The sequence below is a fragment of the Bradyrhizobium sp. JR4.3 genome (assembly GCF_040547695.1).
Lineage (GTDB): Bacteria > Pseudomonadota > Alphaproteobacteria > Rhizobiales > Xanthobacteraceae > Bradyrhizobium > Bradyrhizobium canariense.
The window spans coordinates 57,672-115,342 of sequence record NZ_JBEPQF010000015.1; the positions used below are offsets into that span (position 1 = coordinate 57,672).

Annotated in this window: 44 protein-coding genes and 3 pseudogenes (1 of these 47 only partly in view); 22 read left to right on the forward strand and 25 right to left on the reverse strand. The window is 59.2% G+C overall.

All coding sequences use genetic code 11. From position 1 onward, the window contains the following. The first annotated feature begins 59 nt into the window (after positions 1–59). Positions 60–605 (forward strand): carboxymuconolactone decarboxylase family protein, encoded by a 546-nt coding sequence (locus ABIB91_RS23110; RefSeq protein WP_009859354.1) that lies wholly within the window; start codon positions 60–62, stop codon positions 603–605. Between the two features lie 43 nt (positions 606–648). Next, positions 649–1,011, forward strand: coding sequence for a DUF488 domain-containing protein (locus ABIB91_RS23115; protein ID WP_354167084.1), 363 nt, complete (start codon positions 649–651; stop codon positions 1,009–1,011). Between the two features lie 141 nt (positions 1,012–1,152). Here ABIB91_RS23115 and ABIB91_RS23120 read toward each other — a convergent pair whose 3' ends face one another. The 4 genes from ABIB91_RS23120 to ABIB91_RS23135 all read right to left on the reverse strand — a co-directional run bounded on the left by ABIB91_RS23120 (position 1,153) and on the right by ABIB91_RS23135 (position 3,298). Next, positions 1,153–1,275 carry a hypothetical protein gene (locus tag ABIB91_RS23120; RefSeq protein ID WP_256375782.1) on the reverse strand — a complete coding sequence of 41 codons (123 nt, stop codon included), beginning with the start codon at positions 1,273–1,275 and terminating at the stop codon, positions 1,153–1,155. Positions 1,276–1,913: 638 nt separating this feature from the next. After that, positions 1,914–2,600 (reverse strand): antibiotic biosynthesis monooxygenase family protein, encoded by a 687-nt coding sequence (locus tag ABIB91_RS23125; protein WP_009859356.1) that lies wholly within the window; start codon positions 2,598–2,600, stop codon positions 1,914–1,916. Between the two features lie 387 nt (positions 2,601–2,987). Next, positions 2,988–3,152 (reverse strand): hypothetical protein, encoded by a 165-nt coding sequence (locus ABIB91_RS23130; protein WP_354253289.1) that lies wholly within the window; start codon positions 3,150–3,152, stop codon positions 2,988–2,990. After that, entirely contained in the window at positions 3,149–3,298 is a 150-nt protein-coding gene (locus ABIB91_RS23135) for a DUF1003 domain-containing protein (RefSeq protein ID WP_245285847.1), read from the reverse strand. Before ABIB91_RS23135 ends, ABIB91_RS23130 begins: the two co-directional genes overlap by 4 nt. A gap of 485 nt (positions 3,299–3,783) precedes the next feature. Here ABIB91_RS23135 and ABIB91_RS23140 point away from each other — a divergent pair, with 485 nt between their 5' ends. From ABIB91_RS23140 to ABIB91_RS23160, 5 genes and pseudogenes are all read left to right on the forward strand, one after another. After that, positions 3,784–4,221, forward strand: a complete 438-nt coding sequence (locus ABIB91_RS23140) for a hypothetical protein (protein ID WP_354167088.1) — start codon at positions 3,784–3,786, stop codon at positions 4,219–4,221. 258 nt (positions 4,222–4,479) lie between these two features. Next, the gene (locus ABIB91_RS23145; RefSeq protein WP_354167354.1) at positions 4,480–4,647 is read left to right on the forward strand and encodes a peptide-methionine (R)-S-oxide reductase; all 168 of its coding nucleotides are present in this window, start codon (positions 4,480–4,482) and stop codon (positions 4,645–4,647) included. A 344-nt stretch (positions 4,648–4,991) separates the two neighbouring features. Continuing rightward, the gene (locus ABIB91_RS23150) at positions 4,992–5,381 is read left to right on the forward strand and encodes a hypothetical protein (RefSeq protein WP_035992376.1); all 390 of its coding nucleotides are present in this window, start codon (positions 4,992–4,994) and stop codon (positions 5,379–5,381) included. A 286-nt stretch (positions 5,382–5,667) separates the two neighbouring features. Next, positions 5,668–6,180: a peptide-methionine (S)-S-oxide reductase MsrA gene (msrA, locus tag ABIB91_RS23155; RefSeq protein ID WP_009859360.1), complete on the forward strand. Its 513-nt coding sequence runs from the start codon at positions 5,668–5,670 to the stop codon at positions 6,178–6,180. A 1,063-nt stretch (positions 6,181–7,243) separates the two neighbouring features. Further along, a pseudogene (locus ABIB91_RS23160) lies at positions 7,244–7,501 on the forward strand (IS3 family transposase); the annotation flags it as partial. Positions 7,502–7,726: 225 nt separating this feature from the next. Here the strand turns inward: ABIB91_RS23160 and ABIB91_RS23165 are convergent. From ABIB91_RS23165 to ABIB91_RS23175, 3 genes are all read right to left on the reverse strand, one after another. Then, positions 7,727–8,776: a hypothetical protein gene (locus tag ABIB91_RS23165; protein WP_354167092.1), complete on the reverse strand. Its 1,050-nt coding sequence runs from the start codon at positions 8,774–8,776 to the stop codon at positions 7,727–7,729. A gap of 132 nt (positions 8,777–8,908) precedes the next feature. Then, entirely contained in the window at positions 8,909–9,478 is a 570-nt protein-coding gene (locus ABIB91_RS23170; RefSeq protein WP_354167095.1) for a cytochrome P460 family protein, read from the reverse strand. A gap of 11 nt (positions 9,479–9,489) precedes the next feature. Further along, complete coding sequence (locus tag ABIB91_RS23175) at positions 9,490–10,164, reverse strand: cytochrome P460 family protein (RefSeq protein WP_354167099.1); 675 nt, start codon at positions 10,162–10,164, stop codon at positions 9,490–9,492. A 1,458-nt stretch (positions 10,165–11,622) separates the two neighbouring features. Here ABIB91_RS23175 and hemA point away from each other — a divergent pair. From hemA to ccmB, 3 genes are all read left to right on the forward strand, one after another. Then, a complete protein-coding gene (gene hemA / locus ABIB91_RS23180; protein ID WP_354167102.1) occupies positions 11,623–12,981 on the forward strand; it encodes a 5-aminolevulinate synthase in 1,359 nt (452 codons plus the stop codon). A 482-nt stretch (positions 12,982–13,463) separates the two neighbouring features. Then, complete coding sequence (gene ccmA, locus ABIB91_RS23185) at positions 13,464–14,090, forward strand: heme ABC exporter ATP-binding protein CcmA (RefSeq protein ID WP_354167105.1); 627 nt, start codon at positions 13,464–13,466, stop codon at positions 14,088–14,090. A gap of 130 nt (positions 14,091–14,220) precedes the next feature. Continuing rightward, positions 14,221–14,883 (forward strand): heme exporter protein CcmB, encoded by a 663-nt coding sequence (gene ccmB / locus ABIB91_RS23190; protein ID WP_354167108.1) that lies wholly within the window; start codon positions 14,221–14,223, stop codon positions 14,881–14,883. 97 nt (positions 14,884–14,980) lie between these two features. Here the strand turns inward: ccmB and ABIB91_RS23195 are convergent, their stop codons facing one another. The 8 genes from ABIB91_RS23195 to ABIB91_RS23230 form a co-directional block, all read right to left on the reverse strand. Next, complete coding sequence (locus tag ABIB91_RS23195; RefSeq protein ID WP_028141255.1) at positions 14,981–15,457, reverse strand: cytochrome c-type biogenesis protein; 477 nt, start codon at positions 15,455–15,457, stop codon at positions 14,981–14,983. Further along, complete coding sequence (locus tag ABIB91_RS23200; protein ID WP_354167112.1) at positions 15,454–17,454, reverse strand: heme lyase CcmF/NrfE family subunit; 2,001 nt, start codon at positions 17,452–17,454, stop codon at positions 15,454–15,456. The genes ABIB91_RS23195 and ABIB91_RS23200 overlap by 4 nt, the downstream gene beginning before the upstream one ends. After that, positions 17,451–17,948, reverse strand: a complete 498-nt coding sequence (ccmE, locus tag ABIB91_RS23205) for a cytochrome c maturation protein CcmE (RefSeq protein ID WP_009859369.1) — start codon at positions 17,946–17,948, stop codon at positions 17,451–17,453. The genes ABIB91_RS23200 and ccmE overlap by 4 nt, the downstream gene beginning before the upstream one ends. Positions 17,949–17,951: 3 nt before the next feature. After that, positions 17,952–19,061, reverse strand: a complete 1,110-nt coding sequence (gene ccmI / locus ABIB91_RS23210) for a c-type cytochrome biogenesis protein CcmI (protein WP_354167356.1) — start codon at positions 19,059–19,061, stop codon at positions 17,952–17,954. A 151-nt stretch (positions 19,062–19,212) separates the two neighbouring features. After that, complete coding sequence (locus ABIB91_RS23215; protein ID WP_354167115.1) at positions 19,213–19,836, reverse strand: DsbE family thiol:disulfide interchange protein; 624 nt, start codon at positions 19,834–19,836, stop codon at positions 19,213–19,215. Beyond that, positions 19,833–19,985: a heme exporter protein CcmD gene (gene ccmD, locus ABIB91_RS23220; protein ID WP_083869754.1), complete on the reverse strand. Its 153-nt coding sequence runs from the start codon at positions 19,983–19,985 to the stop codon at positions 19,833–19,835. Before ccmD ends, ABIB91_RS23215 begins: the two co-directional genes overlap by 4 nt. A gap of 10 nt (positions 19,986–19,995) precedes the next feature. Continuing rightward, positions 19,996–20,769: a heme ABC transporter permease gene (locus ABIB91_RS23225; protein WP_247334976.1), complete on the reverse strand. Its 774-nt coding sequence runs from the start codon at positions 20,767–20,769 to the stop codon at positions 19,996–19,998. A 1,348-nt stretch (positions 20,770–22,117) separates the two neighbouring features. Next, complete coding sequence (locus tag ABIB91_RS23230) at positions 22,118–23,074, reverse strand: helix-turn-helix domain-containing protein (protein WP_354167119.1); 957 nt, start codon at positions 23,072–23,074, stop codon at positions 22,118–22,120. Between the two features lie 486 nt (positions 23,075–23,560). Here ABIB91_RS23230 and ABIB91_RS23235 point away from each other — a divergent pair, with 486 nt between their 5' ends. Beyond that, positions 23,561–24,601, forward strand: coding sequence for a LysR family transcriptional regulator (locus ABIB91_RS23235; protein WP_009859376.1), 1,041 nt, complete (start codon positions 23,561–23,563; stop codon positions 24,599–24,601). A gap of 116 nt (positions 24,602–24,717) precedes the next feature. On the opposite strand, the gene ABIB91_RS23240 is transcribed toward ABIB91_RS23235, so the two are convergent. Next, a complete protein-coding gene (locus ABIB91_RS23240; protein ID WP_354167122.1) occupies positions 24,718–25,392 on the reverse strand; it encodes a redoxin domain-containing protein in 675 nt (224 codons plus the stop codon). Positions 25,393–26,243: 851 nt separating this feature from the next. Between ABIB91_RS23240 and ABIB91_RS23245 the strand changes: the two genes are divergently transcribed. The 3 genes from ABIB91_RS23245 (at position 26,244) to ABIB91_RS23255 (ending at position 29,281) form a co-directional block, all read left to right on the forward strand. Further along, positions 26,244–27,431 (forward strand): AraC family transcriptional regulator, encoded by a 1,188-nt coding sequence (locus ABIB91_RS23245; protein WP_354167125.1) that lies wholly within the window; start codon positions 26,244–26,246, stop codon positions 27,429–27,431. A 448-nt stretch (positions 27,432–27,879) separates the two neighbouring features. Continuing rightward, positions 27,880–28,536 (forward strand): response regulator transcription factor, encoded by a 657-nt coding sequence (locus tag ABIB91_RS23250; RefSeq protein WP_009859379.1) that lies wholly within the window; start codon positions 27,880–27,882, stop codon positions 28,534–28,536. A gap of 355 nt (positions 28,537–28,891) precedes the next feature. Beyond that, positions 28,892–29,281, forward strand: a complete 390-nt coding sequence (locus ABIB91_RS23255) for a response regulator transcription factor (protein WP_354167128.1) — start codon at positions 28,892–28,894, stop codon at positions 29,279–29,281. A gap of 38 nt (positions 29,282–29,319) precedes the next feature. On the opposite strand, the gene ABIB91_RS23260 is transcribed toward ABIB91_RS23255, so the two are convergent. The 4 genes from ABIB91_RS23260 to ABIB91_RS23275 all read right to left on the reverse strand — a co-directional run bounded on the left by ABIB91_RS23260 (position 29,320) and on the right by ABIB91_RS23275 (position 33,911). Beyond that, on the reverse strand, positions 29,320–29,922 hold the full coding sequence (locus ABIB91_RS23260; RefSeq protein ID WP_354167131.1) for a sulfite oxidase-like oxidoreductase: 603 nt from the start codon (positions 29,920–29,922) through the stop codon (positions 29,320–29,322). A gap of 179 nt (positions 29,923–30,101) precedes the next feature. After that, entirely contained in the window at positions 30,102–30,626 is a 525-nt protein-coding gene (locus tag ABIB91_RS23265; RefSeq protein WP_354132359.1) for a PAS domain-containing protein, read from the reverse strand. Positions 30,627–30,999: 373 nt separating this feature from the next. Next, positions 31,000–31,713: a response regulator transcription factor gene (locus ABIB91_RS23270; RefSeq protein ID WP_354167134.1), complete on the reverse strand. Its 714-nt coding sequence runs from the start codon at positions 31,711–31,713 to the stop codon at positions 31,000–31,002. Continuing rightward, on the reverse strand, positions 31,710–33,911 hold the full coding sequence (locus tag ABIB91_RS23275) for a PAS domain-containing sensor histidine kinase (RefSeq protein ID WP_354167137.1): 2,202 nt from the start codon (positions 33,909–33,911) through the stop codon (positions 31,710–31,712). The genes ABIB91_RS23270 and ABIB91_RS23275 overlap by 4 nt, the downstream gene beginning before the upstream one ends. 1,056 nt (positions 33,912–34,967) lie before the next feature. Between ABIB91_RS23275 and ABIB91_RS23280 the strand changes: the two genes are divergently transcribed. The 5 genes and pseudogenes from ABIB91_RS23280 to ABIB91_RS23300 all read left to right on the forward strand — a co-directional run. Beyond that, positions 34,968–39,818 carry a trifunctional serine/threonine-protein kinase/ATP-binding protein/sensor histidine kinase gene (locus ABIB91_RS23280; protein WP_354167140.1) on the forward strand — a complete coding sequence of 1,617 codons (4,851 nt, stop codon included), beginning with the start codon at positions 34,968–34,970 and terminating at the stop codon, positions 39,816–39,818. Between the two features lie 936 nt (positions 39,819–40,754). Beyond that, positions 40,755–41,051, forward strand: coding sequence for a hypothetical protein (locus ABIB91_RS23285; RefSeq protein WP_354167143.1), 297 nt, complete (start codon positions 40,755–40,757; stop codon positions 41,049–41,051). 559 nt (positions 41,052–41,610) lie between these two features. Next, positions 41,611–42,543 (forward strand): LysR family transcriptional regulator, encoded by a 933-nt coding sequence (locus ABIB91_RS23290; RefSeq protein ID WP_354167146.1) that lies wholly within the window; start codon positions 41,611–41,613, stop codon positions 42,541–42,543. Between the two features lie 450 nt (positions 42,544–42,993). After that, a complete protein-coding gene (hemF, locus tag ABIB91_RS23295) occupies positions 42,994–43,881 on the forward strand; it encodes an oxygen-dependent coproporphyrinogen oxidase (protein WP_354167149.1) in 888 nt (295 codons plus the stop codon). Continuing rightward, positions 43,878–44,099, forward strand: a pseudogene (locus tag ABIB91_RS23300) (HAD family hydrolase); the annotation flags it as partial. The gene hemF and the pseudogene ABIB91_RS23300, both read left to right, overlap by 4 nt. 500 nt (positions 44,100–44,599) lie before the next feature. On the opposite strand, the gene ABIB91_RS23310 reads toward ABIB91_RS23300, so the two are convergent. Then, the gene (locus ABIB91_RS23310; RefSeq protein ID WP_354167152.1) at positions 44,600–45,655 is read right to left on the reverse strand and encodes an SAM-dependent methyltransferase; all 1,056 of its coding nucleotides are present in this window, start codon (positions 45,653–45,655) and stop codon (positions 44,600–44,602) included. Positions 45,656–47,547: 1,892 nt separating this feature from the next. On the opposite strand from ABIB91_RS23310, the pseudogene ABIB91_RS23315 reads away from it, so the two are divergent. The 3 genes and pseudogenes from ABIB91_RS23315 to ABIB91_RS23325 all read left to right on the forward strand — a co-directional run bounded on the left by ABIB91_RS23315 (position 47,548) and on the right by ABIB91_RS23325 (position 51,303). Next, positions 47,548–48,002 (forward strand): annotated as a pseudogene (locus ABIB91_RS23315) (DUF3788 domain-containing protein). A 649-nt stretch (positions 48,003–48,651) separates the two neighbouring features. Then, positions 48,652–49,107, forward strand: coding sequence for a (2Fe-2S)-binding protein (locus ABIB91_RS23320; protein WP_009859391.1), 456 nt, complete (start codon positions 48,652–48,654; stop codon positions 49,105–49,107). A gap of 3 nt (positions 49,108–49,110) precedes the next feature. Further along, positions 49,111–51,303: a xanthine dehydrogenase family protein molybdopterin-binding subunit gene (locus tag ABIB91_RS23325; protein WP_354167156.1), complete on the forward strand. Its 2,193-nt coding sequence runs from the start codon at positions 49,111–49,113 to the stop codon at positions 51,301–51,303. A 250-nt stretch (positions 51,304–51,553) separates the two neighbouring features. Here the strand turns inward: ABIB91_RS23325 and ABIB91_RS23330 are convergent, their stop codons facing one another. From ABIB91_RS23330 to ABIB91_RS23345, 4 genes are all read right to left on the reverse strand, one after another. After that, positions 51,554–52,576: a hypothetical protein gene (locus ABIB91_RS23330; RefSeq protein ID WP_354167159.1), complete on the reverse strand. Its 1,023-nt coding sequence runs from the start codon at positions 52,574–52,576 to the stop codon at positions 51,554–51,556. Positions 52,577–52,810: 234 nt separating this feature from the next. Next, entirely contained in the window at positions 52,811–53,212 is a 402-nt protein-coding gene (locus ABIB91_RS23335; RefSeq protein WP_009859394.1) for an SPW repeat domain-containing protein, read from the reverse strand. A 296-nt stretch (positions 53,213–53,508) separates the two neighbouring features. After that, positions 53,509–56,682: an efflux RND transporter permease subunit gene (locus tag ABIB91_RS23340; RefSeq protein WP_354167162.1), complete on the reverse strand. Its 3,174-nt coding sequence runs from the start codon at positions 56,680–56,682 to the stop codon at positions 53,509–53,511. Beyond that, positions 56,679–57,671: the 3' portion of an efflux RND transporter periplasmic adaptor subunit gene (locus ABIB91_RS23345; RefSeq protein WP_354167165.1), read on the reverse strand. It continues 249 nt past the right edge of the window; the window shows 993 of its 1,242 coding nt (coding positions 250–1,242); its start codon lies beyond the right edge, outside the window; it ends in the stop codon at positions 56,679–56,681. Before ABIB91_RS23345 ends, ABIB91_RS23340 begins: the two co-directional genes overlap by 4 nt.

Here is a 57,671-nt window from a genome sequence, read left to right on the forward strand (position 1 = left end):
TCGGCGTTGGTTGCTTCGTCACCAACCGAATAATCGTTGGCGGTCTAATGGAGGATCAAATGCCACGCATTTCCATTCCGAAACGCGAGGACGCTCCGGCGGGCTCCAAGCCGATCCTCGACAACGTCGACAAGGTGCTGGGCTTCGTGCCCAACCTGCACCGCCTCATGTCGATCAGCCCGAACGTGCTCTCCGGCTGGGCTACCCTGATGGCATCACTTGCTAAGACGCTGGACATCAAGACGAGAGACGGGATCGCGCTGGCGGTGTCTGAGGCGGACGGGTGCGACTACTGCCTGGCCGCGCACAGCTTTATGGCGGGCAATCTAGCCAAAATCCCAGCGGATGAAATCGAGTTGAACAGGGAGGGCCGCTCAACCGATCCCAAGCGCCAGGCTGCGGTCGCCTTCGCGAAAGCGCTCATCGAGACGCGCGGCAAAGTTTCCGACGCCCAGTTTACGGCCGTCAGGGATGCGGGGTGGACAGACGCCAACATCGTCGAGATGATCGCGCTGACTGCTCAGTTCTTGTTGACGAACTTCATCAACAATGCGGTGCAGACCCCGATCGATTTTCCCGAGGTCAGTCCCGCGAAGGCGACCTAATGCGAGTTGCCCTCCTTTACGGAGGAGAGGACTGGAGAAACCAATGTCTCGACACTCCTGTCGGCTTGGTGTTAAACGTGTGTACGAGCTGCCCGAGGGCTCGGACGGCACGAGGGTGCTCGTCGACCGCATCTGGCCGCGCGGACTCACGAAGGAGCATGCCAGCGTGGACGTATGGCTGAAGGACATCGCTCCGAGCGGCGGCCTCAGGACCTGGTTTGGTCATGACCGGAACCGGTGGCGCGAGTTTCACAAGCGATACTTCGAGGAGCTCCGCGCCAATCGCGCCGCAGTCGAGCACCTGACAAATCTTGCATTGACGGGCAAAGTCACGCTGCTCTTCGGCGCGCACGATACCAAGCGCAACAACGCCGTAGTGCTCGCGGACTATCTCGTGGCCCGCTAATCGGGGGTGATGTACGGAATCGGAAGCTCGCTCAAGTTGTCGTCATAGCTTGCCGCCGGCCCGATGCCGACGTTATCGTTAGCGCGGATCTCGGCGCAAGGCCCAGCGTCCGCTCGGCGAGACACACGTTCGCAGCCTGCATCAGTTGTGCGCGGCCTCGTCGCCAGGCGTTCCTTCGAGCTTGATGGAGCGCTCGAAGCAGTCGCAGCCGCCATCCCTGACATGGTGGTACGACACGGCTACTGCGACGTCGGATAGCGGCATTTTCCGCCTTCGCGCCTGCAGCCGTGTGGTCATCGCCGTGCATGCGGCGAGCGAAGCACTTAGCAACTCGTCGGGGCCGCCCCCCGGTGCCGCCCCTGCTGTCGGGGCCGCGATTGAGAACACCGATGCGCCGGCACGGCCGTTAAGCGTGCCAGCGTCGTCAAGGTCTCCGGCCACCTCAGCCTGTGGCGGAGAGGTCCATCATCGTTCGAATTCGTCATCGTGCTTTCCTTTCAGAGTTTGACTTGGGTCTTGGCTGGCGAGCCGAGCAGGTCAGTGCACGATCGGTTTACACGGACCTTTCCGCGCGCCTCCGGCTCACGCTCGCTAACGACGAGAGCACGTAAGCCCTGATCACCACTGGACGACAGAAGGACGCTTCGAGGGATCGCCCAAGCCAGCGCAACGAGGCCGCTATGATGTTCGAGCGGAACACGATGAGGAGCCAGACGAGCGACGCGTTAGCAGAACCCGGATTTCAGCGATGCCTCGGCCTACGCCGTCCTCATTTCGGCGGGTCTCCTTGATCGTGTTCGTCGCTGTCACCTCGCGAGAGCGACGCTGGCTGCTCCGCGGCTCGCGACTTCGCCGACGCACGGTCTAATTCGCAGCTGGGCGGCCTTCACGACGGAGCGGTTTCAGGCGTAGAGGGTCTTACCGCCCTGGGCCTCTGCATAGTACTGAGGTGCCTCGCGACGGTCGTATTTGCCATAATCGCGTACGATCCGCACTGTCCGAACCCGTGCCGTCTCATTCGGCGCGTAAGCGTCCTCGTAGGCCCGCGCTGCACCGGCGTCCTTCCAGGATATGAGCAGAATCAGGTCGCCGGGCGTAAGTACGGCCTCGAAGATGTCCCAGGACGTGGTGTCGGGAGCCCACGGGTTCAGGCCGAGCCACTCGGCGCAATCGTACGGGTTGTCGGTTTGCTTCCACTCCCCGGGGCGAGTCGCGTTGATAAGCGTCACCGTCGTTCCCTCCCCGACTTCGGTCTCATCGAGCCTTTGCTCAGTGACTGCGTACCCCGTCGGCACCTGATTGTCGGCAGTGATCTGGCCGACGCGCAGGTGATAGTCCGCGAGGATTTCCTCGCGCCCCTTCTGCTGAACCTCATGATGACGCCGGTGGGAGCGCCAGCGGACAAGCGACTTCTCGTCCCGCCAGTTTGAAAGCGAAAGGATCCAGCCCTCGCGAATCAGGCTCTTGTATCGGATATTGTCGACGAAGCCATCGACCTGCTCCAGCTCGGGGTGCAGCCTCTTGGCGTTGTCGAAATAGTCATCCCGGCTCTCTTTGTTGGGGAGCATCTCAAAAATCACTGAAAACATACTCGTATCTCGCTCCTAGAGTGCTGCGACGCAGTCGATTCTCGACGTAGAATTGCCCGGTCGATCGAGGGTCTAAGCACGGCAGTGTAGCCGTTGGCCCCATCAGCCGCACGGAAACATGCTGTCCCTGGGTGTAGCCGGACGTTTCGGATACGGTTGCGAAAGAAGCTCTTCATAGCGGCGTCCTCCGGGATCTCGACCATCGCGCAGCTCTGCCATCGCCCGGGTTGCGAGAACCGCTTCAGTCATTCGCGTATGGCTGCTCTCTGCGGGCGAGAGCCGCGTAAGCCCGCTAAGCGGCCGTGCGCCGGATGAGCAAGGTACCGTTATGCACTTCCGCGCGGCGAATGAAAAATGACATCACGCCATGAAGTCGATAGTCGCTGGTTATGACCGCCCTCCGCCTTCCGCATCGGACTCGCGTGCACCCGACGCCGGCTCCTCCAGCAGCACGGTCAGCATCCTGACTGCCTCCGTTAGCTTGAGGGTTTCACGCTCGTGCAGTTGGTCGATCTTCTCATGCAACAACTCTATCTCGAGCTCCGCCTTCACGTTGATCCGTAGTCGTTCTCCGCCGCCTCGCGATCGATGTCCTGCTGCCGGTTGTGGCTCATCATGATGACTGGCGCGGCGTCGGCCGCCTGGAACGAAAGCGCGAGATTGAGAAGAGTGAGCGGGTAAGGATCCGAGCGCCTGATCGTCCCACCAGGTTGCCCATGTCCAGACGCACAGGATCACGCTCTGGACGATGATGAAGGTCCACGATCCCATGACCGCGGCGACCGCGTCCGCTATCCGTGTGGAGTCAGGAGCGCAACCGTCGGTGGCTCATCGATATCCTGAAGCCGACGTGAGCGGCGCGTTCGTCTGAGGTCGACGAGCAGGGTTTGCTCGGCCGGCTCCATGCCTCCGAGACGTCCCGCCTTGAATTCCACGCAGCTAGCACCCCTTCCGCTCGACCGCGAGGTCGACGCGGCCAGGCAACTGCCACGTTCTGATCGCGTTTGGTGAGCCGTGGAGGTTCGTGGCGGTCTCCGCGAGGGCGCGTCCCGGTACCTGGCGCCGGCAGCTGACGTCCTCCCCGAGCACGACGATCAGCTCGGATGCAGAGGCAACAGGCCGCACTCCCAACCGGCACTGGAGAAGTTTGCTGGCGTGCCCCCCCGTCGAGCGAACACTCTGAGTGACGAGAGCCGATCGTTTATCTCTCGAGACGCTCGCGGCGAGCTACACGGAATCAGAAGCGAGCGCGAAGGCCGTCAGGATCACGATGGAGCGCGGCGGTGAACGCCACTTCACCGCAGACGGGAGCGATCCTAAGTCGCCGTGCCCGGCTGAATCGAAAAACGTCAACTGCGGTCTCGAGTGCAGCTTTCCATGCGTTTCAACTCTCCTCGGCGGGTCGATGCTCTCCGCTCCCTGGGGAGATGCCCGAGAACAAATTCGCCTGGCTGGTATTTCGCAGGACGCAAAGAGCCTCACCCGACCTCGGCCGGTAAAGGTTGAAGCTGACGACGTCGCCGCCGGCGACCGCTCGCGCGAACGGGCTGGATTCGCTTTCCGTGAAGACTTCCGCCCGGTGACGCCGTACCGCAGTCCCTGGTACACGCCTTCGCCGTAGCCCGATTCAAAGTCCTGTTGCAGCAGTGTCAGACCCGCCTCCTGGGAGAAGTTGAATAGGCCCTTGCAAATTGAAACACCTCCAATGTCGATCCTCATGGCATCGTTTCGATAGCCGGAGGTGATTGGACGGACGACGACCCGGTACATATCTTCAACAATGTAGCACACCACGGAGTACGGCGAATGCCGACCTACAGGAACAACCCCGAAGCGGTCTCGAAGTTGACTGCCGAGCAGTATCGCGAGACGCAGACTGATCGGATCGAGCGCTCCCTTCTGCAACAAATCCTGGGACAACAGGGAGTCTGGTCTCTGCGTCGACGTTTCCAGCGAGCCGCTCTTCGCATGCTTCGACGAGCTCGACAGCGAAACGGGATGGCCGAGTTTCACGGAAAGCGCGAGCGCCCGCCAAAGCCCGAAGTGAACTTCACGCCTTTGAAGTCGTCTTGTGCCCATTGCGTACGCCGTTTCTTGGTCAACGCGAAAGCGGAATGCAAGCAGCAGTCCTGACTTCACTCTACCAGAACGTCGGCGTTTTCCGCTCGCTTCTGCACTATCCCGGTGAGTCGTTCTTGAGTATGGCCGAGTGATTGGATGGTTGACACACCCAAGACTGACTCCACCCCAACGGCCCCAATCCAAAGGAGCCGGTTTTGGGAAGTCCGGATGAAGGGGACCGTAGTGTCGAGTGTTACTCCCGAAGAGAACTGCGGTCCTCTCATTTCGGCTTGTTACCTGATCGTCAGGTGCGTGCTCGCGAGCGCCCTAATGTTGACGATGAACCTGCCATCTTCCAACGGCCATGATGCAATGCACCCGGAGCTGAACCCGTGGTTTGCGAAACTCCGTAGTAAGTCTGGCCCCTGCTGTGATGGCTCCGACGCCCTACATCTGCGGGATGTCGAATGGACCACTCAAAACAAGAAGGAAAGCCATTACAGGGTTATGGTGCCCAAGACCGCCGACCTCTACAGATCCGCCTCCAACGGTCAGGACATGAAGAAGGGCGATACCGAGTGGGTTGATGTTCCCGACGATGCCCTCGTTACCGAGCCGAACATGGACCATAGCACGTTGGTATGGGTGTGGTATAGCTCCGGGTTTCAGATGACCGACCAACCGCACATTCGCTGCTTCATGCCGGGAGCGCTGACATGACCGGCGATGTTCATGATTGCGCCGCGCTCGAAATGAAAAGCGGCATCTCGAGGCCGCAAGTGTCCTCGAGAACGGTGACAGCTCGCAGGCATACACGGAGACAGAGGTCCGCTCCAAGCACTGAGACAGCCACCTCGGCCATGTTTTACCTGACGGGGCGTTGCCACAAGGAAGGGCTGAGATACTGCGTCAACTCGGCCCCCCTTCGCGTAATCCACCGCGACCAATTGGGGTGTGAGCGATTCGGCGAGTACGTGAGGTTCTTTGGAAAGCAGGAGGCCTGAAAATGGCAGGGACTACAGAACGCGCGATCCTGGCAGGCGGTTGCTTCTGGGGGATGCAGCAGCTGGTGCGGCGCCTGCCCGGTGTGATCTCAACGCGGGTCGGCTACTCCGGCGGCGACGTCGAGAATGCCACGTACCGCCACCACGGCACACACGCGGAAGCGATCGAGATCACGTTCGATTCGAGTCAGACTAGCTTCCGCGACCTGCTTGAGTTCTTCTTCCAGATCCACGATCCGACGACTCTCAACCGGCAGGGAAACGACCAGGGTGCAAGCTACAGGTCGGCGATTTTCTACATAAACGAGGATCAGCACCGCGTCGCACAGGAGACCATCGCCGACGTCGAGGCCTCAGGGCTGTGGCCGGGCAAAGTGGTGACCGAGCTTTCGCCCGCTGGCGATTTCTGGGAGGCGGAGCCAGAGCACCAGGATTACCTGGAACGCTATCCGAACGGCTACACTTGCCATCGTGTTCGTCCACAATGGAAGTTGCCGCGCAGGAACGCCGCCTGACGGGCGATTGCGTTGTCGGTGGCCTGCGGCGCGCGCGCAGCCCCGCGGCGGGTGTGTCGTAAGCGTTTGCAAACTGCTCTCGCCGCTCCTGCGAAGTCGCTCAGAACGCGACAAGGTGGTGAGGTTTGGACGGCCGGGCAAGGCCTCAGATTCTCGGCCCTGGATCATTCCCTGACGTTTGGCGTGCGCGAGTCTATGCGCGTTGAATGGCCCATTTGATTTCTCGTGAGGACTTGCAACTGCCTTTGCGCATCCGTTCCAATCGGCGCTCGTGCTCAGGTGGCCTTGAGCAGTTCTAGCGATAGTCCGGCACACGAACGAGTAGGACGGAGAACCGATTTCCGTCGCGGGCGCAACGGACCCAGTCGATGACCGATGCGGGCTCTGCGAACCTGGCACCTCACATACGCGACCTGCTTTTTGTGGCGATCGCTCTCGCTGATCTGACGGACTACGGCCATTCGATGAGCGGTTCACATTCCTGTTCAATGCCTAGTACGAGACACTGAGGCGCGGCTGCAGCGTCCTCGGCGCGTCATGATCACGCGGGCCGGCAATGGACGAAGTCTAATAGCGCGCGCATGTCGACCCGAGCAGTCGCTAACTTGGTTGCTCCCGGGCCGGGGAGGTCGCTGGGCTGATCGAGCTCGGATGTAACATGAGCGGCCTAAGGGCCGGTCGGAGCCGCGTAAGTGGCAGACCCCGAACGGCCAGCACGGGACGATGACGCTGAAGTCTCAACTGGTCGATCCGACCCGCCCGTCGTGCACGTCAGCTACTTCGAGGCTCATGCGCTTGCCAGGTGCTCTGGAAATCGGCTGCGGAGCCAGAGCGCAAAGGGTCGAGATGGACGGCAACCTAGGCCCAAATCCGCGTCCCTACCGAAAGCTGGGATGCAGCAGATGTTCGACGACGTCTGAGAGTGGATGCCCAACTCACTCTCGCCTTACACGCGCTTCGGCGTGGTTGGTGAGTAAAATTAGGCCTTTTTGCGGGGCCGCTCTTGCGTGACGGCGCGGGGCCATGGCCGCGCGTAATGCATAGAAAAGCGCGAGACGGCAACAAGGAAGCGAACACGAAGCTGAAGCGGCTTCTGGCTGACGCCATGTTGACAATGCGGCCTTGAAGGATCTCCTGGGAAGGAAATGGTGACGCTCGCGGGGAAGCGGAAAGCTGTCGCTCATCTGGTGGATGCTCACGGGATGAGCGAACGGCGGGCGTGTAAAGCGGCTGCTGCCGCATGACCATGAGATATCAGACAACCCAGGCTGACGCTGCTAACCGCCGCCAGCGCCTGAGGGCGATTGCTCACGAACGCCGCCTGCATTCGCAGCTCGGATGGAGAACTCGTCCGAGTTCGCCATGACCTGCCGCCCGCGCCAGGATCTGGCGCTGCGCTACCCGAAAGGCTCCGCGCCAGCTCCCGTCGCTCGCACCGCCCAACCGGGCAAATCCGCCGGCAAGAGCGAACTCAAAACTGAAAAAACTTGGGGGCAACGTCAAGGGCAGAGCGGCGACGCGAGACGCGCCGCTGCGGGGCAAGAGGTTATTCATCGGTGAAGCCTACGACCGGACAATTCACGAGATTCCCCGTCGTCTTCACGGGCCCGCCCGCAGGACTCACCAGCAAACCTGACGCACTTTTTGCTTCGAGATCGTCGCCGTCAGTGATCAGTTTCCGTTGATCCTTCGAGATAGCCTCCTGGGTCCACTCGGCGAGTCGTACGTCCCACATCGGAGAGTATCCGGCGCTGATCTCCTTGAAGTGCGCGAGGATGTCGAGCGAGGGGCCCTCTCCGTTGATGGCACTGTCGAGCCCCTGGCGGTTCGGATCGTTCTCACCCATCTTGCCGTTCACAATCGTATAGATCACCTCAATCGCGCCGCTCTGAAGAATGTCGCTTTCCGCAGGCGCAAAGGTGGACGACTCGAGGGTCGCCGACTCCTCGGAGTTTGCGTCAAAACTAAGATAACGCAGGTGTTTGCCGTTTGCGAAGCCAAACCGGAGTTTCAAGTCAACGGTACCTTTGTCAGGACAGATGCTCGCCACGGAGTCCGTCACGACAGAGTAATCAGGACTGCCGTTGCAGAACGCGATTTTCGCGGGCTCGACATTAAAAGCGATGACTGGAGCGTTAAAGACAATGTCCTTGCGATTAGCCACCCGAGCCAATGGGCTGTAGTGCACATCCCCGACGGATCCGGCTCGGGCCGTCCTAGGCGGAAAAAAATGGGGCGCCTCCCCCCCCACCAACGTTTGTGGCGGTGAGAAATCGACCCGGCCCGATTGGAACGTGAAGTTACCCGACTCATCCATTTCCGCAACCCGTGTGCTCGTCAAGTCTTTTGCCTTAGCGAGACTCGGCGCCCATGTGAGCCCCATGTCTTTCGAAGTAGCGTAGTCACTTACGTCGGTAAGCACGAACCAAACAGTTTCTCCCGAGGCAAGACGGCCGCGATGGAGCGGCAGGGTCACCACCTCCCGTACAAGGTCCACTTTGCCCGACGTGAGGAATTGCTTTGTGATTTTTTTGTAGGTTACCGGACCGGCTGCTAGACTCCCTTGGGGTGCCGAAAACGACAGAAGAAAGATCATCATCGATCCACAAATGCATCTGCTGAACTTTTTACTGTGCTTCATGACCCTACCTTTTTCTGCATCCAGTCTGGTATTACCCACGCATCTGGTCTTACCCACGACATCCAAGCGGACGTGGCTAACGATCCGTCACTTCTTTAGCCCGGGATAGCCATGGACATAGATCCAGTCAGTCGCCTTGGCTGGGATGTGGCAGCCCAGGCAATCTGAACGAAAGTTCGTTGAGGTCGTTTTCACGGAATCGCCCGCGTCGAACCAAGACCAGCCCCAGCCGTTGCCCCACAACTTATTATCGGGGTGGCTGTTCTTACCGTCCTTCACCATCATGAACCAACCTTTGAGAAGTTCTTGATGGCTGACCGTTCCAGTCGTCATATCCGAAGTGGCCGCGTCGTAAACCTCCTTCACCAGGATCGAACCTTGGGGAAATTCGCCCGTTGTGCGATAGCTTGCCGCAGTTCCGGGCGAAGCGTAGACGACGTGAATTTGCTTAGCGCCTTTGTCACCTGCGACAGACCAACTCCCAAGGAATTCGTAGGTGGTTCGGTAGTTCTTCGGGATATGCATGTTGCCTGCCGCATCAACAAGTTGTTCCTGCGCAGGGGCGGGCTGGCTGGCTACGGGCTGCGAAACAAGACACCCGACCGTAACTACGATGAAGGACGCGGACGCCACGGCCGCACTTCTGAGAAATGTCATCACAGGGTTTCCTACTTTGTAATCGAAGGATTCTGACTGGGCGGCATTTTTTTAGAAGAGTTCTGGCCAGGCGGCACCGGCACCTGGTCGAGCAACACGTAGAACTGCGTCCATACGTCATCCCGTTTCGCACTCGCAATGTGGCAATAGGCGCATTCCTCGATTGGCCGGACTTTCGCGGTGGCTGCCTTGGGTTCATGGTGGTTGAAGTTGTAGTAGCCCCAGCCGTTGGTTGCCTTATATCTCTCGCTGTCCTTGACCGTCACATCCGCGCCGTTGAAGGCGCCCGGGAAGAATCCCTTCCCAGATGGCTCAGTTCTCGAACCGTCCGGATGAGTGGCGGGCTGCATGAGCTGCAGTTCTTTCACGAAGATTGTTCCCTCGGGGAACAGACCTGTTTTCTTGTAAATATCGTAAGAACCAGGCTCGATATAGACGTTGTGAAATTCAGGGAAGTTTGCTTGAGGGGGGTTTAAGAAGTTTGGCGTCAGTGGCGAACCGACATAAACCCATTCGTGGAAGTTCTTTGGCAGAATAAGCTCGCCATCTTTCGTGTATTCAGGAAGATACCGGCCGGTGGCGTGCCAATCGTCGGGTGGTGGTAGCTGTGGTTGCTGTGCGAAGACTGCGGTCGCTATAGCGCTAGCACCGAGGACGGCGGATAGTGCTAATACTGTGCGTCTCATGATCTCTCTCCTCTGACCAGCTATAATGTCACCGAATGCTGTAGTAGCGGCATTCGTGCGCAGGCGGTCTCATCAACTACGCACAAGTCAGATTAAACGTGCGTGCCTATGTGCGGAAGCAACGAAGGGGCATGCAATTGATACCCGTCGGGAATGATGTCCTCTCGAACTACCTATGTTTGGCGATAACGAGCGTTTCGCCCGCGCAACGCATGCCGAAATGATTCGGAGTCACCGGCGTGACAATCGATTGATTGGAGAGATTGCGCTTTGGCAATCTAATCCGCGCGATGTTACTCACCGCGAAGCGTGCGGCGTTGTGCTCCATCGTCCAGCTAAAGCACTTCGTTTCGAGTAGGCCTGGTAGCGTAGCCTGCCCGAACTGTTTCGCGCTTCCTGTCCAGCTCAAGAGCCTGCTTTTGCAAGCATGCCTTGCATGCTCACCGCTAGTCGGCCGGCGAGCCCCACCTTGGCCTTGCTCATGTTGGCGATCCGCACCGGCCCAGCTCTTCAGTTGTGAACAGCCCCTGAGCGGCTTGGTAGCATGATATGGGCAACATCGTAGAGTGCCATGCGCAACGAACCATTGCCCAGCTTGCTGATCCGGCCCGTGTAGTCCGATCTCGCTGGACTGATGCTATTCCGGTGCTCAGGACAACCTCGTGACCAGTGGCGTTTGCATCTGCGCGCCGAGCGCATCGTGCAAGGCCTCGAAGGACGAAGGCACAGAAGCGCTTCGCTGGAAACGAATGTTGATGCGACCCGCTTCGCCGCAACTGACCGCGCGACGCTGGATCCCAGCACCTCAGGCGGTAGTTCGCCCTCGTGCATAAGGATCTCGGATCTTCTCCGGCAGCATCGCCGAGAAGATCCGCTTTGTCGGCGGGAGGCCTGATCGACCAGGTGCGCAGGGCGTGACCAAAGCGGCAGCCGATTGTTTCACCACGCGCCGCCGCCAGAAGGATACGACACGTCGGTCGGCAGGCGCGGAGTGACTCTCTCAATCGGTCAACGCCAGCGCCTCGCTATCGCCCGCGCGATCGTGAAACGGCGGCTTCCACGCTCGACTCGGGAACGAGCGAGTTGGAGTAGGCGCTGATCGCACAACGACTGACGCACCACGATCCTGGTTGCTCATCGGCTTGCCACCATACAAAGGGCGGACCATACCGTCGTCATGGAAAGGGCCGCATCGTAGAACAGGTATGCATTCTGACCTCGCGCAAGGCACGTCTCTACGCTCTGCAATTCAGCCGCTGTCACGGAGAGGACGGCAAAGCCGCCTCGCTGATAGTTGCACCAGAACGGGCGTGCGGTTTTCCGAAATGGACGCAGGCGGGCCAGTTGTAAGCTGGCTCAGGCGGCACCCGACCATAACCGGACCTCATGCAAACTATAACTAATACGAGCGCGAATGCGTGATGAGCTACGGTCGAGGGACGGTCAGGAGAGATTGAGATGGACGATCTGGACGTACCAGCGAGTTGGCAAGCAAGGCATCGGCCACACGGAAACGTCAGTAGCAGACGTTTGTGTGTGGACGTAGTGCCGGGGGAACGAGCATTGACGCCGCCCAACGGGACGTTCGCTGCGGACGATCACAATTGTGCGGCCGAAGCTTACGAGCGTCATTTCCACGGCTGTCTTGAGCGCCTGCACGGGGAGCAACGTTATCGCGTCTTCGCCGACATCGAACGGATCTCCGGCCGCTTCCCAGCCGCCAAATGGCGCCGGTCTGACGGAACTGTTAGGGAAATCACGGTTTGGTGCTCGAATGACTATCTCGGTATGGGACAGCACCCGGAAGTCGTGAGTGCACTGACCGCAGCGGCACACCGCTGCGGCGCAGGAGCGGGTGGAACGCGCAACATCGCCGGCAATAATTCCCCCTTGGTTGATTTGGAGGGCGAGCTCGCTGATCTGCATGGCAAGGAGGCGAGCCTCGTCTTTACCTCCGGGTACGTATCGAATCAGGCCAGCATCTCGACGATCGGTAAGCTGATGCCAGGCTGCGTGGTCTTATCTGATGCAGATAACCACAATTCGATTATCGAAGGCGTCCGCCAATCAAATTGCGAAAAGCGGATTTTCCGGCACAACGATCTCGGTCACCTTGAGTCGTTGCTGCGCGAGGCAGGAGACCGCCCCAAGCTTGTCGTGTTCGAGTCCGTATACTCGATGGATGGCGATGTGGCGCCGATCGGCGCCATCTGCGACCTCGCGGACCGGTATGGCGCGATGACCTACCTCGATGAGGTTCACGCGGTTGGCCTCTATGGCGGTCACGGTGCCGGGATCAGCGAGCGTGATGGCGTGATGCACCGCGTGACCGTGATCGAGGGTACCCTCGCCAAGGGATTCGGCTGCGTTGGCGGCTATATCGCGGCGTCGCGGTCGATCTGCGACGCGGTGCGCAGTTTCGCGCCCGGATTCATCTTCACGACGGCACTCCCTCCACCAATTGCCGCCGCAGCCCGTGCGTCCGTTCGTTACCTGAAGCACTCGTCTGCCGAGCGCGAAGCACACCAACGGCAAGCCGCTGCAACGAAGCGGGCGCTCAAAGCCGCCGGGCTTCCGGTCTTCCCGACCGACACCCACATCGTGCCTGTGATTGTCGGCGATGCGGAATTGTGTAAGGCGGCAGCCGATCGTCTTCTAGAGCGCCACGCCATTTACATCCAGCCGATCAACTATCCGACCGTTCCCCGTGGGACCGAGCGTCTCCGCATCACGCCCTCGCCATATCACGGCGATAGCCACATAGCGGAACTCGCAGCTGCGCTCGCGGAGACTTGGGAGACCCTCTCTCTTGCCTGAGAGCCGTGCTTGGGAGCGCCCCCTTCGCAACCGCCTCCCCCAACGTTGTGCATCGGAGGGGCATCGGCTACCCGGCGGGCGCGGACCGCGCTGGGAAGGCTTCGCGCCTCCCAGGTTGCGGCCGAGGCAGCCAAGTTGGGACGACGGACCAGCCAAAGAAAGCCGTTTGAGGAGAGACCCGCCCCTTTTCGACACGCTTTCGGTTAAAAGATGTGATGCGACCCAATCCACTCCTTCTATCGCGCTGCTACGTTGCATGGGTCATCGCGTGGCAGATCTTGCTGCTTACGATCATAATAGGGTTCGCATTCGTCTAGTGGGGAGCCCCGAAGAATTGACCTTCGTCATCCTGTTGGGCGGTTCTCCCCAACGGCGCCGCCCTTCGTTCGAACATGCTGATCCAGAATCGATCATTTCGATAAGCCCTCCAACCCGGCGTTCGAAAGCGATCCGAGCGAGACAACGGGCAACCGGAAATAAAAATGGATATCACGCAGCGGTGTCATCTCTTGATCGAGGATCTGTCCGTCGCGCGCGGCGAGCGCGTGGTGTTAGGCGGAGTGTATTTGCAACTTGGCTCGAGCCAACTCGCCGAAGTGACGGGTCCCAATGGCGTGGGCAAATCCACTCTTTTGCGCACTATCGCCGGTTTCTTGCCATTGGGATCTGGTCGCATGTCACTGGTGGAGTCCGAAGCCATGGATTCAGCACCCTTGGCAGAGCGCCTCCACTACGTGGGTCATCTCGACGGGCTGAAGTCAGCGTTGACCGCCCGCGAAAACCTCGAGATCGGCCTGGGAATTTTGGGCCGAGGTCGGCTAACCCCGTTAGACGCGCTGGAGCGTCTGGAGTTAGCCCACGTTCTCGATCTGCCCGTTGGCTATCTCTCCGCGGGGCAGCGTCGCCGTGTCGCATTGGCCCGGCTCCTGGTTGCCGATCGCCCTCTATGGCTGCTCGACGAGCCGCTAACGGCGTTAGACCGGCACGCACGAGCCTTGCTCAAGACTATTGTCGCAGACCATCTCGGAAGAGGAGGATTGATGCTCGCCGCCACCCACGAACCACTCGGTCTGCCGGGGACAATCCAAGTCAGGCTCGGAGCGAGGTGAGTGTCTTCCCGCTGAGGCGCGGCCGGCATCCTTATAGCCGTCTGTCTCAAGGTCGGGAGAGAAGAGGTCACGCCGCTTTTCCGAGTTCCCCGGAATGGTCTCGACGCAATGGCGACGCCGGATTGGGGCCATGATCCGTATTCTCCTCGTCGTCTTTCTTCGCGACGTCACGCTGGCGCGTCGCATCGGCGGAGGCGGAGTTCTTGGCCTTGTCTTCTTCCTCAGTCTCGTAACTGTGGTGCCTTTCGCGATTGGACCTGACCTGCGCTTGCTATCGCGCATCGGTCCAGCCATTCTGTGGATAGCGGCGCTCCTCGCGAGTCTATTGGGCCTTGACCGTCTGTTCCAGGCAGATCACGAGGACGGTTCGCTGGACCAGATGTTGTTGTCGCCGACGCCGCTAGAACTCATTGTTCTGGTGAAGTGCGTGGCCCACTGGTTTGTTACAGGGCTACCGCTCGTTCTGCTCTCGCCTTTGTTTGGCCTGATGTTGGACTTGGACGGCTCGGCGCTCTGGGCGGTAGCAGCGACCTTGTTGGTGGGTACGCCAACTTTCACCTTCCTGGGAGCGATCGGTGCAGCGCTTACCGTCACGCTGCGGCGGGGTGGTCTTCTGCTTTCGATCCTCGTTGTACCGCTAGCCATACCAGTGCTGATCTTCGGTGTCTCCGCCGCGCAGAGTGGCACAGCGCCCGTTCTGACACCGTTCCTGGTTCTCTGCGCTCTGGGACTTGCATCCATCGCCCTCGCCCCAATCGCCGCAGCCGCGGCACTTCGCGGGGCGGGAGAATGACAAGCGCATGCAGCGGAAGGGTTTGCTTGGGAGCTCGCCGTCGCGGAGCGACTCCGCACGCTTCCCAAGCTAAGACGACTTGATCATCGGGCAATGCCTATAGCGGAGTATCCGCGTCTAACAAGGCCGCGAGCCGATCCCGCTCGGCTTGGCTCAAGGGCGCCGCCGGCGTAGGTTGCAGGCGTCGCAATCTGAACAGGAGAGCGATCCCGCCCGCTGCGAGCACCAAAGCCGGCATTCCCCAGAGGAAGGTGGTTTCCAAGTCGAGCGGTGGTCTCAGCAGGATAAAGTTCCCATAACGCTTAACCAGAAAGTCGCGGACCTGCTCGTCGCTCTCGCCGACGTTAAGGCGTTCGCGCACCAGCAGTCGGAGATCCCGCGCGAACTCTGCTTTCGAATCGTCGATCGACTGGTTTTGGCAGACCAGGCAGCGCAGTCCGGCGGAAATATCGCGCGCGCGCGCCTCAAGGTTCGGGTTGGGCAGGACCTCGTCTGGCTGCACCGCCCTGGCCAAGCCAGGCGCGAGGCCTGCGGATACGATCGAAAGCAGAAGAATGCGACGAAGCGGAGTCATTCGGCGGCCTGCGGCGCTGCTGCGGGGTTAGCTGCGGCGCGGACGCGAACCGCGCGGCGCGCGAAGCCGATTCTGAGGCGTCTATCAGACAACGACACGATCCCTCCAAACGCCATGATGACGCCGCCTATCCAGATGGCCGTCACAAGCGGCTTCCAGAACATGCGCGCATCGATCGAACCATCCGCGTGCTGGTCCCCAAGCGAAATGTAGATCTGGCCAAAACCCAGCGTCACGATGCCTGCCTCGCTGACGGTAGTCTGTCGAACGGGAAAACTGCGCTTGGCGGGCTCGACGGTGGCCACGGCCGCGCCGCCCCGGCTTATGACCGTGTAGGCCAGGACTTCGGAGTAGTTCGGGCCCTGTCGAGATTGTAGATTTTCGATAGTCGCTTGATAAGGCCCGAGATCGATCCCCTGACCTAGCTTGACGGTCGCGATCCGCTCCACGCCCCAACCGGTCGCCGCCAAGCCCATAAGTGTCACGCCAAGGCCAGCGTGAGCGATAGCAGCACCCCAGGCGGAGCGCGGCAGCCCGACCGCGCGGGCCAGCATCACTCGAATGGGCTGCCCACGTGCCCAGATACGCGACATCACATCGGCGAACGAACCGACTATGAGGTAGACGGCGAGGCCGAGGCCAACCGTGGCGAGGACAGGGCCGCCTCGGATGACGGCAACGAGCACAAGTGCGACCACGAGGCCCCCCAAGGCTGCAACCGTCGCCCGTTGCGCCGCGCCGAGCAGGTCGCCACGCTTCCAGGCGAGCGACTGACCGATCGGCATTAGCAGAACGATCAACGCTAGTAGCGGACCGAGGGTCAAATTGAAAAACGGTGCACCGACCGAAATCTTGTCCCCGGTCAGAGCCTCAAGCGCGAGCGGATAGAGCGTGCCGGTCAGGACCGTAGCGCAGCAGGCGGTGAGCAGCAGGTTGTTGACTGCGAGCGCGCTCTCGCGTGACACGGGCGCGAACAGACCACGTTGGCTCAGGGAAGGCGCACGCCAAGCATAAAGCGCGAGGGAACCGCCGATGAACATAGTCAGGATGATCAGGATGAAGACGCCGCGCGTCGGGTCGCTGGCAAACGAATGAACGGAGGTCAGCACCCCTGAACGCACCAGGAAGGTGCCGAGCAGCGATAGCGAGAATGTAAGTATCGCCAGGAACAGTGTCCAGATCTTGAGGGCTTCGCGTTTCTCCATAACGGCGGCCGAATGCAGGAGCGCGGTACCCGCAAGCCAGGGCATGAGTGACGCGTTTTCGACCGGATCCCAGAACCAGAACCCGCCCCAGCCGAGGGTGTAATAGGCCCAGTACGAGCCCATGGCTATGCCAAGCGTTAGAAAGATCCAGGCAATCAGTATCCAAGGCCGAACGTAGCGGGCCCAAGCGGCGTCCAACCGTCCGCTGATCAGCGCCGCCACCGCGAACGAGAACACGATCGAGGAGCCGACATAACCGAGGTAAAGGAGCGGTGGGTGTATTGCAAGGCCCGCATCTTGAAGCAGCGGATTGAGATCCTGGCCTTCAAAGGGCGCCGGAAACCGTCGCACGAAGGGATCGGAGGTGAACAGGATGAAGCAGAGGAAGGCAAAAGAGATCCAGCCTTGGACCGTTAGTGTATTGGCGCGCAATTCCTTTGCCATGCCGCGCCCGAGAATCGCAACTGCCGCTCCGAAGGCCGCGAGAATCAGAACCCAAAGCAGCATGGATCCTTCGTGGTTGCCCCAGACGCCGGCGAGTTTGTACACGAGTGGTTTGGTCGTGAGCGAGTTCTCGGCGACTGTCACGAGACTGAAGTCGGACACCACATGAGCGTAAGTCAGGGCCGCGAAGGCATAGCCCAACAGCAGGAACTGGGTGATTGCAGCCGGGACCGCAATGGAAGTCAGCCCAGAATCGCCACTGCGGGTCCCCCAGAGCGGCAGAACTGACTGAAGCAGCGCGACGGCGAGAGCCAGAGCGAGCGCGTAATGTCCGGTTTCGACGATCATCCTTTCGGTCCGTCCCGTTGTGGTGTTTCGTGGAAGGCCGCGCTATTGCGCCCACGCGGATTTTCGTTCCGCCAAATGCCTGATTGCTTGAGTTTGTCGGCTACGTCCTTGGGCATGTATCGCTCGTCGTGTTTGGCGAACACAGTATCGGCATGAAAGACGCCCGGTCCCTCCACCGTGCCCTCGGCCACGACGCCTTGTCCTTCACGGAAGAGATCCGGCAGCAATCCGGTGTAGCTGACCTGGATGTCGTACTTCAGGTCGGTCACCGCGAAGACGACAGTCGACGATCCACCATAGGTAAGTGAGCCACGTTTCACCAGGCCGCCGATGCGCAGACGGGTTCCTCGCGGCGGCGCCTTTTCGGCCATCTCGGTCGGCCCGTAGAAGAAGACGATACTGTCACGCAACGCAAACAGGACGAGCCCAACCGCGATGGCCAAGGTGAAGCCTGCTGCGCTGATGATAGCGATGCGCCTGCCCTTTCTGGTCAAAGTCTACCTCTTCAAACCAAGCTGACTGACGAGTTCATCGATGCGCTCTGGCGCTTGCGCATCTTCTGCTAACTGGGCGCGCGCACTTGCGACGGCCGCCTCGGCCTTCTGGCGTTCACCCAATACGACGTAGGACCTAATCAGTTGCAGCCATCCCTGAAGGTCATGGCCATCCTTCGAAAGCTTCTCGGCCAGTCCTCCCACCATCCCGCGGATCGCGTCTCTCCGCTGCTCCGGTGGAAGCGCCGCGACTTCAGCCCGGCTTCGGCCGGCTTCTGCTTTTGATTGAGTTGGCCTAGAAGACTTATCCAGGTGTTGGCGGACGGCATCCATCCACGGGGCGCCGGCTGGCGTATCGGCCTCCAGCGCCTCCCAAAGTTGTCTCGCCCGATCTGTGTCGCCATCTTGCTCTACTGCGAGCGCATGGAAGAATCGCGCCAGAGGCTGTTTGGGATCATCCACGAGCGCTTGGTCAATGGCACCGCGTGCTTCTGCAGTCACAACGCCGTCGGCAGCCATCGTCAGGGCCTGCCCAAGAGACGCACGCTCCTCCGCATTTTCGCCGAGCAGCCGTAGCGCCGCCCTATACGCATGCGCCGCATCCTGAAACCTTCCCATGCGCAGGTAAATTGGCGCGACAACCTGGAATCCGCGGCCATCATTGGGGTGGCCCTTCAGACGCGTCTCGACTTCGGAAATCGCGGCAGCGAGAGTGAAGTCCTCACCCGTGCGCCTCGATGCGATCGGCATATCAGGCTGGTTGGGAGCGCCGACCTTGAGATACGACGCGAGAGCCACGAGTGGCAGCACTAGGGCGATCGCCAAGGCCGCGGCAGTGCGTCTCGGCTGCCAGCGCGGCCACGCATGCGGCCGGCTCTCCGACGCGGAGTCGAGTGACGCAAGCAGCCGGCGCCCGATTTCGGCACGCGTGGCCATGGCATCCTCGGGCCCTACGAGTCCGCAGCGGACGTCATCATCCGCCTCGGCCAGAAGGCCGCGATAGAAGGCCACGTCGGAATCGTGACCGCCAAAGCTCTCACGCCGCTCGGAGAGCGACCGGGCCAGCGCCAGCACGATTGCAAAGGTCATCATTGCGAAGACGGCCCAGAGCACGTTCAAGGCCTCCGTCCGTTTTCGCCAATCCCTAACGTACCACGTTTTCGGGCATCCGGCGCGCTTGAAAATCGGACTGCTTCTATGTGTGCCGCTCCCATGGTCCGATCGGCCACTCCCGAATGATGTAAATGGACTTGCAAGGCAGTCGTCATGGACGCTCTGCCCCGGCAATTGCCGCCATCAAAGCAGGTCGACTTGCGTCCGAGATGCCTCCAACCAGCTTGTAGGCGATTGTGCCATCCCCCTTGACCACATAGGTCTCGGGGACGCCATAGACGCCGAAATCGATGCCCGTTCGGCCGGACAGGTCAGTGCCGACTTGTGCGAAGGGGTTCCCATTCGCGGCGAGATAGGCTAGCGCGTTTCTGGGATCGTCTTTGTAGACGATGCCGGTAAGCGTCACCCCCTGCCGCTGCAGCATCCGGTCGCTCGCCAACGCCATCAGAGCCCCTTGTTCTTCCCGGCACTCGATACACCATGATGCGAACACGTTCACAATTGTCACGTGCCCCTTCCGCAGATCGGCGCTCGACAAGCCGGGTGGACCAGGCGTGCGAAGCCCCTCGAGCGGCTCCAGTGCAAACTGCGGTGCCGGCTTGCCGATCACAGCGGAGGGCACGAGCGACGGGTCTCCGGCGCCGAGCCGCACCAGGAATAATACCGTGATTCCGAAGAAGACTAGAAGCGGGATAATCACCCACAGGCGGGCCAGCGCGCGTTGACGGGCCGTGGTGCTCGCAGGGAGGTGAATCGAAGGTGTGATGTTGCTCATACGCGGCCGCGCGGATCCGAGTGACCAAGTCGCAGACGACGCAGGGTACGGCGCTGAACGCGATAGTCGATGAGGACCGCCGCGATCATCCCGGCAAGCACGGTGCCTGTCACCAGAAAAGTCATTGTGATGAATCCGCTATGCTGCATCACAATCTGCTCAGGACGCCATTTCGACAGGCAGTATGCAAGCCATGGCAGGTTCACCCGCAGCCGCCATCGTGATCGCAAGCCGCCGGATACGGCGTCGCATGATTTCGTTACGGACTGCCATTACGTGGAGAGTCACGAACAAAAGCGAGTATGCGAGCGCCATCACAATCAGCGGCCATAACATCGTGCCGGCAATCGCCGAGCCCTCCATGCGAAATACCGATGCCGGTTGGTGGAGAGTGTTCCACCAATCAACCGAAAACTTCACGATTGGGATGTTGATGAACCCAACCAAGGTCATGATCGAAACTGCTCGTGCCGCCCTGTTCGGGTCCTCGATCGTCTGCCAGAGCGCGATTAGACCGAGATAGATCAGAAACAGAACCAACACGGAGGTGAGCCGGGCGTCCCAAACCCAATATGCGCCCCACATTGGTTTACCCCAGAGGGAGCCTGTGACGAGGCAGATAAAGGTGAAAGCCGCGCCAAGCGGCGCAGCCGCCTTTTGTGCTGCATCGGAAAGTGGATGACGCCAAACTAAGGATCCGAGCGCAAACACCGCCATGAACGTGTAGGCAAGCATCGCTGTCCACGCTGCGGGAACGTGGATGTACATGATGCGCACCGTCTCGCCTTGCTGGTAGTCGGGTGGCGCGGCGAATGTTCCAAGCAGACCAACTGCGAAGGCGAACGCCGTCGAACCCCAAAGCCAAGGCAGCAGCCTTGCGGCGATACGCACGAAATTACCGGGATTGCTGTACGCAGTGAAGTTCAGACTCAAATTCCGATCTCCTCGAACTCAACCTGCAGGCCGGGATTGCTCGCGCTCCCGACGAAAGTTCGTGCCACTCGGGCGTCTACAAGCCGATGAGTATCGCATCACACCGGAGACGATTTCACAAATTACCTCCAGTTATTGTTTTGATGCCCGCTAGGCGCCCAGAGCTGAGCGGCTCCGATTTGTATACTTGGAGTGCCGAAATCGTCCCGTGCAGACGGCACAGCAATTCGAGAGACCGATAGTAGGTGGGAGCCGCGCGCTATTCGATCGCGTGCGACGTCGAGATAGCCCGCGCTCGATGCTCGGCGTAATGAGCTAAAAGTGACGGCGCTCGTCTCGTGTAAGCGGTCCGCTTCAAAGGGCGCCTTCTTCGTATAGGTCCCTTACTCCGTTTGGATGCCCGACCCGTACGTAGGGTCAATTGAGCAACAATCGCGATCGTCGTATCTATAACGCGTGCGGTGGCCCTCCCAGCTATCGCTGCCCACCTTGGGCGTTTCCTCCCTAGACTTAGGCCGCTTGTGGCAACGCAGGCGGCCCTTTTTTTGTGTGCACTCATTTGGAATTGAACCGAGGTCTGGTCGACCTATACCTCGGCAGGGTCACTTCATACCCTCGCGCAATGGCAACAACTAAGCGCTCGGTGCTACCAGATGATACGGAGCGAACAGCAACGGAACCGGCCCGCGAGCAGGCAGTTGCAGGACAAGGTCGGCCACGTAATGCTCGACCGGTCTTTCCCATCATCGAGCCGTATGTTGCCAGTAATTACTGTTTACTTCCATGGTTGCGGAGAGCCCCCCATGATAAGCATCGCCGATCTCTTAATCCGGTTCCGGCAAGGGAGCCGGCCCGCGTCCAATGCTCAAGTTGCGGTTGTGACCGATCGGGATCGATCCAGCATGGCCGAGTTTGTCCGCATCCTGCAGGCCTACGATCAAGGCCGGTACGGCAGGAGTTAGAGGGCGACCGCGTCTCAAGCAGCGAAGAAAATCCGGGACACGGGACCGTCCACACATGACTTCAATCAGTCATTTCGCTTTCGCAATGCAGGTGCCATCAGTTGCTAATCGGCGATCCGCTTTCGAGGCCATGATCGAATTCGTGACAAAGGATCGTCGCCCAAGCACGATGAGCCGCGGCTAACGTTGTTGTGACCACGACAGCTCGGCGACGCGTTTCGATCGCCCGGGTAGTAACTCGCAAGGCGAGCTGCTGAGGTGCCGTCGCCGCCGGATAATGGGAAATGCCCTGCGACTATCTATCCGATAGCCATTTATCATAAGCTTAATTCAGACGCGATCGCATCACGGCGGCGTTTGGCTGCCCTCACCACCTCGCCGTATGTTCAATCGGAGTTCTGTCCATCACCCTCAGATTCTTCCGGAACGTATCCATGCACTTGGCGAAAGGCACGGAGAAAGCTACTGTAGCTCCTGTAACCGACCGCCCGCGCGATCTGCTCAACTGAAAATGTCCTCGCGGCGAGCATATCGGCTGCACGCTTCATCCGTATTTGCCGGAGCGCTACCATTGGCGAACATCCTATCGTGCGCACAAAGCGCGCCATGAATGCGGATCGGCTCAAGCCGGCCTTTTGCGCCAAGGCCATGACAGAGTGATCGGCCGCCGGCCGCGCTAGCATATCGGCGAACGCAAGAGCGATTTGACGGTCACTCAAAATAGAGAAGCGTTCGAGCCAAACGCTGGTCGAACTGAGACTGCGACGGACGAGCGTGACGAGCACCTGCTTGAGAATGGCGGTTGTCATCGCCTGCATTCCAACCCGCCCGCCGCTGATTTCTGCCAACGCGGCCTGCAACTTCGACCCCACTTCATCGGCTGGTTCGAAGCGCTCGACAATCGGCGTGGAAAGGCCTGCAAAGAGGTCGATCGACGAGCCGTAGGTAGCGCGAAAGTACCCGCAGATCAGCATGACCATCGGGTCCAGGTCCCCGGCGACGAATCGCTGGATTCGCTCGCCGAAGCGCGGATCCCATTGCGCTTCGACCACATTCACTCTCTTGGCCGCTGTGCGGTCATCGACCTCGATGTGAAACGGCTTCTTGGCCGGTGTGATGACAAGGGTGTGAGGTACTAGAGGAAATGCGGAGAAGCCACCCACGACCATTCGTCCGGTCCCGGAAAGATTGTAGTGGATAGCCGGCGCCTCCGCGCTTCCGAATGACAGGCGCCAGCCTGGGCTAACCAAACACTCGATGAGCCCAATGACGTCGACATCCAAAGTTGCCATCAGCACATCGAGATGGGATCGAAGCAATGTAAGATTTGGACGATCGGACATGTGTTTCGGACTCTCGGATTGAGCTGATGTCCTAGTCTTAGGACAGGACAATTGCAAATCGTGGAACTGCATTATGGCTAGGATGATGCGCATCTGCTCGCCATGACCAACTGCCTAAGCGAAGTTGGGAACCTCTTCGACGAGCGTGAGCGTGCCGCGCTTCCCGCGGCCCTCATTTCACTGTCCAGAACTGACGCCTTAGGAGATCCCCAAATACAAAAAGCACTTAATGGAAAGGTAGGCGAGGCGATCCCAATGCAAACCTGACATTAAACTGGTCTCGCGTACGATGTTCTAGCAACCGCGACCTCAATAGGAAACAGCATCGATGCGAACGCTTTCAGCAAGACGCGGCCGGCAATTCCGAGCCGGCGCACAATACCTGTTTCCTCGGAAGCTCCGCGAGCAACCGCTTGATCATCACCCCTGCCTACTATGGCAACGAACCGAACGGCCCGTACCGCGGCAAATGTTTCGAGTATGACTATGCAGCTGCAACTTTATCAGGTGCGATATTTCTTAGCCCTAGCAAAGACGCTAAATTTTACGCGAGCTGCGGAGCAATGCAATGTGACGCAGCCGGCGCTGACAAAGGCGATACAAAAGCTGGAGCAAGAACTCGGTGGCGCGCTGATTCACCGTGAACGTCATCTCACCCAGCTCACCGATCTGGGCAAGATGATTTTGCCCACGCTGGAGAAAATATTTTCCGCCGCCGAGGCCGTACGGCTTCAGGCACGAGGGTATCAAAAGAAGACAATAGCCCCGCTTAAGATCGGACTGGTGCCGTCAGTCTCCGCCGCACTCATTACGGAATTGCTCGTGGAGCTCGCCAGGATCATCCCCGATCTTCGAGTCGATCTGCGCGAGGCCGATGCCAACGGGCTGGTTGCGATGCTTTTGGATGGCGAGATCAATGCCGCACTTGTCGGTGACGCCATGGAGCTGCCTGAGCGTATCGACCGCTGGCGCCTGTTCGAGGAACGCTGCGTGCTCATCTTGTCTCGGAAACATCCGATGGCCAGGCAAACCGTCATCCTGCTCGAAGACTTGCATGAGTTGGTCTTTCTCGAAAGGGTCGGATGCGACGTCGCAGACCGATTTAAGCGGGCTTGTTTTGCCGGCCACCCAGGCCCCAAGGTTGTGCACAGGAGCGATCAGGAAAGGCATCTTCAGCAAATGGCATTCGCCGGTTTGGGGGCCATCTTGGCGCCAGAGCACGCTCCCAGACTACCGTCGCTCGCCACTGTCGGAATTGAGGGCGACCCCGTCCGGCGCGAGGTGCAGCTTTTGGCCGTGGCGGGGAGGCAGTATTCGCCGGCGCTTGACGCCTTCATCAAGGTTGCTCGTGTTCGCGACTGGACGAGTGCGTTGGACAAACTCCGCCGCGCATCTGCCCCTGACTCGAACAAGGACAATGTTTGCACCGCTGATGCACAAGGTGCAGGTTCCTTGATCCAAATCACGGGCCCCGGCCCCGCCTCCTCATGCCCGAGCTTGGCACGGGCATCCAACCGTCGTTGCTGAAGTGACGCGAAGTCGTGGATGGCCAGGACAAGCCGGGCTATGACGCAGTTGCAGTGGCCCATGCGCAGCCTCTTGAATTGACTTGTCTCATTCCGGTCGGCCTCGAAGGACGAGGCTTAGGCCCATCCTATTTCGGACAGGGCAGCAAGTAAGGTTTCGGTCTGCGCTCCCGTGATGGAGTCCGGGCCGACAAACGCTCGACGGATGATCCCTCGTTGGTCGAGGACATAGATGGCCGGCATCGGCAACATCCAAAAGGAGAAGCCATGGGGAGCGCAGAGATCGAGTCCGCGCCGCAAGAGATGGCTCTTTACGTCCCCCGGCACCACGGACAACAGGCCGAACGAAAGGCTCACCCCAAGATCTAGGTCGGAGAGGAGTTCCAGATCCAGTCGGTGGTCGCGTTTGAAATTGCGCAGCAAGTCCCCTGTCTCGGGCGTTATCGCAATTACTCTGGCGCCAGCAGCGCGGATACTAGGGATGGCCCCGTGAAGAGCGCGTAGACCAGCTGCGCACATTGGGGACCAAGTCCCGTAAACGAAGATGACAATTAACGGTGCAGTTTGTCGCAATTCCAAAGATGAAACGAGCTTTCCATTTGCCTCGGGCAGAAGAAAATCGGGGGCAAGTTCGTTCGCCTTCAGGGCGCCGTCAGGAATACCGGCCTCTTGCAACCATGACGAAAGCAGGCGGTCGGTCCGGATGTCCAGCATGCGTAAACCGCTCAAGGTCTCCGCAGAGGGTTCGACCTGCGTACTAGCCGGGCGCCCCTTTGAAACTTCATCGCCCATTCTGGTCCTCCCCGGTACGCCCACGGTACTTGGCAGCGGATGTTTCTTCCATGGTGACCGAGCGTTTTGGAAAGCGAAAATTCAACTTTGGAATGGTAACCGTCCACGAATAATCGTTAGGAATAGTCGCCGCCCCCAGTATCGCGATGCGCGCGGGCAGACGAACAAGTAGGCAGCAGCTTCCGTTGAGGAGGTCACGACCCTTTCACCGCGCCAGGGCTCCTGCATACCGAGCGACACGATCGAGGAGAGACAATAGCCAAGCATCGAGCTGGACGAGCTGGTACACCAAGAGTGTCCTTCGAACCGATACCTGATCGCTGCACGACGCATTGGGTCCCATTTGCGGAGCGCGTGCCCTATTCGGCATTTTGTCAGGAGTGCTTCTGCAAGATGCAGCCGCGAGCCACGACAATCGGTGAGCAGGCCAACCTCCTCAGTCGAACATCTGTTGCTGATAACGTATGCCCCGACCGACAGAGGCGCCTTCTAGCCCGCACGGCGTTGAGGGAGACAGACGTAACCAAATTGAGGTTTGCTTGCCCGCCGCTTCAAAAAAGCAGAGTCGGTGAAGTGACGCCGCGCGCCAAATAGGTCGGAGCCGGGATATCCAAAAGTCGCAGCCCTGCTCCGCCAAAAGTCTAATCCCGTTTTGCCCTTTCTGTCAGACATGCAAACGCGAGTGCAATTGGCGACTTCCGTGTCGCAGGGCAGGCTCACCTCGCATCCCTTGTAGCAGCTTTCGGGGAGGATCTGCCGCTCGGCCCGGCGCGACGCCCTACTCCCAAAGCAGGCACCGCGATCGCGCAACGGTATGGATGAATGCAGTCCTGAATCGGAGTTCGAATTCCATGCGTCCAGCCAATGATGACCAGTTGATGCCACGAGTCAAATTCCAGCAGACGGGTGAAGCGATGTTGGAACGCCGCCGACCACTTTCGCCCTCCACGCCGCGACCCGAGCTCCAGCAAGTCCCTTTTTGCAAGGAGCTTGGAAAGCCACGCGATTGGCGCCACGGCCCTGAAGATCGGCAACAACTTTCAAGATCACGAATGTTGCTGCCGATAGCTCAATCTCCGATCATTGTTTGCGACCATGAGCCACTCATTTTCGATCCAATTCGCCAATTGGATGATCAGGTGCCGGCGGACTTGATCCATCCCGTTGTTGAAATTTCTCCTCGCGAGGCTGTGGCACGCCTCACCATAACGGGGCACGGCATGACGGCCGAATCTGTGCGATCCACAAATCGAGGCAAAATCCAACATCAGTATCGGGCTCCAATGCATATGCTCGTCATGTACGAGAAGGGGGAGCGCCGCGATGGAGAAACATTTGTGGAAGGTCTGCCGCCATCAGCCCTCCGGAACCTCGAGCGGAAGCTGACATTCGTTCCTGCTGGCCGCGAGTTTTACGATTGCCACGAGCCGCGCGGATCGCAGATGCGGCTCATGTACTTCTACTTCGACCCTGAGAGGCTGAGGGCTCTTTCTAACCGTGGCATCACCGGCCTGCCGGACTCCCCACGCCTACTGTTCGAAGACGAAACGCTATGGAACACCGCGCTCAAGCTGAAGACGTTCGTCGATAGCTCTGCAGGAGACCCGGTCTACTTCGAGAGTCTCGGTAGTTTGCTCATGCATGAAGTCGTGCGTTTCACTTGCGGGATGCCCAGCATTCAACGTCAACTCCAAGGTGGTCTTGCACAGTGGCAGCAACGGCTCGTCACAGCCTACATCCAGGAGCATCTCAATGAGCGGATACCGATTGGCACGTTGGCGCAGCTCGTTCGTCTTAGCCCGTATCATTTCTGCCGGGTGTTCAAGCAATCTCTCGGAATGCCGCCTCATCGGTACCAGACCAAACGTCGCGTTGAGCAGGCCAAATTACTGCTGGCAAACCGCGCAGGCTCTATGACGGAAATCGGTCGGGCGGTCGGCTTCAGCAGTCGTAACGCGTTCGCCACAGCGTTTCGGAAGGCGACGGGAATTGCTCCCGCGGAGTACCGCCGAAGCGTGGCTCCTCCGATAACCGTATGAATGAATTGCGCCGTCGCGCTCAACTTTGCCATTCGAAGGTAGCGTCTCGGTGTCACATTGCGATGAGGACGATCGGGCGTTGGATGCCCGTCAAGAAAGCAGGTTACGGACCTTAAGAAGGCATGCATCTGCCGCTGGTGGCGAAGAGAGGCAGAAAGCCCATCGCGGGACTTGGGCAAAGCGACCGAAAGCAAGCGGCGCTGGGAAAAGGACCCGCCCAGAGCGATCCTAGGGACGTTTCGCAAATCTGTAGCTGCTGATAGGCTGGGAGCGAGACTAGGTCGATTGTAGTCATCACCCCTATTTTAGTCCGACCGATGAAAGGTCAGATCATCTTCACGCGCAAACGATCGCGTTCCACGCTGGAACTCGCGGAGTGTCATTTGTTGAATGATCTTCGTGAAGATGATAGTTTTACACGGAATCGTCGGTTTTGGCGGAGTATCCCGTGGCGCAGCATTCAATTCAAAAGCGTGCGGTAGCTGAGGAGCCAACTATCGTCGTGGTTGACGACGACAACGACTTCCGCGCCTCACTCGGGGACCTGTTCAACTCGGTTGGCTTCAAGGTCAAGATGTTTGGCTCGGCAGCGGAGCTGCTGCAAGGCGAATTGTTGCCCGACGCGGTGAGCTGCCTCGTACTTGACGTCAGATTGCCGGGCCTAGGCGGTCTCGACGTCCAAGCCGAGCTGTCGAAAGTGAACGCTTCCATTCCCATTATCTTCATGACCGGCCACGGCGACATTCCGATGTCGGTCAGGGCCATGAAGGCAGGCGCTGTGGATTTTCTAACCAAGCCATTCCGCGATCAAGACATGCTGGATGCAGTCACGATCGCGCTCGAGCGCGATCGGACGCGGCGGAAGACCCAGCAGTGGCTCACGGAATTGAACTCGCGTCTTGAGCGATTAAGCGCGCGCGAGCGAGAGGTGCTGGCTCTCGTGACGACTGGCTTAAAGAACAAGCAGATCGCTTTTAAGCTAGAGATAGCTGAGATTACTGTAAAGGCGCACCGCGGTCATGTTATGCAGAAGATGGGTGCGCAATCGCTGGCCGAGCTTGTCAAAATGGCGGAGACGCTCGGTATAAAGTCGCCCCGGTCTTAATCGCTTCCTGCTTGCACGTGGGTCCATCAGCTAAGAGGGTTATTGTTTGGGCAAATCAACTGACGGCTTAATCGCTTGCCGCCAGGCCCTGCTGCCGCGTCAAGCGCGACGGCCCGACATCAGCGCACGCGTTCGGACGCGGCCCAAACTGGGCTGAACTATTCACATGGTCTGCATCGATTATCCCTAAGTATAGCATCGGTTGTTCCAAAGTGTAGCACCGCCCGTCCGCCGTACAATCGCCAGTTCAGACCCTTGTCGTTAGGGTCCAATGGTGTCCGCGCAGCGCGCTTCCTGAGATGGACACGGAACGCGAGATGCGGCGGGCCACCTCCCCAGTGATGAAGGCGGGGATATGTCTAGCGAGATTCAAATTTCGATCATCGATGATGATGAACAATCTCGCTCAGCCTTAGCGGGTCTCCTGCAAGCGATGGGATTTACGACTGAGACCTACTCGTCCGCAGTGGAGTTTCTGGCGTCTCCAAACGTGCGCGATAGCTCCTGTTTGATCGTTGATGTCCACATGCCGCGCATGACTGGGACTGAGTTGCATAGCCGCTTGGTAGGATCCGGCTATAATATACCAACGATTCTGATCACCGCTTACCCCGACGACAGCGCGCGAACTCGGGCTCTGGATCAAGGCGTCGTTGGCTACCTGACCAAACCCATCGACGAAAAGGTTCTACTCGGATGCGTCGAATCGGCTCTACAGCGCGCGAAATCAGATAAAAATCCCTAATCAGCAATCGATCGGCTGCCGCGCAGGAAACGTACCCTTCAGCTCGAAAATCGTTGCTCTTTGAACGGGTCCCCGTAAATGTGAAATCCGTTAAATTCCCACAAGCCCGGCGATTCGCGATCCAAGAACTGGATCCCGCGCACCCATTTCACGCTCTTATAACCATAGAGGTTTGGAACCACGAGCCGGAGCGGGTAGCCATGTTCGGCCGTAAGGGGTTCGCCGTCATGCCGCAAGGCGAAAACCGTCGTCGGGAGCAGAAAGTCCGAGATTGGCAGGTTCGCCGTGTAGTTGTTCTCGCCATGGATCATCACGTGCCGCGCCTCTGGCCGCAACGTTACTCGCTTCATCAATTCTGCGGCGAGAATCCCTCCCCAATGGTTGTTGAACCGGCTCCAGCGCGAGACGGAGTGCAAGTCAGCAAACACTTCACTTTGCGGCAGTTTGCAGAGCTCTTCCCAGGAAAGCCGCAGCTGCTCCTCTACCAGGCCGAACACGCGAAAATCCCACGTCGTGGGAGCAAAGACCGGCACCGAGCCCACATGCAGCACCGGCCACTTGTGGGTCAGCGACTGCCCTGGGGGCAGCCGCCCAGCGTCACGCATCTCACGCTCCCGTTCGCGTCGCTCGTTCGGTTGCACGAATAGCTCCTCCGCAAAAGTATAGCGCGGCCTAGTTGGCGCACGCGGTGATCTCCGGGGCATGAAGAGCGGTCACCCGGGTTGCGTCGGGCATCACGGAACATAGGTTCTTGGTACCCTACATTCCGAGAACCGAACTACCAAGGCCTAGTGCAGCCCAAAGTGGCGAAGGAGGAGGCTCACTCCTCCCCGTCACCGATCTTGGAGTTAGAAATACTTGCAGGCTCGGAGAGTAAGCCAGGAACAGTCTTGCTGGTGTTGTGACGGAAAATGTTGACGGCTCCGATCACCTCGTCCTCGTCGTCGCGAATCGGAAAGACATTAACGAGGGCCAGAAGACGATTACCGTTGGGCTGTTCGCAGATGACATCGGCGTTCCGAACGGTGCCGCCGTTGTTGATCACCACGGAGGGGGGTGCAAGTTCGTGCGGCATCACTTCTCCCGAGGGGTAACGAAGAAGGTGTGACCCGCAATACTTTTCTGAGGTTCCCAGAGAAGGCGTGCGTCCCCAACCCGCGATTGCAGCTTTGTTGCACTTGACGACGGTGGCATCCTTTTCGAGAACGTACATCCCGACTGGGATAGAATCCATTGCCGCTTGGTCCGCAAGAATCCCTTTTGCGACGAGATGTCCGTCGACCAGTTCTCCTCGGAAGTCGATTTTGTCGAAGTCGCCATCCAAAATCATCTTGCTTGTTGCCATGTTCAACCTCCTTCTGCGAAAAACTGCTCCAGTGCATTTAACGGAGTTTCCATTTCGCGGCCGTTGACTCAACCCCGACATGCTAACTTGCACAGCCGGCCTTCGGTACCTACCATTTTGTAGTCGCAGATAAACAATGAGAGGGCAGTCCTTTCGTTTCGTTTAGGCCAACTACGATCGGGTTCAGAACCCGGCCTGTTCGCTTATGCGCCATTAGAAAAACGCCCGCTTCAGTTCATGAGCCCCCGCGGACCCGTGGGGCCTGGCAGCGGACTCATTGGGAGCGCAGATGGTGGAGCTATCCAAGTTTTGTGGTGGGGTCCAGATGAACGCCCGCATCACGCCAATGGGTTCCTCGAAGATGGTCAAAGGGTCACTTCGTTATATCGCCGCGCCCCTTCTGTTTCCCTGTGACGTGCTTCGCCGTGCGGCTCATGCGAGGCAGTCCTTCCGGGTCCGCGGGGTTTTCGTCATCCGCCTTGAGCCGATCCGCAATTCGTACCAAATCCGCCAGCGAGCGCGCGTCCATTTTTTGCATAATTTGGCTACGATGAACGCGGACAGTTACTTCGCTGACGCCAAGTTGGCCGGCAATCTGCTTGCTTACGCGCCCCTTTGCAAGCAAAGTCATGATTTCCTTTTCTCGATCGGTCAGGCGCACAAATCGCTCGTGGATTTGCGCCTGAGCGCGTCCTTGCGCGGCGAGCGCACGGTGGCGTTCGATCCCTTGGCGTACCGCATCGAGCAGCTCTTGCTCCCGGAAAGGCTTTGACAGGAACTCTATTGCACCTGCTTTCATGGCCCGCACTGACATCGCGATATCGCCATGGCCGGTAATGAAAACAATAGGCGTATCGACGTGAGCCGCGACTAGTTGTTTTTGCAACTCAAAGCCGCTTGCACCTGGAAGTCTCACATCCAGAACGATGCAGCTCGGTAGTACCGGAGGATTGGTGCCCAAAAACGCCTCAACTGACTTGAAGAGCGCGACCTTCACTGAGATCGTCTCCAGAAGGGCACCCAAACTTTCGCGGACGAATTCGTCATCGTCTATGACGGCAACGACGGGCTGGTCACTCTCGTTCATGGTGCATCTGCAATGGGTAAGCTGAATTGGAAAACTGCTCCAAATGGAGCACCTGGGGTCACCGAAATCTGTCCATCGTGGGCTTCGATTATCGAACGACAAATTGCCAAGCCCATACCCGTTCCGTTGTGTTTTGTCGTGAAGAACGCGTCGAAGAGTCGATCGATCACCGTGGAATCGAATCCAACGCCGGTATCGTGGAATGAGATCTCAACCATTCTGTCATCCAGCACCCGAGACCTTATCGAAAGGGTCCTTGGACGATCCGTCACAAGCATCATTGATTCGATGCTGTTCAATACGAGATTCAGAATGACTTGCTCCAATTGGACGCGGTCGCCGTTGATCCGCGGAACCGACTCGTGCAGATCAGCAAGCGTCGTTATACGGTGCTTGCGAAATTCCTCTTGCGTTAGCTTCATGACATCACGAATCGCCTCAATAATATCGAGCGGGGCCTTTCCAACCGGGGTTTTGTTCATCAACGCCTTAATGCGGGCGATTATATCGCTCGCGCGTCGCGCGTCCTTGGCCAACCGCTGGGCAGCCGCCCTCGCTTTGGTGAGATCCGGCTCCTCCGTGCTCAACCAGTGGAGGCACGTATCGCTATTGGCTGCAATGGCCGTCAGAGGTTGGTTGATCTCGTGAGCGATGGACGCAGACAGCTGCGCCATCGCAGTAAGACGGGTCACCCGGGTCAGCTCTTCCCGCGCTCCGCGTAGCGCCTCCTCCACTCGTCTCTGATCTGTCAAGTCGCGCACAAACGCGGTGAAGTGCCAGGTTTCCAGCCGAATAGCAGTGACAGTCAGTTCGACGGGGAATTCATGTCCAGCGCTGTGGAGCGCCGTTATGTCGATGCGTCTGTTTAGTATCGGGCCTTCGCCGGTTGCGAGAAAATGCTCACACCCTCGCGAATGAGCCTCGCGATACTGCATGGGGATAATCGTATCCACGATTCGCTTGCCGACGGCTTCATCGCAGGACCATCCAAACATGTGTTCGGCGCTTTTGCTCCAGCCCGTAATTATATCACGCGCGTCAATCGTGATGACAGCGTCGAGGGAGGAATCCAAGATCAATCGCGTTTGGTCCTCGGCCAGACGAAGGTGTTCCGCCGCGCTTTTGCGTAGTGTGACCTCCGTCGTGATGTGGGCGGTCGCATAGATTCGACCGTCCGCATCGACGATTGGGAACTTCTGAACTGCGCCCCAGCGCGGACCTATATCGGTCGTAGCAAGCTCCTCAAGCATCACTTCGCCCGAACGAGGCACTTCTCGATCGTTCGTTCGAAGTGCGCCCGCTCCGCGCAATTTAGATAGGTCATCCTCGGTTTTACCAATAATTTGATTGCGGAAGACACCGGTGATCTTTTCAAATTCGCTGTTGACCAGCAAAAAGCGACCATCAGGGTCCTTAAGAAAGATCGGGTTGGGGCTACCATCGATGATTGCGAGAAGCCGTCTCTCCCTATCCACCAGCGCGTCCCTCTCCGACCTCAACTCCTGAATATCCGAACTAGAGCCGACGAACCGGAGTACCTTGCCCCGGGCGTCTCGCACCGGGACCGCACGATCAAAGTGCCAACGATAGGAACCGTCTGCATAGCGAAACGGTGCCTCAAACGTCCAGCCTCCGCCAGATCGGACACCGTCCCAAAATATGTGGGACACACGTTCCTTATGGTCCGGATGCAAAGCGGAAAGAAAGGGCGGAAGATCGCTTGGACTCTTTCTCCACGTTTTCAGCGGCGCCGTGCAATAATCCGCCGATAGGCCGGTCGCATCCAGATAGAATTGATTGACAAAGTCACAACTGCCATGCCGCGTAACTGTCCACGCGACCGCGGGCAATTTATGCAAGACCTCGAGTTGCAACCGTGATCGATCCAGGACTTGCTTATACTGGTCTATTTCGTACGAAAGGGCTTCCGAAGCGGTTTTAACCTCGCCCATGCGACGGCGTTGGGCTCGTCGTTGAGCCATAATGTTCTTCTTTACGCTGCGGATCTGCTCGGGCGTTAAACTGCCTTCCTCCCAAGGCTGCCCTTGACCCTGCCCACTTCCGCTCGGTTTCGAGGAACCGACGTGGCGATCATCGACAGCAATCTTCTTGGAAGGTCGCGCCCGTTGGCGCGTTGCATTTGCGCGTCCGATTACCGTCCGCGTTTTCTTCTTCGACTTGGACTTCAAACGAGTCATTTGTAGCTGATCTCGTGTCCAGTATCCGCGCAGGGCTATTTTGCCGTCACGCTTGCACTCAAGTTACATACTAATCTCTTTTCGGCGCGTAAACGGCAGCGATGGATCATAACAGATCGCCCATCAAGATGAATTGAAGCGCCGGATCAAAGTGCCGAAAGCCTACATATAACCGCTGGAAAGTCGATACGGGATGCGCCAGTTGCTCGCCTATTCCTATCTCTTGGAACCGATATTTGGCCAATCTGCAGCAGTCTCGCTGGGATGCCAGTCCCATTCGAACTGGTAGCTAGTGGCGCAGGCTGCGACGCGGTGGGGCACAGAATGCGAGGCCCCGCAAGCGCAGATTCTTTCATCGCCGCGCCCTTCAGGTCTCGTCGCGCGATTCCGGCGGACTCGTTGGGATTTCCCGCGGACGGGCGGCTTTGCTGTATCGAGCTACACCACCACCGGGGACACAACCTCGCCACGGATGATCATCTGGTCACCATGAGCCTGTGAAACAGCTCCGTCCGCTCTTTGAGGCATTTGCAAATAGATAATCAGACGGCCGGCCTCATGTTATCGCATCTTGCCTCAGAAATGCGTTCCCTGAGCTGATCGCCGCAGTTCAGTTACCAAACGTTCAGACGAGTCACGCCGGAATGCTTGCGGGAGCTCTTCAACACTAAACCAAATAGGTCTCCAATTGCAGGTTCAACAAGTTGCTGGAGGCGCCGCTGATGCTATGCCGGAATATGACCGACAAGCCACAATTCAAGAATCGGAGTTCTGTCCGGCAGCGGTGCTCCTGCTCACCAGGCAAGTGCGCCGGCTTCCGCCAACCCGCTGCGCAGTTGTCCCCAAGGCAGACGGATAAACTTCAGCCGGGCATTTGCTCATAAGACGGACCTAACTCTCGAGCAATCCCGTCGATGAAGAGACCCTTTTCAGCTCGTTGGAAAGTTCCAGTTCGTTAGAAAGCTTGAACCAACTCTGCGGCCCCGCGGCCATTGATGTTTCTTCCCTGTTGACATCCTTTTAGCGTCCTGCCCAAATCAATGTTCCGAGGTCGTGATGCCGTGGCAACAAGAATGTCACCTCTCGGGGTACGTGCTGGTGCCCCTGCGCGAAAGCGCGGACTTTACCCTTTACCGCGGCCGAAAGCACGACGACCCTTTGCCAGTCCTAGCGGTCGCACTCTTTGAACAGCCGTCGCCTCAGAGTATCAGGCGGCTCATGCACGAATACTCATTCGCAGCCGAACTCGATCCCGCGTGGGCTGCCAAGCCTCTGGCCATTGTTCGTCACGAAGGGCGGACGATCCTCTTACTCAAGGATCCCGGCGGTCAGCCGCTGGATTGGATTCTTGAGCGTGACCATGGGCAACCGCTGGATCTGACTCGCTTCCTGAACATCGCTATTGGGCTGGCAAGAACACTGGGTCAAGTCCATCAGCAGGGCCTCATACATCGCGATATCAAGCCTTCGAATGTCCTCGTCGACGGCACCGGAAACGCATGGCTCACCGGATTCGGGATTGCGTCCCAACTTCCGCGCGAGCGCCAGTCGCCCGATCCTCCCGAGTTCATCGCAGGAACGCTCGCCTACATGGCACCCGAGCAGACGGGACGAATGAATCGTTCGATCGATTATCGGAGCGACCTTTACTCGCTTGGAGTGACTTTTTACGAAATGCTGACCGGGAGTCTTCCATTCACGGCCTCCGAACCGATGGAATGGGTGCACTGTCATATCGCGAAACAACCCGCCCCACCGAGAGCGCGGGTGGGAACCGTACCGGTCTCGGTCTCCGCGATCACGATGAAGTTGCTCTCGAAGACCGCGGAGGAGAGATATCAGACAGCGGTGGGAGTTGAGAGCGATCTTCGGCGCTGCCTATCCCAATGGGAGTCCCACGGGTCGATCGATGACTTCACTCCTGGCGCTTGCGACACCCCGGATCGCGTCATCATCCCTGAGAAGCTATATGGGAGGGACCGCGAAATTGGCACTCTGCTGACCGCCTTCGACCGCATTGTTGGCGGTGGCCGAGCCGAACTGGTGCTGGTCTCCGGATACTCCGGCATCGGTAAATCCGCAGTCGTTAATGAGCTCCATAAACCACTCGTGCCGCCACGCGGCTTGTTCGCGTCGGGCAAATCCGACCAGCACAAGCGGGATATTCCGCACGCCTCGCTGGCACATGCGTTTCAGAGCCTTGTCCGGCCGCTCCTCAGCGAGAACGAGGAAGACCTCCGCAAATGGCAAGACGCAATTCTCGAGGCGGTGGGTCCGAACGGACTGCTCCTCATCGATCTCGTCCCGGAATTGCGGCACGTGATTGGCGACCAGCCGCCAGTGCCGGAATTGCCGCCGCGGGAAGCGCAGAGACGTTTTCAGACCGTCCTTCGACGGTTCATTGGCGTGTTTGCGCGACCTGAACATCCGCTTGCGCTCTTCCTCGATGACATGCAATGGCTGGACGTCGCCACACTCGACCTCCTCGAAGATCTGTTAACACGCAACGATTTGCAGCATTTATTGCTCATCGGTGCGTATCGGACCAACGAGGTCAATGCCAACCATCCGCTGGTACGTAGGCTTCAGGCGATCCGTCAGGCCGGAGCCGCAGTGCAGGAAATCGTTCTCACACCACTCAGTCGCGACGATCTAGGTAAGCTGCTTGTGGACTCCCTTCACTGCCAAATGGAGACCGCCGCCCCACTGGCAGACTTGATTTACGAAAAGACCACGGGCAACCCGTTCTTTGCAATTCAGTTCATTTCGACTCTCGCGGACGATCGCCTGCTGACATTCGATTATCGCGCGCGCCGTTGGGTATGGGACCTGCCCCGCATTCGTGCCAAAGGCTTCACGGACAACGTCGTAGAGCTGATGGTCGACAAGTTAAAGCGCCTTTCGCCGGAAACCCAGAGGGTACTGCAGCAGTTCGCATGCATGGGCAACAGTGCAGAGTTCGAGATGCTACGGATTGGGTATCAGGGTTCCGTCGAGGACATGCACGACCATCTCTGGGAAGCAGTGCGATCGGGCCTGATCTTCCGCACGGACAATTACTACGGCTTCCTGCACGACCGGGTGCAGGAAGCCGCCTACTCGCTTATCCCGGCGGAGCTTCGCGCGGAGGCTCACCTGCGGATTGGAATGCTCCTCGCCGAGCATACGCCCGCAGAACGACGTGAGAAGGCGATATTTGATATCGCCAATCAACTTAACCGTGGCTCCCATCTTATCAACCTTGTCGAGGATCGCGAGCGCGTCGCAGAATTGAACCTGATCGCAGGTCGGCGCGCGAAACTCTCGACAGCATACGACTCGGCTCTCATCTATCTCAGGGCCGGCCGCGCCCTTCTTACAGAAGAGACTTGGGAACGCAATTACCGGCTTATCTTCTCCATCGAGTATCTGACAGCCGAGTGCGAGCTGCTGACCGTCACGGTTGGCCTCGCTGCCGGAGATCCACTCGCGGAAGTGCAAGAGGAATGCGAGAAGGGCTTGGCATTTGCGAGGCGGGTGCGTTTCGGTCCGCTCATCGAGCGCTGCGGAGCACAACTTGGTTTGATCCGCACCTTGCGCGGGCTGACTGAAACGTTCGGCTGCCTGGATCATGAGGGATATAGCCAACTCGATACCGAACGCCGCTTGGCCAACAGCCCCGATCTGGTACTGGCGGAGTTCTATTACTGGACGCGAAAGCTGCAGGCGCATTTTTTCGCCGGAGAACTTGCGGCGGCGCTCGATGCATCGCTGCACGCGGAACCGCTGCTTTGGACGTCGGCGGCAACGTTCGAGTCGGCGGAGTATCGCCTCTATGCCGCGCTGGCGCATGCGGCGGTGTGGGATCACGCCCCACCGGAGCAGAGACCGACGCATTTCGCATCTGTGCTCGAGCACCACCGGCAACTCCATGCGTGGGCGGAGGTCAACCCCGAAACCTTCGAAGACCGCGCCGCCTTGGTCGGCGCCGAGATCGCCCGCATGGAGGGCCGAACACTGAACGCGCAGGAGCTGTACGACAAGGCGATCCGCGAGGCTCGCAAATACGGGTTCGTGCACATCCAGGCAATTGCCAACGAGATTGCCGGGCGTTTCTACGCAGAGCGCGATTACGAGAAGATCGCGGAAACCTATTTGCGGGCCGCGCGGGCCTGCTATCAGCGCTGGGGAGCCGATGGAAAGGTTCGCCAACTCGAGGAACTTTATCCGCACCTCAAAGTGGACGAGTCGGTCCGGAATTCCACGGCGACCATAGTAACACCCTTCGAGCAACTCGATTTGGCTACCGTAATCAGAGTTTCGGAAGCGGTGTCAGGCGAGATCGTTTTCGAGAAGTTAATGAACACGCTCATGAGTTCGGCAATCGAACACGCGGGCGCGGATCGAGGTCTCTTGATTCTTCCGCGAGCCGACAAGTATCAAATTGAAGCAGAAGCCACGGCCAGCAGTGACAAGGTGACCGTGGTCCTGAAACAGGCCCGCGTCACGACCGCAGATCTACCAAACTCGGTGTTTCAATACGTGCTTCGCACAAAAAAAAGCGTTCTCCTGCACGATGCGTCCAGTCAGAACTTGTTTTCGGCGGATGAGTATATTCGCGACCATCGCTCACGCTCAGTGCTCTGCCTGCCGATACTGAAGCAGACCAAGTTGATTGGCCTGCTGTACTTGGAGAACAACCTTACGACTGCCGCGTTTACTCCTGCTCGAATGGTAGTCCTCACGCTGCTCGCTTCCCAGGCCGCTATCTCAATAGAGAACGCCAGCCTGTATCGCGAGCTAACTGAGCGGGAGGCCAGAATCCGACGGCTAGTGGATGCCAACATCATCGGCATCTTCGTCTGGGATGTTGACGGTAGGATCATCGATGCCAACGAAGCGTTTCTCCGCATCGTCGGATACAGCCGCGACGATCTCGTCTCCGGTCGACTGCGCTGGCGGGATCTGACACCCACGGAATGGAGCGATGCCGACGACCGACGACTAGCCCAGCTGGAGGCAACCGGAACCACGCAACCTTACGAGAAGGAGTACTTCCTGAAAAGCGGCGGTCGCGTGCCGGTGCTGGTCGGGGCAGCGACGTTCGGCGAGCGATCGGACCAAGGCGCGGCCTTCGTGGTAGACTTAACTGAGCGCAAGCGGGCGGAGGAGGAAATTCGTGAAAGCGAGCGGCGCTACAGTGAGGTGCAGATGGAGCTCGTGCACGCGAATCGAGTTGCAACAATGGGGCAGCTCTCGGCTTCGATCGCCCATGAAGTCAACCAGCCCATCGGGGCGACGCTCAACAATGCCTCTGCGGCGTTGCACTGGCTGAGCAAAGAACCAGCAGATCTGGAGAAAGCTCGGGAGGCTCTCAACCGGATCTTTGCAAATGGCAAACGCGTCAGCGAGGTTGTCGGCCGCATACGAGCGCTTTTCAAAAAAGCACCTCTACGGAAAGAAGACGTGGACATCAACGAAGCAATCCTTGAGGTGATCGCCCTGACCCGCGGCGAAGTCGTGAAGAATGGCATTTCGGTGCAATCACACCTCGGGGACGGTTTGCCGCTCATTCAAGGAGATCGGGTCCAGCTGCAACAAGTAATAATGAACCTGATCATCAATGCCGTTGAAGCATTGAGCTCGATCAGCGGGGATCCGCGAGAACTGGTGATCACCACTGGTAAGGGCGAGCCGGACGGCGTGCTGGTAGTACTGCGGGATTCCGGGCCAGGTCTGAGTTCACTGGGTCTGGAGCGCATCTTTGACGCCTTCAACACGACAAAGCCCGGCGGCTTGGGGATGGGCCTATCGATCTGCCGCACCATTATTGAAGCGCATGGGGGCCGACTGTGGGCCACCGCCACTCAACCTCGGGGCGCGACGTTTCAATTCACGCTGCCCGCACGGTCAAATCAGGCCTCGTGAATTGAACAGTTTGCAGCGCGTCTGCAACGGAGCGGATCGCTACCGGCGTCACGAATTGTGATATCAGTCTCACGTCTGTTCTGTTGTGCGGAGATGGTGCAGCGGAGTCATCTTAGCTCGTATGTGGCGCATTAAGATGGCCAATCGGGGTGGCCAAATCACAGCGCCATGATCCCTAACGGAAGAACTCTGGGCTCGCACGCACTGGAGTTCCGCCGGCGCAGCCAGCGCCGCTATTCATCATTTAGGAGGTCGTCATGCTCGTGGCTTGTTCCTTGGAACGGCTCATGTCCATGTCGTTCCACGTTCAGCGCAGCTAAGGAACGACGAGTCTGAGCACTCGGATTGCGGCGACGTCGGGTTGGCCACGGCGTTGAGAGAGGTCGCCGGGGGCGCCTCAGAAATCGTCAAGCACCTCTCCGTGACCCGAGATCGACAAAGCAGAGGCGAACTTCAAGATAAATGCCGATATTGTGTCGCCGCATGGGAGCGGTGATCGGAAGCATTGACGCGCTAACCTGACCACCGTCGCCGTTCCGGGCCTCGTGCGCGGTCATTGCATTCGCTAGGTCCGGTCAACGCCGGAACAAGTTCGATTTGGCAAGCGAGGAGCGCAAGGTACGTTCCTTGATTATGAGTATCAGTGGCGTGTGTCGCACCTTAGCGAACCCGTTTTAACGGAGGGTCGCGCGGCCCGAACAGCGCGACCGTTACTCACCTCTATACTACGGCGGATTGTTCGAGCCATTTGGGTCGAGCTGGTGTCCAGACCTCTGAGTTGTCGGCACGCAACGGACGTCGGCGCCATAAAATACGCGCTCAACAAACCGCAAGAATGAGAACGCCGTAACAAGAACTGCGCTTCACGCAGTGATTAACCCGTTATATCTGTAGTCCGCAAGAGCATCAGGCTTAGCGGCGACAAGGAGAACAATGATGCCGGCGATATTCACAGCGACTAGTTGCGACGATGTGACCGTCACGTGCACCACGCGCTATGTCGACACTCACGGGCGAGGCTACCGCAACTACAATCAACATGGGCAGAGCCATCGCCATAGACGGGATATCGGCGATGGTCGCTTTGCAACCGATCGGCAGATGGACACGACGCGTACCGCGCAAGGCGCAAAGTCGATGCTCTGGCCGCGCGACTGGAGGTTTTTGGTGCCCGATGTGATCCGACCATTTGACGGATCCGCCTTCAAAGGAGCTGCATATTTCTACGCTTAGCCGAACTGTAGTTCCCTATCGCAAGGATGGACGTTTCCCCGATGCCATTGCCCCTCCACGACACTTACTCTCTTCTGCTGTCAGGTCATCGAACCGGATGTGAAACGGTTTCCCGGTCGATGTGATGACAAGTGTGAGGAATGCGGAGAACCGACCCGATCCCACGACCATTTGTCCGGCCCCGGAAAGTGCAGTGGATAGGCTGTGCGTGCACGCTCCGAGTGACATATTCACACTTTAGCTGACCAAACAGGCGATGACGCCAATGACGGCGAATTCAAGGTCGTACCAGTACGTCGAGATCCGAGCGAGGCAATGCAACGTTCGTACGATTGGACGCGTCTTTGGGACGCTCAAAAGCTGATGGCGTGGTCCGCAACGTTAATTCAAAGCAGTGTCGGTGAGGAAACGTTCCGCAAGACGCGGGTCGAGATGCCGAGCCGGCACACAATACCTGTTTCCTGGGAGGCTCCGCGACAAACCGCTTTATCATCACCCCTGCCCGCCCCGGCAACGAACTGGAATGGTCCGAACCACCTCAACCCTTTCGAGTATAAGTATGCAGCTGCAGTTTCATCAGGTGCGATATTTTTTAGCCCTGGCAAGGACGCTCAATTTTACGCGGGCTGCGGAGCAATGCAATGTGACTCAGCCGGCGCTGACAAAGGCGATACACAAGCTGGAGCAAGAACTCGGTGGCGCGTTGATCCACCGTGAACGTCACCTCACCCAGCTCACCGAGCTGGGCAACATGATTTTGCCAACGCTGGAGGAAATATTTGCCGCGACGGAGTCGGTACGACTTCAGGCGCGAGGCTATAAAAAGAAGACCATCGCTCCGCTGAAGATCGGGCTGGCGCCATCAATCTCCGCCGCAATCATTACGGAATTGCTCTTGGAACTCGCCAGGATCATCCCTGATCTTCGAGTCGATCTGCGCGAGGCCGATGCCAACGGGCTCGTTGCGATGCTTTTGGATGGTAAGATCAATGCCGCACTCGTCGGCGACGCGGTGGAGGTACCTGAGCGCATCAACCGCTGGCGGCTCTTCGAGGAGCGGTATGTGCTCGTCTTGTCACGGAAACATCCGATGGCGAGTCACACAGTTATCCCGCTTCAAAACCTTCACGAGCTGGTTTTTCTCGAAAGGGTCGGGTGCGACGTCGCAGGCCGATTCAAGCAGACGTGTTTTGCCGACCATCCCGGCCCGACAGTTGTGCACAGGAGCGATCAGGAAAGGCACCTTCAGCAAATGGCATCCGCCGGTTTAGGGGCCATCCTGGCGCCAGACCATGCTCCCACGCTGCCGTCGCTCGCGGCTATCCCAATCGAGGGCGACCCTGTCCGGCGTGAGGTGCAGCTTTTGGCCGTGGCCGGGAGGCAGTATTCGCCGGCGCTCGACGCCTTTATCAAGGTTGCTCGTTTTCGCGACTGGACGAGTGCGCTGGACAAAACGCGGGGCTCGACGGTCGCGTCCTCCGACGCGGCGTGAATACGGGGCCGGCTGCGAGGTGCGGCACATGAGCGAGTACCGCGAAACCGTGCGATTCAGGTGACGTTAAGGCCCAGAAGCACCCAGGTACGAATTTGGGGAGCGCGTTGAGGGTTACGGATGTTCCGACAGAGCCAGATCAGGGCCAAGAACGCGAGTTCGTCGCGCGCGGGAATGAATGCCACGGCATCGTCCGCTCATCACCCCGATCCTGGAAAACCTATTGCGCTTCGTCTGGCGGCGGCTACAGCATATCGGCAAGCTCATCCGCGTCAGCATTCACCGCCACACTTGCAACGAGAGCGCACCGATTACGGTCCGCAGGGATAGATCGTGTCGGGTGGGCAAAGCGCCGCGTGCCCACGATTCAAGACGCCGGTGAAGGATGGTGGGCACGGCGCGAGGGCGCCTTTGCCCACCCTACGGGTTGGTTCCTTCAGGATTTTGGATATGGACGTTTCAATCATTGAAGATCGCAAAGCCCGCGCCCGCGCCTGGTTCGAATCCTTGCGGGACGGCATCTGCGCGAGCTTCGAGCGGCTGGAGGATGACGCGCCGCAAAGCCTCTATCCGGGCGAGGCCGGCCGCTTCAAACGCACGCCGTGGCGGCGCACCGACCACACCGGCGCGCCCGGCGGTGGCGGCGTGATGTCGATGATGTGCGGCCGCCTGTTCGAGAAGGTCGGCGTGCACTGCTCGACCGTTCACGGCGAATTCGCGCCCGAGTTTCGCGCGCAGATCCCTGGCGCGGCGGAGGATCCGCGGTTCTGGGCCTCCGGTATCTCGCTGATCGCTCACTTACGCAATCCGCAGGTGCCGGCCGTGCACATGAACACCCGCTTCGTAGTCACCACCAAGGCTTGGTTCGGCGGCGGCGCCGACCTCACTCCGGTGCTAGATCGCCGGCGCACCCAGGACGATGCCGACACTATCGCTTTCCACGCTGCGATGAAGGACGCCTGTACCGGAGCGAACGGCGTCGCCGATTACGACAAATACAAGAAATGGTGCGACGAGTATTTCTATCTGCCGCACCGGAAAGAGGCGCGCGGCGTCGGCGGCATTTTCTACGACTGGCACGACAGCGGTGATTGGGGCGCCGATCTCGCCTTCACCCACGACGTCGGCCACGCCTTCCTGAAGACCTATCCTGACATCGTGCGTCGCAATTTTGCGACGGCATGGACGGCCGAAGACCGCGAGGAGCAATTGATCCAGCGCGGACGCTATGTCGAGTTCAACCTGCTCTACGACCGCGGCACGATTTTCGGACTCAAGACCGGCGGCAATGTCGACTCGATCCTGTCGTCGCTGCCGCCGGAGGTGAAGTGGCCATGAGCGCGGGCAAGCGTCTCCCCCGCGCCATCCTGATCGAGATGGACAACGGCATCCTGTCGGCCCACGGCCGGCCCGAGATCGCGTGGACCAATGCGGACGCCTCATGGCGACTGAAGCTTGCTGAAGCCCGGCATCTGACCGTCAAGGGCGGCTTTGCCGCGCTCGCGGCTGCGGGCCACCGCGCTCTGCCCGACGATCTCGCCATGAGCCCAGCCGATGAGTCTTAGCACCACACCAGCGATTATCTCCGCGCCTGGAGACAATATGCATCTCCTGAGATCGAATGGCGAAGTCGAACAGACACGTCCGCCGTGGTGGTCATTTCTAAGCGAAGGGTGACCAGCGGTCGATCCTCATCATGAGGGTTGGCTCGCCCCTCGACCCCGACCGATCGCCGCGATTGGGGCCGACACCATCGATCCCTGGGCACGCGCTGGCCGGAGTGGTCACCGCTCACTGCTACGGCGCGGCAGGCGCAGTCCGTTCGCCTGTGTCATCGGTACCGGACCCCCGCCGACTGTCAGATAGCATTCGACTTCGGCGCGAAGGAGTTCGTTGACCTCGAGAAGGACGGCTTGGAGGGCGTCGGCGGGCCCGATCCGGCGTTTGACGTCATCGGCGGCGACATCCAGATGCGGTCCGCAGGCGTATTCGTGCCGGAGCAACGCTGGTGACCATCATCAGACCGGCGAGGCGCGGCCCTCTAAGACAGCGATTATCATGAAGCCGGTATTGATGCGCGGAGTTCGTGGTCAGTGTCGGAAACCCCAGCCACTCCTTCCGAACATATGAGTGTGGGAGCATGAGGGTGCCTGGGTTTGGTGGCCAGCACCGTGTTGTACGGGTTACCGAACACAAATACCTTCGACGTGCGCCAGATGATTCGCTCCAGTTCCACGAATGTGCGCATCTTCAGCCGGTATTTCCACAACAGCATGTGTTGAATGAAGTTCCAGGTTACTCCCCACGCCAAGAATGGTAGGCGCCGATAGTGGATTGGACCGAAGCCAAGTCGGCGCATCTTGTAGACCAGAAGATTGGCGCCGACAAAATTGTAACGCCAATTCTCGAAGAAGGCGGTGACACTCAGGTAATCCTCGGTACGGCGACAATGATCCAGCGACCCCGGCGAATGGATCAGCAACCGTCCTCCCGGCTTGAGCATCCGCCAGCACCTAGCTAGCCACGCGTCCAGATCTTTGGTGTAGCCAATCGATTCTAGCGCATAGATGCCGTCAAAGTATTCGTTCGGGAGATCGAGGCTGTCGAAGTCGATGACTATCACCTGTCCACGTCCCCCAAGCCTCGCAAATTTGCGCCGGCAGATCTCCGCCTGGACAGAGGAATTGGTCACGCACACAACTTCGATATTGCTCCGTCTGGCGAGGTATTCCGCTGCCGCGCCGGAGCCGCATCCGAGATCGAGGAATCGCATCCCGTCTCTCGGCTTCAAAAGCGCATATTCGGCCTCGTAAGGGTGCGAAAATGCCAAACGGGGGAACACACACGTGCTGTAGTTTGATTGTTCGTCGCGATACCTGCCGAACACGTCATCGTATGTGCGCGTTTCGTCGTCATGTTTCAGAAAATCGCTCGGCTTTGGTGTCCACTCGATCAGTTGGCGCTGCTCGAACTCATTCAGCTGGTGGCCGATTTTACTCGCGTCCTTCGGTCGGGTCACCAAAAGGAACAGTACGTAATGAAACAAGTTATATGCCACAAAGGACGCGACGATGACGCCCGCTACCAACTGAGACATTAAAGCGATATTCAAGGTGTGCTCCGGTGATAGCTGCAGAAATTCTACGAACGGGCTGGAAATCACAGCAGTGCCGCATCATCCCAGAGGCAAATTTCCGGGTTGGGTCATTCGCGTCAGTCTGACCGTGAGCCGCCCCTGGCGCCATTCTCCGGCAGCTGGTCGAGAGCGATTTGGAGCCAGGCCATCCAATTGCGATCACTCCGAGTTCTGAACCGGTCAACGCATTTCTTGGAGCAAAGGGGGGTTCGCCACGAGTAGTGCCGGACGAGACCAAACTTGCCGTCACAAACTGCGCATCGCGCGGCTCTGCCAGATCTAAGGCTCGGAGAGCAGTGGGGCATTGTGCCTTCCTTCTGGTACTTTCGATCGAGTGGAAAAAGCGGGCGGTGAAGTTGGGGGACTTCACCGCCCTTAGACCTTCCGCGGGAGGGGGCGTATTCCACCGGAAGGCGGGAGCGAGCTGTTTTGAGCGCCGCGCCCTTTAACGCATGCAGCCTAGATAGTCGCGATCGGCGATTCAATTAGACCTAGGAAATCGTCGGGTATCCAAAGTCGCCATGGAACGATACGAAGGTTCATTGCGTTCGCCCTTAAAGCCGAGCCAGTTCGGCAATGCCTCAAAGTAAACCGCTCGAGTGGTAGAGCATGAGAGCCGGCGGGGCGGCTAAGAGCATAGCGCAGCGAAGCCTGCTCTCTTGAGAAGGGATTCGTAACCTTCACCACCTTAGAGAGGAGCCGCCCATGACCAACGAGGCAGTGAGCCCGCTGCGTCGGCGTGCGCATGATCGATGAGATGACGATACGCAAGTGCGCGCCAAACACCCAACATGACCACCTTCAACTGGTCAGACAGTCGCAGCGTTCCTCAGATGGTCTTCGGCTCCGGCAACCTTCCAAGAGGTGCGCCGCTATCAGCTTCATCTGGGATCGAGCGCTCTCGGCGTCCCGATCGACCAGAGTATCTCGACCTTACGAGTCTTCTTCAAGATCACCTTACGGCGTCACGATATCGTCGAACACACCCACTTCATCCAAGAGCCGTGCAGGCTGCCGGTGATGTGATGCACGATGTGAAGGCGGTCGAAGCCGTAGACACGCTTGATGGACCGGCCGTTGGTGCCAAATGCGCGAGTCGCCGGTGAACGATCGTTTCACGTGGGCCAGCGGCGGGCTTGTATTTGGGCCCCGGGCGGCATCGAGCAGCCGCGCCACTCCTCGACGCTCAGCTGCTGGTCGGCGCCGAATTGGCGGCTATCGTTCCGCGACCGCTGGCGCGTGGGCCCGAGCAAGCCCATGCGATCACGAACTATGAACTGCCTTACATCGCGAGGTCCTTGCAAGCTCGGCTGCTCTGGTACGAACACGCGCAGGACGAGCCGTCCCACGAATCGCCTTACGAGGTGCTCCGGGCGCGCCATCGAGGAACGCAGGCACGCGCTAGCTAAGGATTGCGACTTCAACCCAAAGACCGGTGTGCAACCCATTGCGCAGCGATGGCGCGCGATATCGGAACCGCACGCTCGCCCTCGAAAGGCTGCGGCCTGCGATGCGCGCACACACTAATCGTGCGGGCTGGTGACCGTGCTGGCCCGGAAGCGCGCGGAATCGTTAGCGTGGTCGCATGCTTATTCATGTTCTGCCGCGAAAGATCGTCACTGCAACGGACTAGCCCCAAATGTCAGTACAATCCTGTCCCCGAATAACGGACCGGACGTCCGTTTTCCGTGTCCGCAAGTCTACGCGCCCGATATCAGCTTTGACAGGCAACTCGCCTAGCCGCAATGGTGGAGAGGTCCGCGACAGAAGTTGCGAAATCTGGAAAGAAGGCCCACACATCCCTTCGTACAAGGTCAAGGTCGGCCGCCAAGCTTCGAATCGGTCGTGAAAAATTGAAGGACACCGGCATGGAAAAGTCCCCCCAAATCGGCGACAGGATTACTGACAAATCAGCATCGCCCGATGATAGCACCGTTCGGGACTGGATCGGACCGGGCACGTTCAAGCATTGGGCCTCTCTGCAGAATTGGATTGAGAAAAGTTACCCCGGGGTCTTCGCGCCGGAATGGCTCTATGGCGGCAAGAAGCGCGGCTGGTCCCTACGCTACAAGAAAACAAGGGCATTTTGTACCTTGCTGCCGGAATACAAGCGGTTTTCCGCCGTGGTGGTCTTGGGTGACCAGAACGAGATAGGTTTGAGGAGCGCCGTAATGCCTGGCGCTCGCAGTTGATCAAGCTTTACGATAAAGCCAAGACATACCCGGATGGTAAATTCCTGACAATTGCCATTTCATCCGCAGATGATCGGCATGATGTGACGGAGCTTTTGACTATGAAGCGCCCTCCACGCTCGCGCGCTTGAATGTCGCGGAAGTGTTAAGTCTAACGAGGAAAGACGCTGGATAGGTGTAAAGAAACTGGCTAGCAAGTTTCGGATATTGACCATTCGGCCGACGAACCTCGCGACGTCTCGTTGCAGATGCGTTATCGTGTGAAGAGTTGCTCGGGCACACCAACTACCGTCAATATGCTCGGCCAGGAGTGTGGTTACGATCTGCCCTATATGACCAGTGCTGTCAGCGCTAACGCGCGGTTTCTATGAACAAGATGTAGGTTCTGCTCGACCGGAGCGCCGCGGGCGGCGGGGTTAGTCATTGTTCCCCGATCACATCCGCAGCCCTTTGGCATCAGGTATTCCGTAGGTTGATCGACCAAGTAAATGCTGACTCCAAACGACGTCACGCTGAGCGAACGCGAGAAGCGCTCGTTCTCCCTCAGGCTGTCATCCGGCAACAGGTCTAGGCGCGCGGCGACACCGAAGCGAACACTGGCTGCGTTGATCGTCTTCTTAGCTATCCGGTTGGCGGCATTCCCCGCTGGTATGAAAACTATACATGCCGGTTATTGGAAAGCGTCGTCCCTTGTTGCGATCAATGTGTGAGCTTTGGCGGATTTCATGAGTGCTGTTGATCGACTCATGGCTGACGCCCTAGGCGGATCAAGAGGCATTCATGGCTTTCACATTAAAGATCAACGGCTCACCCCATGAGATCGATGTCGACGGCGACATCCCCTTGCTATGGGTGCTGCGCGATGTGCTCGGCATGACCGGGACCAAGTTTGGTTGCGGCCGAGCATTGTGTGGCGCCTGCACGGTGCATATCGACGGCCGACCGGCCCGCTCCTGTCAGACGTCGGTCGATAGTATCGGCGACAGCGCGGTTACCACCATCGAGGCGGTTGGGCGCACGCCGCAAGGCGCCGCCTTGCAGAAGGCCTGGCTGGATCTGGAAGTAGTGCAGTGCGGCTACTGCCAATCCGGGCAGATCATGTCGGCGGCGGCATTGCTAAAAGAGACTCCTAAACCTAGCGATGCGGATATCGACTCGGCGATGTCGGGAAATGTCTGCCGTTGCGGTACCTACCAGCGCATCCGGGCCGCGATACAGCTAGCAGCGGGAGTGTGAAGCATGGATAACCACACCGAGGGTGAAAGCGCCATGTCCCGGCGCGCCTTTTTTCAGGGAACAGGTTTGCTGCTCGGTTTTGCTATGACCGGTGCACGCGCAGAGCCCGTGTTCGCAGCGCGTGCTTCGCAGGTAACGGAAAACGAGGTCACGGGCACTTTCGCGCCGAACGGATTTATACGGATTAATCCAACCGGCGTCGTCACCCTGATTATTCCGATGATCGAAATGGGACAGGGGGTTTACACGTCGCTCTCGATGCTTCTCGCTGAGGAACTGGAAGTGAAGCTTGACCAGATTCAGGTTCAGCATGCGCCGCCGAATGATGCTCTTTACGTCAACTCGATCATAGGCATTCAAAATACTGGTGGTTCCGCGTCTGTCCGTGCCTTCTGGACACCGCTTCGTCAGGCAGGGGCAGTGGGCCGTAGTCTGCTGATCGCGGCAGCGGCAAAGCGCTGGAATGTCGATCCGGCAACTTGCCGCGCTAGGGACGGCGTGGTGTTCGATGCATCAGGCTCGAAGGATCTGAGCTACGGCGAACTTGCGACCGCCGCGGCGAAATTGACTGTGCCGCCTGCAGCAAAAGTGAAATTGAAGGATCCGAATGAGTTCACCTTGATCGGCACGCGTGCCAAGCGTCTGGATTCAGCAATAAAAGTCGATGGGCGCGCGATCTACGGCATCGATGCGCGACTGCCGGGTATGAGGGTTGCGGCGGTTGCTATTGCGCCCGTGCTCGGCGGCAAGGCGAAAGCATTGGATGAGAAGGCCGCGCTGGCGGTAAAGGGCGTCCGGCAGGTGGTCAATATAGATGAAGCCGTTGCCGTGCTGGCGGACCACATGGGTGCGGCGAAGAAGGGGCTTGAGGCCGCCGCCGTCGCCTGGGACGACGGGCCGAACGGCAAGGTCAGCAGCGCCGATATCGTGAAGCAATTGGAGGAGGAATCCAAAAACCCGGGCGCGGTTGCTCGTAAGGTGGGTGATGTAGGGAAGGCAATTGCGGAGGCAGCGCAACGGGTTGACGCCATCTATCAGGTGCCTTTCCTGGCGCATGCGGCGATGGAGCCGATGAACTGTACCGTTCATCTGCAGAAGGATCGTTGCGATATTTGGGTCGGTACACAGGCGCCTACGATCACGCAGGCTCAGGTGGCCGAGCTCACCCGCCTGCCGATGGGTGCGATCAAAATTCACAATCATCTGATTGGGGGTGGGTTCGGCCGAAGGCTGGAGGCCGATGGGACGATCCTCGCCGTCAAGATCGCCAAGCACGTCGACGGGCCGGTTAAGGTGATCTGGAGCCGCGAGGAAGACATCCAGCACGATATGTATCGGCCCTATTATCTCGATCGGTTGTCGGCTGGACTTGATGCCGCCGGCAAGCCGGTTGCCTGGATGCATCGAATTGCCGGATCCTCAGTCATGGCTCGCTATTATCCTCCGTACTTCAAGGACGGACTGGATCCCGATGCCATAGAAGCGGCGGCCGAGCCACCCTATGCGCTGCCAAATGTCCACGTCGACTTTGTCCGGGTCGAGCCACCAGGTGTCCGGACGTCTTGGTGGCGCGGAGTCGGACCAACTCACAACGTTTTTGTGGTCGAAAGCTTCATAGATGAACTTGCGCATGCCGCGAAGCAGGATCCTGTCGCTTATCGCAAGGGATTGCTTGGCCACAATCCGCGAGCACTTGCGGTTCTGTCGCTTGCCGCGGAAAAAGCGGAATGGGGAGCACCCCTCCCCGCGCGGCATGGCCGCGGGATTTCGGTGCAATTCGCATACGGAAGTTATACATCGCAGGTCGCCGAAGTCGAAGTGGCCGCGAATGGCTCTGTCAAAGTCAAGCGGATCGTCTGCGCGATTGACTGCGGCATGTACGTCAATCCAGACACGATCGAAGCACAGATTCAAGGTGGAACGCTTTTCGGTCTGACCGCCGCTCTCCATGGGTCAATCACGTTCAAAGATGGTCGGGTCGAGCAGAGCAACTTCGACAGTTATTTGCCGATGCGTATCGACGAGGTGCCGGTCGTGGACACGCACCTGGTTAAAAACGCGGAAGCTCCAGGTGGTGTCGGTGAAGCTGCGACAGCCATTGTCAGTGCTGCGGTGACCAATGCGATCTTCGCCGCGACCGGCAAGCGTCTGCGCAGCCTGCCGGTTGATACAAATTCGCTGAAATCGTCGTCTTAGTCCTTGCCCCATCATTCCGCGCGCGTCGCAGCGTGGACGGGTGACGGTGCGGTCTAAGGCTCTTGCGCGTAACGACCATGAGAGTGGCCGCCTTCTCCGCTCGGAGAAAATCACCTCTCAGAAGGAGCCCGTCGGGCTGCAAATTCGATCCGATTCAAGCTGTCGCGTCGGCTTCCTAGTAGGCCAGCAACGGAAGTACAGGACGGTCCATTCAGGGTAATATTTCGGCTCCTTAGCCTGCCGCTGTTGCCTAGCTGATTCGAATGCCGCACATACCCGCGATGGTCGCTGCCGAGATCAAGGCGCTTATTGCGATGCCCGCGCCCCAAAGACGATTTGCAGCGAACCGATCGACGCCATGCGCGATCAGTACCATCCGTAATCCCGACGCAAGGTGACTTAGGACAAAAAACACGCCCAGCGCGTAGTGAGGCAAAAGGCGGATGTTCCATGCGTCGTGAATCAGCCCGCTCGGGGCGCCGATCGCGAAATTCCAATCTGTGGGTATGCCGAGAAACCCTCTTGCGTAGATGAATACCGAGTTCATGTGCCCAAGGATATACACCGAGAGGTAGGCCCCCGAGGCGACCTGAAATGTCCGATGGAAGCCCTGCGGGGCGGCACTCCAATGCCATGCCAGAAACAGCCCGGTGCCAATCTGGAAAAGCATCGCCACGACCAACAGCGGTTCACCCACGCCAGAGCGGTAGACAAGGCGGCCGATCTTCATGACGGCCGCATGTGCGTCGGGGCCGATCAAGCCAAACAGATGATTGGCTAGATGGAAAGCCACGTATAGGCACAAGACCCCCGCCGTTATTCCGTGGACAATGCGCCAGCGCCCCACGGTTGGCCCCGTTGCCGCGGCGCGATTGCCGGCGGTCTGTGGCCAAATGGCGATCGTAAGCCAAAGCGCGCACCACACGAGTTCGTCAGGGAATGGGCTATGAATCAGGACCTGAACGACGCCAAGAAAGACGAAGAGCGTTGGGGTCGCCACGCCGGCATAGGCGAGCCGCCGCGTCACGGGATCGGCGTCAGGCCGGCAAGCGAGCGCGAACGCGAGGAACGGCACGACGAACGCCATGGCCAGAATCAAGGTCGCGCCGGCAATTGCGAATGGCGAGGGCGTTGCGGCCTGCGTGACGACGACGGCATGAAAGGCCCGGAGTAGAAAAGGGTAGCAAACGGCCGCCGCTGCGGGAGTCAGCGCCAAATGGTCAAGGCGTGGCCCGAACGCGGCGCTTCGGTCCGGCGGCTGAGCAAACGCCATCTTGAGTCTCCTGAATATCAAGCGCGCGATGCGGCCGAACCGCCCGAAGGCTTGCAAAGTGCAAGCCCCCACCATCGGCGTTATGAAGAATGACCCCAGCCCAGGTTCCAAGCGTATCGCTCTCGGGAGAATCGCTAGGGCGGCTGTGAATACCACGCTCCGCGCGGGTTCGTGACGGACTGCCGCAGACCAACACCGGCAACATTTCGACTCTCAACCACGGAGCCGCCGCCTTCACGCCGCTGTGCGCCTGCCCAATCTCGAACGGACCGTGACCGGATCCTCAGGTGCGTTCAAGACCGACGTCGTGAACAGGACAGCGGCAGCGAGGATCCAATAATACCAGGCGTCGATCCCATCGAATTTGCAGGCAAAGGGTGCGATGACAAACACCACCCCGACTGCGCGATCCACCCAAAGGTGCAGCCAGTAGGGAATGATGCGGACGAACCCGGTGGGATGGTCGGTCAGGCCGGCCAAGAGCAGCGCGGCCACACCGACGACAGCCGAAAGCCACATTGCGAGCGGTCCGCTCTGGCCGAGGTTCAGCACGAACGGCATTGCAATTAACACGATCGCGACGGGATAATCGATGAGGTAGGCGTGGATAGACTTGGTGATGAAGCGGAATGACATCGGTGTCTCCTACGTGTTTCGTTGCTACAGTGGGTCCTTGCGACGCGGAGAGTGCATCGACCCAAGCGGACCACTCGGCGGTCCTCTGCTGGCGAGCGCTCGCTAAAACAGTCACGGGACAGCTCAGCTGAGGAACGGTAAGCCAGCACGCCAACCACTAGGAATGCCGGGTCGTTATCGTTTCCATTCCACTCGCCTGGTGCAATAGAAGCGGGTTAGTCGGCAGAAGTGAACGCATCCGCTCCTCGCATGCGCTGAAAAGTTGCAGCTTCGTCGCGGATTGGCGCCACTGCCTGTCACCCTGCCCCAGCCGCGGTTATCTGAGTCGGCTTGCCTTCGTTCTTTCCTTCCGCGAGGTTGCGGACCACCACATAGAAGATGGGTGTGAAGATCAGGCCGAACAGCGTAACACCTAGCATGCCGAAAAAGACCGCAACCCCGACCGCCTGGCGCATCTCCGAGCCGGAACCGGTTGACACCACGAGCGGCAGCACGCCTAGGATGAAGGCGAACGAGGTCATCAGGATCGGCCGCAGGCGGAGCCGGCAGGCCTCGATCACCGCCTCCAGCCGCGGCTTGCCCTCGAGCTCGATATCACGCGCGAACTCGACGATCAGGATCGCGTTCTTGGCGGCCAGGCCCACCAGCACCACAAAGCCGATCTGTGTCAGGATGTTGACGTCCTGGCCCAGGATACGCACACCGATCGTCGCGGCAAACAGGCACATCGGCACGATCAGGATCACCGCAAACGGCAACGTCCAGCTGCCATATTGCGCGGCGAGCACGAGATAGACGAACAGCACGCAGATCGGGAACACATAGAGACCGGCATTGCCGCCCGTCACTTGTTGATAGGATAGATCGGTCCATTCGAGGGAAAAACCGCTCGGCAACGTTTCGTCGGCGACCTTCTGGATGGTGTCGAGCGCGGTCGTCGAGCTCACACCTGGCGCGGGCTCACCTTGTACCTCGGACGCTGAGTATAGATTGTACCGCGCGACACGGTCGGGCCCGGAAATGTCCTTGAAGTCCACGATGCTACCGAGCATCACCATGTCGCCGACAGCGTTGCGGGTGCGCAGCCGCGCAAGATCGCTGGTCTCCTTCCGGAACGGCAGGTCGGCCTGCGCCGTGACGTGGTAGGTCCGCCCGAACAGGTTAAAGTCGTTGACATAGGTCGAGCCAAAGTACGTTTCAATCGTGTCGGTGATGCTGGCGATGGGCACGCCGAGCTTCTGCGCCTTTACGCGATCGACATCGACGAACAGCTGCGGTGTGTTCGCCGAATAAGGCGAGAACACGGAGATCAGCTTTGGCGACTTCTGCGCGGCTCTGACGAGTTCGTTGGTCGCAGCCGCGAGCAGTTCGGGACCGCGCCCTTGTCGATCCTGGATGCGGATAGCGAAGCCGCCGCCGGTGCCAATGCCCGGCACCGCGGGCGGTGGAATGACGATGATGAAAGCGCCCTGGAGCGTCGACAGCCGCTTGCGCAGATCGGCCGTGATTGCAATCGCCGTCAACCCCTTCTTCTGCCGTGCCTCCGGCTCGTCGAACACCGGGAACAACGCCGCGGCGTTGCCGGCCTGCGTGCGAGTTGCGCCGGAAAAGCCGCTGAACGCCGCGACCCGGACGACACCCGGCGTATCCAGTGCAATCCGCTCGATCTCGCGCACGATCGCAGCGGTTCGCGCAAGCGACGCGGCGCCCGGCAACTGCACCGAGATGATGAGGTAACCGCGATCCTGCGCAGGGATAAAGCCCTGCGAGGTGGTCGCGAGCAGCCAGCCGGCGCTGCCGATCAACGCGACATAGAGCAACAGCATCGGCGCGGAATGCCGGATCCCCAGGAATGCCACAGCCGCATAGCCATTCGACAGCCAATCGAACACACGGTTGAAGACACCAGTGAAGGCCGACCAGCCGCGCGCGATTAGGTTCCAACGTGCAGCCGACCGCTTCTCCTCATGCGGGACCAGGATCTGCGAGGCTAGCGCGGGTGAGAGCGTCAGGGAGCAGAAGCAGGAGATCGCGGTTGCGACCGCGATGGTGACAGCGAACTGCTGGAAGAACTGCCCGGAGATGCCACCGAGGAAAGCTGTCGGCACGAACACCGCGCAGAGCACCAGTGCGATCGAAACCAGTGCGCCGCCGACCTCCCCCATGGTCTTAAGCGCCGCCTCGCGCCGGCTCATACGATTCCGGAGATGTCGCTCGACATTCTCGACCACCACGATCGCGTCATCGACCACGATGCCAACGGCGAGTACAAGCCCGAACAGCGTCAGATTGTTGATTGAGAATCCGAGCGCGGCCATTACCGCGAAGGTACCTACCAGAGACACCGGGATCGCGATGATCGGGATGATCGCAGGTCGCCAGCCCTGCAGGAATACCAGCACCACGATGACGACGAGCGCCATCGCCTCGTAGACCGTCTTGATCAGCTCGTGTACCGACTGGGCGATGAATTCGGTGGGGTTGTAGCCAATATTGTAGTCGAGCCCCTTCGGGAACCTCTCCTTCAGCTTTACCATAGTCGTAGAGATTGCCTTCGCCGTGGCAAGCGCGTTCGATCCGGGCCGTTGGGTCACTACCATTGCAACCGCCGGCTTGCGCAGGATGCGGCTGCTGGTGGCATAGGAGAGCGCACCGAGTTCGACGCGGGCAATGTCGCGCAGCCGCACCGTGCGGCCGTCCGAGCCGGCCTTCACCACGATGTCCTCGAACTGCCTGATGTCCTTGAGGCGGCCGGTGAAGACGAGATTTGGCTGGAACGCGCGATCGGCGATCGGCGGCTCCGCGATCTGGCCGCCAGCGATCTGCAGGTTCTGCGCCCGAATCGCCGCCATTACTTCGGTCGAGGTCAGGCCGAGATTGGCGATCCTCTCCGAGTCGAGCCACAGCCGCATCGAGTAGTCGCGCGCACCGAACATCTGAATGTCACCGACGCCGTCGAGCCGCAACAGCTGGTCGCGGACCTGCAGCAGCGTGTAATTTGAGATGTAGAGCTGGTCGAAACTCTCGTCGGGGGACAGCATGAACACGACCATCAGGATGTCGGGCGAGTTCTTGCGGGTGACGACGCCGTTGCGCTGGACTTCCTCCGGCAAACGGGGCTGCGCGATTGCGACCCGGTTCTGCACCAGCACCTGGGCCTTGTCGAGATCGGTGCCGAGCTTGAAGGTGACGGTAATCGTGAGCTGACCATTAGAGGTCGCCTGGCTGTAGAGATAGAGCATGTCCTCGACCCCGTTGATCTCCTGCTCGATTGGAGCAGCAACGGTGTCGGAAACGGTCTGCGCCGAGGCGCCAGGATATTGCGTGGTCACAGTGACGGTCGGTGGCACTGCTTGCGGATATTCCGACACCGGCAGCGTCTGATAGGCGATCGTGCCGACGATCAGAAGCACGATCGACAGCACCATCGCGAGGATAGGCTGGTTGATGGAAAGTCTTCCGAGATTCATGGCGTGGCACCTGGCGGAGTCTTGTCGCCCCCCAGCGTTTGCGGCATGATTGGCGTCACCTTGGCGCCGACGCGGGCGCGCTGAATGCCGTTGATGATGACGTGGTCCTCCGGGTTCAGGCCCTCGCGAATCACCCGCAGGCCGTCATCTAGAGGCCCGAGCACCACCGGCCTTGCCTCCACCCTATTGTCGTCCTTGACCACGAACACGATCTTCCGCGACTGGTCGGTTGCGACCGCGACGTCCGGAATCAGCAGCGCCTCATAGGGCGCGCTGCCGATCAGGCGAACGCGGCCGAACTGGCCGGGTAGGATCGAGAGATCTTTGTTGGGGATGATGGCGCGGCTGCGCAGCGTCGCGGTGGAGACGTCGAGCCGGTTGTCCAGGAAGTCCATCTTGCCCTCATGTGAGGGTTTCGTTTCGCCGGTCAACGACACCTGCACCGGGTTCGCGGTGTCGCGCGAACTCGGCCGCCTGCCTTGAAACCACAGTTTGCTGTTGCGTTGATAGGTCGGCTCGTCGACATCGAAATAAATGTAGATCGGATCGAGCGACACGATCGAGGTCAGCAGGGTCGCGCCGCTTTCGCTCCCCTGCACCAGATTGCCCGGGGTCACTAGATGACGGCTGACGCGGCCGGTGATCGGCGCCAGCACATGGGTGAATTCGACGTTGAGCTGGGCGGCCTTCAATGTACCCTCGGCCTGCGTCTCAGCCGCATGAGCCGCCTGCAACGCCTGACGGCGCTGGTCGACGACCTGCTGCGAGACCGCGCTAGTTTGAACCAGGGTCAGGCCGCGGTCGAGTTCACGCTTCGCAAGCTCTTCCTTGGCCCGCGCGTCGTCGAGTTGACCCTGGGCTCGCAACGCGACCGCCTCAAACGGGCGTGGATCGATGATGTAAAGCAGATCGCCTGCATGAACGATCGCACCATCCGTGAACGCGACCCTGTCAATGAAGCCGCCGACGCGAGCGCGGACCTGAACCTC

Excerpts from the sequence above, each read along its gene's own strand:
- ABIB91_RS23165 (WP_354167092.1), bottom strand. The coding sequence starts at position 8,776 with ATGATCTTTCTTCTGTCGTTTTCGGCACCCCAAGGGAGTCTAGCAGCC.
- hemA (WP_354167102.1), top strand. The coding sequence starts at position 11,623 with ATGGACGATCTGGACGTACCAGCGAGTTGGCAAGCAAGGCATCGGCCA.
- ABIB91_RS23230 (WP_354167119.1), bottom strand. The coding sequence starts at position 23,074 with ATGTCCGATCGTCCAAATCTTACATTGCTTCGATCCCATCTCGATGTG.
- ABIB91_RS23245 (WP_354167125.1), top strand. The coding sequence starts at position 26,244 with ATGCGTCCAGCCAATGATGACCAGTTGATGCCACGAGTCAAATTCCAG.
- ABIB91_RS23200 (WP_354167112.1), bottom strand. The coding sequence starts at position 17,454 with ATGATCGTCGAAACCGGACATTACGCGCTCGCTCTGGCTCTCGCCGTC.
- ABIB91_RS23150 (WP_035992376.1), top strand. The coding sequence starts at position 4,992 with ATGTTGACGATGAACCTGCCATCTTCCAACGGCCATGATGCAATGCAC.
- ABIB91_RS23240 (WP_354167122.1), bottom strand. The coding sequence starts at position 25,392 with ATGGGCGATGAAGTTTCAAAGGGGCGCCCGGCTAGTACGCAGGTCGAA.
- ABIB91_RS23170 (WP_354167095.1), bottom strand. The coding sequence starts at position 9,478 with ATGACATTTCTCAGAAGTGCGGCCGTGGCGTCCGCGTCCTTCATCGTA.
- ABIB91_RS23280 (WP_354167140.1), top strand. The coding sequence starts at position 34,968 with ATGCCGTGGCAACAAGAATGTCACCTCTCGGGGTACGTGCTGGTGCCC.
- ccmA (WP_354167105.1), top strand. The coding sequence starts at position 13,464 with ATGGATATCACGCAGCGGTGTCATCTCTTGATCGAGGATCTGTCCGTC.
- ABIB91_RS23335 (WP_009859394.1), bottom strand. The coding sequence starts at position 53,212 with ATGTCATTCCGCTTCATCACCAAGTCTATCCACGCCTACCTCATCGAT.
- ABIB91_RS23265 (WP_354132359.1), bottom strand. The coding sequence starts at position 30,626 with ATGGCAACAAGCAAGATGATTTTGGATGGCGACTTCGACAAAATCGAC.
- ccmB (WP_354167108.1), top strand. The coding sequence starts at position 14,221 with ATGATCCGTATTCTCCTCGTCGTCTTTCTTCGCGACGTCACGCTGGCG.
- msrA (WP_009859360.1), top strand. The coding sequence starts at position 5,668 with ATGGCAGGGACTACAGAACGCGCGATCCTGGCAGGCGGTTGCTTCTGG.
- ABIB91_RS23235 (WP_009859376.1), top strand. The coding sequence starts at position 23,561 with ATGCAGCTGCAACTTTATCAGGTGCGATATTTCTTAGCCCTAGCAAAG.
- hemF (WP_354167149.1), top strand. The coding sequence starts at position 42,994 with ATGGACGTTTCAATCATTGAAGATCGCAAAGCCCGCGCCCGCGCCTGG.
- ccmD (WP_083869754.1), bottom strand. The coding sequence starts at position 19,985 with ATGCAGCATAGCGGATTCATCACAATGACTTTTCTGGTGACAGGCACC.
- ABIB91_RS23115 (WP_354167084.1), top strand. The coding sequence starts at position 649 with ATGTCTCGACACTCCTGTCGGCTTGGTGTTAAACGTGTGTACGAGCTG.
- ABIB91_RS23290 (WP_354167146.1), top strand. The coding sequence starts at position 41,611 with ATGCAGCTGCAGTTTCATCAGGTGCGATATTTTTTAGCCCTGGCAAGG.
- ABIB91_RS23285 (WP_354167143.1), top strand. The coding sequence starts at position 40,755 with ATGCCGGCGATATTCACAGCGACTAGTTGCGACGATGTGACCGTCACG.
- ABIB91_RS23120 (WP_256375782.1), bottom strand. The coding sequence starts at position 1,275 with ATGCCGCTATCCGACGTCGCAGTAGCCGTGTCGTACCACCATGTCAGG.
- ABIB91_RS23125 (WP_009859356.1), bottom strand. The coding sequence starts at position 2,600 with ATGTTTTCAGTGATTTTTGAGATGCTCCCCAACAAAGAGAGCCGGGAT.
- ABIB91_RS23340 (WP_354167162.1), bottom strand. The coding sequence starts at position 56,682 with ATGAATCTCGGAAGACTTTCCATCAACCAGCCTATCCTCGCGATGGTG.
- ABIB91_RS23330 (WP_354167159.1), bottom strand. The coding sequence starts at position 52,576 with ATGGCGTTTGCTCAGCCGCCGGACCGAAGCGCCGCGTTCGGGCCACGC.
- ABIB91_RS23270 (WP_354167134.1), bottom strand. The coding sequence starts at position 31,713 with ATGAACGAGAGTGACCAGCCCGTCGTTGCCGTCATAGACGATGACGAA.
- ABIB91_RS23215 (WP_354167115.1), bottom strand. The coding sequence starts at position 19,836 with ATGAGCAACATCACACCTTCGATTCACCTCCCTGCGAGCACCACGGCC.
- ABIB91_RS23325 (WP_354167156.1), top strand. The coding sequence starts at position 49,111 with ATGGATAACCACACCGAGGGTGAAAGCGCCATGTCCCGGCGCGCCTTT.
- ABIB91_RS23320 (WP_009859391.1), top strand. The coding sequence starts at position 48,652 with ATGGCTTTCACATTAAAGATCAACGGCTCACCCCATGAGATCGATGTC.
- ABIB91_RS23275 (WP_354167137.1), bottom strand. The coding sequence starts at position 33,911 with ATGACTCGTTTGAAGTCCAAGTCGAAGAAGAAAACGCGGACGGTAATC.
- ABIB91_RS23255 (WP_354167128.1), top strand. The coding sequence starts at position 28,892 with ATGTCTAGCGAGATTCAAATTTCGATCATCGATGATGATGAACAATCT.
- ABIB91_RS23175 (WP_354167099.1), bottom strand. The coding sequence starts at position 10,164 with ATGAGACGCACAGTATTAGCACTATCCGCCGTCCTCGGTGCTAGCGCT.
- ABIB91_RS23110 (WP_009859354.1), top strand. The coding sequence starts at position 60 with ATGCCACGCATTTCCATTCCGAAACGCGAGGACGCTCCGGCGGGCTCC.
- ABIB91_RS23195 (WP_028141255.1), bottom strand. The coding sequence starts at position 15,457 with ATGACTCCGCTTCGTCGCATTCTTCTGCTTTCGATCGTATCCGCAGGC.